We start from the raw sequence: 55,993 nt of genomic DNA on the forward strand, positions 1-55,993 counted from the left end.
TCTCCGGGAGGGCGTCAGGGCGTCACCGTGATGCTGGTGAGCCCCTTGCCGCCCGTCACCGTGTTCGAGGCGTACACGGTGATCCTGCGGCGCGTGCCGTAGTTGGCGCCGGTCGGACCGCTGCCGTCGAAGGCGCACACGCCCTCGCCCATGCCGTGGCCGCCGTCGCGCCGAGCAGGGGGATGAGAAGCGTGCGTCGGATGCGCATGGAGGCGGTGGCCTTCCCGTCAGGTTTGCAAGAAATATGTTCTCGTACATGAACTTCGGGTTCCCATCTGAACGTAAGAGGGTTGCGGGGTCACGTCAAGGTCTGGATCAGGCCGGTGTGCAGGGAGGGAAACGTGGTAGATACACGAGTAACTGCAGGGCCGTAACAGGCCGTTGCCAGGATCCCCGGGTCATTCAAGATCGTGAGGGGAGTCGAAGGCATGGCAGCACACGAGCGATCGACAGCGGCGAGTCGGCGGGCGTTCCTGCGCAACGTCGGTCTGACCGGCGGCGCGGGCGCGATGTTCGCCACCATGGGAGCCCTCGGCCTCGCGCCCACCGCGCAGGCCGCCCAACGCGAACAGCCCTTCCGCGCACCGAAGTCGGGCGATTTCACGCTCTCCGGGAGGGGGGCCGCGAAGGTCGTGATCGTAGGCGGCGGCATCGCGGGTCTCGCCTCCGCGTACGAGCTCGGCAAGGCGGGCTACGACTGTACGGTCCTGGAGGCCAGAGACCGCACCGGCGGCCGCAACTTCACCGTGCGCGGCGGTGATTCGACCACCGACCTGTACGGCAACAAGCAGACGGCCCGGTTCGGTGAGGGCCAGTACATGAACGCCGGTCCGGCCCGCCTCCCGCAGTGGATGGTCACCCTCGACTACTGCCGGGAACTCGGCGTCCCCGTCGAGGTGTTCACGAATACCAACGCGGACGCGTACCTGTACAACGAGTCGGCCGGCATGACCAAGCCGATGCGCCACCGGACCGCGAAGGCCGATGTCTACGGCTACGTCTCCGAGTTGCTGGCCAAGGCCACCGACAAGGGCGCCCTGGACAAGGAGCTGACGGCCGCCGACCAGGAGAGGCTCGTCGAGTTCCTCAAGGACTTCGGCGAGCTCGGCGACAAGCTCACCTACGAGGGAGGTCCGCGCCGCGGCTACACCACCGTCCCCGCCGCCGCCGGAACCCCGGGCGTGCTCCTCGGTGACGTCCCCAGCGCCTCCGAGGTCTTCGCCTCCGGCGTCGGCCGGTACTTCTCCTTCGAGTTCGAATTCGACCAGGCGATGCTGATGTTCCAGCCGGTGGGCGGCATGGACCAGATACCCAAGGCGCTCACCAGGGCGATCGGGGCCCACCGCATCCGTACCGGAGCGGCTGTCTCCCGGATCACCGACAAGGGGAGTGGCGTCACCGTCACGTACACCCAGGGCGGGCGCACCAGGACCCTGGACGCCGACTTCTGCATCGGCGCCCTGCCGCCCAACATCCTCGCCAGGATCCCGCACAACCTCGGCTCCGGCGTCCAGAGCGCCCTGGAGGCGATCACCCCGCAGTCCGCGGGCAAGATCGGTCTCGAATACCGGTCCCGCTGGTGGGAGCTCGACCACCGGATCTACGGCGGCATCACCGAGACCGACCTGGACGTCACCCACATCTGGCACCCCTCGTACGGCTTCCACGGCCGGCGCGGAGTCATGATCGGCTACTACAACTACGGCTCCGACGCCGACTCGTACGCGAAGCTCACCCCCAAGGAGCGCGAGAAGCGCGCGGTGGCCGCCGGCGTGAAGATCTACGGCGAGAAGTACCGCACCGAACTCGACTCGTCCTTCTCCCACCACTGGCGCCAGACACCGCACCTGGAAGGCGCCTGGCACAACACCCCCGGCGGACCCGACGACGTCCGCTACAAGCCGCTGAACCGGCCCACCGGGCGGGTCTACTTCGCGGGCGACTGGCTCAGCTACGCCGACGCCTGGCAGCACGGCGCCTTCACGTCCGCCCGCAACGCCGTCACCGCGCTCCACGCGCGCGTGCTGTCCTCGTAACACAGGTGTGCTGTGCTGGTGGCGGTCCGCCGACGGTGCCCTCATCGTCCCCGGAACTCCTTCCAGCCGCTCGTGGAGGCCGAGAGACCGGCACGAGGCAGCGGTGCGGAGCACGGGACGGGAATGTCCGTGCTCCGCACCATGTTGTGCAGTACGAACACGAGGAGGAGCGGTCACAGTGCTTGATCCGCAGGGTTTGTACGCATGGGAGCCGAAGGGCCTGGCCGTGGTCGACATGGCGCTCGCCCAGGAGTCGGCCGGTCTTGTCATGCTCTACCACTTCGACGGATACATCGACGCGGGCGAGACCGGCGACCAGATCGTCGACCGGGTGCTCGACTCGCTGCCCCACCAGGTCGTGGCCCGCTTCGACCACGACCGTCTCGTGGACTACCGGGCCCGGCGCCCGCTGCTGACGTTCAAGCGGGACCGCTGGACCGAGTACGAGGAGCCGACGCTCGAGGTCCGGCTCGTCCAGGACGCCACCGGAGCGCCCTTCCTGCTGCTCTCGGGACCCGAACCGGACACCGAGTGGGAGCGCTTCGCCGCCGCCGTCCAGCAGATCGTGGAACGGCTCGGCGTCCGTCTCTCGGTGAACTTCCACGGCATCCCCATGGGCGTCCCGCACACGCGCCCCGTGGGTCTCACCCCGCACGGCAGCCGCACCGACCTGGTGCCCGGCCACCGCAGCCCCTTCGACGAGGCGCAGGTCCCCGGAAGCGCCGAGTCCCTCGTCGAGTACCGCCTCATGGAGGCCGGTCACGACGTCCTCGGTCTCGCCGCGCACGTGCCCCACTACATCGCCCGCTCCCCGTACCCGGACGCGGCGCTGACCGTCCTGGAGTCCATCACGGCCGCGACCGGTCTGGTGCTTCCCGGTATCGCGCACGGCCTGCGGACCGAGGCGCACCGCACCCAGACGGAGATCGACCGGCAGATCCAGGAGGGCGACGAGGAACTCGTCGCGCTCGTCCAGGGTCTTGAGCACCAGTACGACGCCGCCGCGGGCGCCGAGACCCGCGGCAACATGATCGCGGAACCGGTGGAGATCCCCTCTGCGGACGAGATCGGCCAGGAGTTCGAGCGGTTCCTCGCGGAGCGTGAAGGCGAGGGCTGACCCCTCTTCCCGGGCTCCTGGACATCCGGATGCCCGGGGCGCTCCCTGGCGGACGGCCCGTCAGTGGCAGGCCCTAAGCTGCGGGACATGCTGAAGGTGGGCCTGACCGGTGGTATCGGCGCCGGCAAGAGCGAAGTGTCACGGCTGCTCGTCGAGCACGGCGCGGTGCTGATCGACGCGGACAGGATCGCGCGCGAGGTCGTCGCGCCCGGAACTCCCGGGCTGGCGGCGGTCGTCGAGGCATTCGGCGAGGACGTGCTCGCTCCGGACGGCAGCCTCGACCGGCCGAAGCTCGGCTCGATCGTCTTCTCCGACCCGCGGCAGCTCGCCGTCCTGAACGCGATCGTGCACCCCTTGGTCGGCATCCGCTCGCGCGCACTGGAGGACGCCGCCCCCGAGGACGCCGTCGTCGTCCATGACGTGCCACTGCTCGCGGAGAACGGCCTGGCCGCGCTGTACGACCTCGTGATCGTCGTCGACGCCCGCCCCGAGACCCAGCTCGACCGCCTCGTCCGCCTGCGCGGCATGACGGAGGAGGACGCCCGCGCCCGCATGGCCGCCCAGGCCCCGCGCGACAAGCGCCTGGCGATCGCGGACGTCGTCATCGACAACGACGTACCCCTGGACGAACTGGAGCGGCGCGTACGGGACGTATGGGCCGATCTCGTGCGCAGGGCCCGCCGGCCCCAGGAATAGCGGCCCTCGCCAGGGGCGTTGAACCCTTGCAGCGAGGGAAGGACTCTGCCGTGCCCGAGACCAGCGGATCGACCGGACGTACTCCGGAGACGCACGTCATCGACTTCCGCGCCGCCGAGCAACTGCTCGCCGCGCGCGACCCGCGGGGCGCGGTGAAGCTGCTCGACCCTGTCATCGCCGCGCATCCCGAGAACACCGCGGCCCGGCTGCTGCGCGCGCGTGCCTTCTTCGCCGCCGCGCAACTGCGCCCCGCCGAGCTGGAGTTCACGATCGTCCTGGAGCGCGAGCCGGACAACGCGTTCGCGCACTTCGCGCTCGCCCGGACCTACGAGCGCCAGCGACGCCCCGAGCAGGCGATGCGCCACTTCAGACTGGCGGCCGCACTCGACCCGAAGCCGCAGTACCTGAAAGCGGCACGGTTCGACGCGTAGCAGGTCCACGCCGGGGAGGCCGGCGCGGCCCGTCGGCTTGCGGCGGAGGCGTTCGCGGCTCCTTGCGCGCGACGCCGCCGATCAGGGCGCCGCCCGGCCGCTTCAGGGGTGCGACGGCTTCGACGGGGGGCGGCGCCCCGGCGGCCGGTACGGAGACCGGTCGTCCACGGGCTCGTACGGCGGGACGTCACGGCCCGGCTGGTAGTGCGGGCCCTGCCTGATGTGCCGAAGGATCATGGTCATGTCGACGGTGACGATCACCCAGAGCAGGCCGCACGCGGCCGCCCATCCCGGCCGCCCGGCCAGAATGAACGCGACCGTCCCGAAAACGGCCCAGATCAGGCCCCAGACACTCAGCCAGAAGCGCATCCGCAGAGCACTCCGCGCTGTCACCGGTTCACTGCCCGTACGCATCAGGATCACCACTCCTACTGGGAAACGTACTCTTCGTGGTGCACGTTCACCAAGGGAGAGCGGTCCGGACGGCGGCCGCCGGGGGAGGCGACGGTGCTGCTGAAGGCGCTGCGGGCGGACGCGGGGCTCGCCGAATGGCTGAGGGACCTGGAGGGTGAGTGCCCAGCCCCGCGGGAAGCGGCGCTCCCGGACGCCGACATGTTGCCGGACGTCCTGCTCGACCTGTCCGTGCCCCACGAGCACATCAACGAACTCGTCGCGCTGCGCGACCGGTTGGCCGCGGACCCGGAGGCCATGACCCTCCTCGCGCGCTGCGTCACCCGCTTCGTCCGGGACATGGGAGAGATCGGCAAGGGCTGGGAGCCGCCCGCCTTCCCCGCGACGACGGGAGCACTCGGACGCTGCTTCCACCTGTACGTCTTCGTCGCGGCGTTGCCGCACGTCCGCGCCCATCACCGTGAGCGCGGTGTCCCGGAGGACGTCTCCCGGCACACGCTCGCCGACCTCGGCCGGCATGTGTCCGTGCACCACAGAAAGGCCGGCGGCCCCGGACTGCTGTTCCCCTGGTGGACAGCCCTGCACTTCCACGGTGAGCTGTTCCAGCTCGGCCGGCTCCAGTTCCAGCGGGCGCTGCTGGGGCGGCGCACAGGCCGTGCCGTCGCGGCGGCGGGGCTGGACCTGGGCCCCGGCGACCCCTGCCTGAGCCTGCACATCACCGACTTCCGCGGCCCGCTCTCCCCGTCCGCGTGCGACCGTTCGCTCGCCCTGGCGCGGGAGTTCTTCGCCCGCCACTACCCCGACGAGCGCTACGAGGTCGCCGTCTGCAACTCATGGCTGCTCGACCCGCAGCTCAAGCGGTATCTGCCGGCCGACTCCAACATCATCCGCTTCCAGGACCGCTTCGACATCGACCGCGAGGAGACGAGCCCGGACGACTCGGTGCCCGTCGGCTTCGTCTTCGGCGATCCGGAGCTCCCGCTCGACGAACTGCCGCGGCGCAACAGCGTCGAGCGCGCGGTGGTGGACCATCTGAGCGCGGGCGGACATTGGTACGGAGGGCGCGGCTGGTTCGCGCTGTAGTCCGGCCCGCCGTGCCCCGGGGGACACGGCTCCCGCTCGGACCGGTGTCCCTCGAACACGTCACCCGAACGAGTGATGGGGAGAGGGAACGGGCTTACGGGAGCCGTCCGTTGGGCGGGTATGAGGATCGAGAAGCGTCAGGGATACGAGGGCACGGGACCCGGTGCCATCACACCGGACGGCTGCGCGGTCGAGCTCTACACCCGCCTGCCCGTCGGAACCGAACCGGACATCATCACCGCCGCGGTGCCCGCCGCCGCGCATGTCCTGGAGCTGGGCAGCGGGGTCGGGAGGATGACCCACCCGCTCCTGGAGCTCGGGTTCACGGTCACGGCGGTGGACGAGTCCGCCGAGATGCTGGAGCACGTCCGCGGGGCGCGCACGGTACGCAGCACCATCGAGGACCTGGATCTCGGCGAGACGTTCGACGTGGTGCTGCTGGCGTCGTTCCTCATACACGCCGGGGACGTCCGGGTGCGGCGGGCGCTGCTGGACACCTGCGTCCGCCATGTCGCCGACGACGGCTGCGTGCTGTTCCAGCGCGAGGGCGAGGACTGGCACACCGATGTGCCGCGCGAGCGCACCGACCCGTCCGGTCTCGCCGTACGCATCGTGTCCGCCGAGCCCGTCGGGGACGGGGTCCACTCGGTGCGCGCGGAGTACGTGTTCCCTGACGCCACCTGGACCCAGACGTTCCTGTCGCGCCCGCTGACGAAGGACGCGTTCGAGGAGGCCCTGGGGGAGGCGGGCCTGAAGGTGGACCGGTATCTGACGGACGACGGGGTGTGGGTGAGGGCGGTGAAGAGGTGAGCGGCTCGGCACGAGGGGAACGGGACCGCCGGGGAGGCCCGGCGGCCTGGTGAGCCTGCGGAGCGGGCCTGCGCCGACCGGGCGGCACGAACTCCGCTCCGCACCGATGAGTTCCCGACCGGCCCCCGGTCTATCTCCGTGAAAGCAGCAGCCACCGCTTCACACAGGAGACCACCGTGTCCGAGACCACCCTTCCCCTCGCCACCACCGCTCAGGCCGCCGCCACGCCCCGCTCCCGCCGTGCTCGTATCTCCCTGACCGTCCTTCAGGTCGTCCTCGGCCTCTTCTACGCGTTCGCGAGCGCTCTTCCCAAGCTGATCGCCCACCCCTCGGCCACGGAGTCGTTCGACAAGCTGGGCTGGGGCCACACGGGCATGTACATCATCGGCGCCCTCGAACTCGCGGGAGGCATCGCCCTGTTGATCCCGCTGCTGGATTCGGTGGCCGCGGTGGCGCTCAGCGCGCTGATGGTCGGCGCGTTCATCGTCAACGTCACCGTCGTCCACGGTCCGTACGTGGCGACCCCGCTCATCCTGATCCTGCCGCTCGCCCTGATCGCCTGGGCCCGGCGCGGCCACACGACCGAACTGCTCCGCCTGGTACGCCGGCGGGTGGGACGCCAGGTGTGACGACGCGGGAAGGACGAAGGGCTCCCCCGGGACCGGGGGAGCCCTCGACGTCGTACGACGGCACGTGGGCCTTCCGGAGGTTCAGGAGCCCGAGGTGCCGGAGGAACCCGACGAACCGGAGGAGCGGGGACCGGCCCAGGGAGGACCGCTCCAGCGGGGACCGGCCGAGCGTCGGGAAGTGCCCGCGGACCCGGTCGCTCCCGTCGTGCCGGTGGACGGGCCGGAGGAGCTGACCGGGCCGGACGAGCCCGTTTGCATCCCCCGCAGACGCTCCAGTTCGCGGCGGTCCCGCTTGGTCGGGCGCCCCGCACCCCTGTCCCGCAGGCCCGCCGGGGCCACGGCCTCGCGCGGCGGAGGCGGCGGGCTGTTGTCGACATAGCACTCGACGGCGACGGGCGCACCGACCCGCTTGCGGATCACGCGCTTCACGACGACGACCCGTTCCCGGCCCTCGTGCCGCAGGCGCACCTCGTCGCCCACGCGGACCGAGTACGCGGGCTTGACGCGCTCGCCATTGACCCGAACATGACCGCCCCGACAGGCCGTGGCACCCATCGAACGGGTCTTGACGAGACGGACGGACCAGATCCAGCTGTCGACCCGCACGCTCTCGCCACCGGCGGGCCCGGCAGCGGCGGCGGCCTTGGCGGCGGAAGCGGCCCCGGCCGTGGCCGCGGCGGCCTCCGTGTCGCCCGAGCCGCGCGCGCCGCCGGCACCCGCGTCCTTCATCTCCCCGTCAGCACCCTGAGAAGCCATGTCTCGACTCTAATGCCCGGGGTCCGCCGCACCGCATGCCTTTTCCGTCGCACGGACCACCCCGGATGCGTGGTCCCCCGAGTACGCCGAGGCCGGCGAGTGAAGCCGTTCCGGGGAACAGCGGAGGGGAGTGGGGAACGGGCGGGGGCGGACCGGTCGTACGGTGGTGGCGTGGACAGCGGCGGTCCGAACGAAGAGAGTCCGGAGGTTTCGGCCGGGGGGTCGGTCTCAGCCGGTCCGGAGGTTGCTCCCGGTCTGGAGGTTGCTCCCGGTCCCGGGGTTCCCCCTGGTCCGGAGGTTTCCCCCGGTCGGGTAGCTTCGGCCGGTCCGGCCGAAGGTGTGGCCCGCCCGGCCGATCTCGCCGGGCTGGACGCTCGGATCGCCGGGTGCCGGGCCTGCCCGCGGCTCGTCGCGTGGCGGGAAGAGGTGGCCGCCACCAAGCGGGCCGCCTTCGCCGACCAGACGTACTGGGGGCGTCCGGTGCCCGGGTTCGGCCCGGCCGACGCCTCCGTCCTCGTCGTCGGGCTCGCACCTGCGGCGCACGGCGGGAACCGGACCGGGCGGATGTTCACGGGGGACCGGTCGGGCGACGTGCTCTACGCGGCGCTGCACGACGTCGGCCTCGCGTCGCGGGGGACCTCGGTGAGCGCGGACGACGGACTGGAGCTGTACGGCGTACGCGTCACGTCTCCCGTGCACTGCGCGCCGCCCGCCAACAAGCCGACGCCCGAGGAGCGGGACACCTGTCGGCCCTGGCTCGTACGGGAGCTGGAGCTGCTGCGGCCCACGCTGCGGGCGGTGGTCGTCCTCGGGGGCTTCGGCTGGCAGGCCGCCCTGCCCGCCTTCTCCGGGGCGGGGTGGACGGTACCCCGGCCGCGTCCGGTGTTCACGCACGGGGCACGGGTGACGCTCGCACGGCGACCGGAGCCGGACCCCACGGTTGCCGTCTCCGGCTCCTCCTCCATCGAGCTCTTCGGGTGCTTCCACGTCAGCCAGCGGAACACCTTCACCGGGCGGCTCACGCCCGCGATGCTGGGAGAGGTACTGAGCGCGGCGGCGGAGGCGGCGGGGCTGACGACCCGCACACCGTCGGGTTAGCCTCGCGCGATGGGTCTGTATCCGGAGATCGAACCGTACGACCACGGCACGCTCGACGTCGGTGACGGCAACCGTCTGTACTGGGAGGTCTGCGGGAACCCCGACGGCAAGCCCGCGGTCATGCTGCACGGCGGTCCGGGCTCCGGCTGCGGTCCTCAATACCGGCGCTACTGACGCTACTTGCATCTTGACCTGCGCGTTTCCTCCATCCTCAACCCCCCTGGGCCGTCGTGGGGCCGTCATCGGTCTTCGGGCCGTCCTCGAACGCGCGGTTCACCGCCTCCCGCGTGCGTTTCTCGCTGCTCGGCATCAGGTGCGTGTACGTCCGCAGGGTGAAACCGGGGTCGTGGTGTCCCAGGTACTCCGACAACGCCTTGATGCTCTCCCCCGCGTCCAGCAGCACGGAGGCGTAGAAGTGCCTCAGCGCGTGCATGCCGTTTTCCCTGCCGCGCGGGATGCCCGCCTTGTCGAGAGCGGGCCGCCACGCCTTGAGGTTGAAGGTAAAGCGATTCACCGCGCGCCCGCCGGCGTTGGGAAGAGGAGGGACGCCGTGACCGGTGAGCCGTCGACCGACCGCCACGGCAGCGTCACGGCCAGGGGCGGATGCTGCGCGATATGAGCCTGAAGTGCGCGAGCGACACTCTCCGGCAGGGGGACCGTACGCGCCTTGCCGCCCTTGGGAAGCACGAACACCCGCTTCGCGGGGCTGAGTTTGACCTGACGGACGATGTGAACCACTCCTTCGGCGAAGTCCACATCGTCAACGGCCAGGCCAAGCACTTCTCCATGCCGCATGCCGCACCCGCCGGCCAGGTCCACCACGGCCCGGTACCGCTGTGGAAGTGCCGAGCGCACGGCCAGCACGCGCTCAGGCCCCCACGGCATGATCCGACGAGGCTCCACCTTGGGCGCCTTCACTGAGGACGAACGGCACGGGTTGTGCGGGATCAGGCGATCGGCAACGGCAGCCGCCAACATCGCGTTGAGGTTCGAAAGATGACACGCTGATAGGAGGCGGCCACCCCCCGTCTTCGAGCTTCCGCAGCCACTCACGGATGTGAATCGGCCTCAGCGAGTCGAGCGAGCGGCTACCCAGATACGGCAGGACGTGCAGGCGGATGCGCATCTCAGTGCTCACGAACGTGCCAGGGTCCATCGTGAGGGACGCCAACCACCGTTCGGCGTGCTGCCGCACGGTAAGGCGACCGGCGCGCGGGTCGATGTACTGCCCGCGCGTCATGTCCGCCTCGATGCTGGACAGCCATTTCTCAGCAAGTCGCTTCTGCCCATCGGGGAAGCTCATGGACTTCTCGGTGCCGTCGGGGCCGATGTACCGGACCCGGTAGCGCAGGCCGCTGCCGTGGCGGACGCTCTTGACGCGGACGGTCTTGCCGTCGGAGTTGGTCTCGGTCTTGAACCAGCGGTCTTGGATGTGGCCGGCCATGTGGCGGTGATCCTCTCAACACGCAGCAGGGGGAGCCGCTGGGTGGCGGCTCTACCTGCTGTCTGCGGTGAGTGTTGGGTTAGGCGGCGTCGTGGTCGGTGCTTTTGCGTTCGGCTACGTGAGCGAGCACGTCGGCAGGTGCGGGCGTTGGTCCATGCGTCGGTGCAGTGCCGGGCCGATTCCCCCTTGCTCTGCGCAGCGGTGAACAACCGTGCGACGTGGGCATCGCTGAGGCAGCCGCACCGGCCGTGCGTGGACAGCGCAGCGAGGAAGGTCCGGTAGACGGTGGTGTGTCCGCACCGGAAGCCGCGGTGATGTGCTGCTCCGCCATGGCGATCCCACGGTGCAGGTACATGGGCGTGCGGTGAGGGCACTCCCCGCCCCCGGCCAGTGCGGGCGCTGTGATGGCCGCCGGCCGGACCGTGGCGAGTTCCTTCACGGTCAGCGCGCGAACGACGTCCGGCAGGACCGTGATGGCGCCCGTACCGGGACCGAGCCACCGCGCGTAGGCCACCGTGGACTTGATGTCGACGCCGGGCCGTATGGCGTTGGTGGACTGCATGACGCCCCGGTAGAGCCAGTGCTCACCCCGTGTCGTCTGCACGGTTCAGGTGGCGGGCAGGCTCGCACGGGCCCACGCGATGGCTTCCGCGTTGTCGAGGTCGACGACGGTGAGGCCGCCGCCGCCCGGGTGATAGGCCACCGCCGCCGCCTCCCGCCAGACCCCTGCCCACGTCGGCGAGTTGATGACACCGTGGTCAGTGGTGGCGGCGGCCCAACCGTGGCACGGGTGCGGGCAGGTGCAGGAACCTGGGGTCTTCATGTTGGGCCGGCCGCCGCACGTGTCCTTTGCGCAGGCCGGGCAGTTCCCGAACGGCACCTTGCCCTTGCGCACAGGCACGCCGTCTGCTGCCAGGCGGAGGGTGGTGTGAAGGTGCTCGCTCATGCCGCCACCCTCAACGCGGCCTGTGCCAGGAAGGCGCGGCCGATCCATTCGGTGTAAGCGGGTGGGATGGCTTCGGTCAGTTCCTCGCGGACGTCGGTCCACGTGATGCCCATGGGAAGCGTCAATCGTTCGGTGGGTCAGACCGCCGAGCGATGCCGCACAGTGGCGCGCTGCAGCTTCGGGAGCGCGGTCGTGTTCGTCATGGTGCGGCACCTGGACGCCAGGGACCACGCCTGCTCCACGGTGTGTGGGTCGACGGCGTACGGGATGGAAGCAGGAGTGAGCGGTGGGTTGAGCGAACCCACAAGACGCGGACTCTTAAACCTGTTAAGGGCTGTCCCGCAATTCCTGGTGGATCAGCGTGGCGTCAGATGCGGTGCATCGCAAGGCGGAGGGTCGTCGGCACACTGGGCGTATTCGGGCGATCCGACAACGCGGCGTGGGGGTCCCCCTGCTCGAAGAGCTTGGGGGAGTGCCGTAGCTGTCGTCGTGCGCCCGCCGGGGATTACGGGACAGCCCTTAGGTGGCTGTTGGTGCTCCCAATGGCGAATGACGCAGCCTCGACTACAGCGGTGATAGGTCACCCGATCGTGGTGAAGAGTGAGGGGTGTCGGCCCCCCGGACCTGCCGGCAGCCGTCTCGGTGACACCTCCAGCCTGAGCCGTCTGTGTGACCGTTACAGCCACGGCTGGAGAAAGAGCAGGCAGCTCTGGACCAGAATTTCTGCCGTTCACGGTCGTGGGCCATTCGGATGGGGATGCATGAAGTGCTGTGTGTCATTCCGGTCAGCACGGTATTGAGCAGACGATAGCCCTGAGCAGAACGAGCACTGAGTAATCCCCCCCGACATTGATATGTACTCAACCTCCCGCGGAGACACGATGAGTGCCCAGCCTGACAGACCTACACGTGGACCCGCAGCCCATAGTGCCGAGCGCGCGCATGCCCGACTCGACACTTCAAGGGAGTTGGCAGATTTTGTTCAGACCGCAGGCTCGCTGAATTTGGACGAGCGGCGCCTGATCGTCGGCCAAGCATTGATCCTACTGGAACAGAACTATGTACATCTCCCGTTGAAAGCGGCCATGTACGGCGTGAATCCTGTTCAACGGTTGCGCGTTCTCCAGCGACGCATGGAGAAGCAAACGGAACAGGCAATGCCTCCCGAGTGGAAATTCCACGCCGAGATCTCGGAGATCTTCCTTTCCCTTAAAGATCTACATACGAACTATCTACTCCCGGAGCCGTTCACCGAAAAGGTGGCATGCCTGCCGTTCTTGATGGAGGAGTACGCAGACCAGCACGGCTCCAAGTTCATGGTCACCTATGTCTCCAAGGGCTTTAGTGCCCCCGGATTTGCTCCCGGGGCACTGGTCACTCATTGGAGCGGCATCCCCATCTCGGTTGCGGTCGAACTCAATGCCTCACGCTTCGCCGGGAACAATCTCGCGGCACAGCGTAGTCGCGGCGTGCAGTCGATGACTATCCGCCCATTGATGGTGCATCTTCCCCCATTCGAACAATGGGTGACCGTCAGCTACATCGGGACGGACGGAAATCATCGGGAGATGCGTGAAAGGTGGCGACTCTTCGATAACCCGCCCGGGCCAGTTGATACGGGTACCGCCAGCTCCGCCGCGGTCTCCCAGGCTGTTGACATTGATACACAGGAAACGAACCGAGCCAAAGTAGCATTGTTTGCTCCACGGGTTCTTGTCCAGCAGAGCGCGGCTGCTACTGGCCGGCCTATTCCGGAATTGCGCCCCGGTGAGATCGCCACAAGAAACCCGATCGTTTTCCGAGCTCAGGAAGTCAAGACGTCTTCCGGGGTCTTCGGGCATCTCCGTATTTTCACCTTTGAAACCGATAATCCAAAAAGTTACGTGGAGGAGTTCATTCGCCTCGTGCATCTTCTCCCGGAGCGGGGGCTGGTCCTTGACGTCCGTGACAATGGTGGTGGCGATATGAGGGTCGCCGAGTGTCTTCTGCAGGTCCTCACGCCGCGCAAGGTGGCTCCCGAACCCGTTCAGTTCTTGAGCTCTCCGCTCAACTTGCGGGTATGCCGAGCAGCACATTCTCTAGGCATCGACTTCAGTGCTTGGATTCCTTCGATGGATCAGGCTCTCGAACTAGGGGCCGCCTTCTCCGGCGCCTATCCTGCTACATCCCTTGCGGCTGCTAACACAATCGGTCAGAAGTACTTTGGTCCCGTCGTCCTTGTCACAAACGCGAGATGCTTCTCCGCGACCGACATCTTCGCAGCTGGCTTCCAGGACCATGAGATCGGGCCCGTGCTCGGCACCGATCAGAACACCGGTGCCGGGGGGGCCAACGTGTGGACTCACGACGTCCTATGCGATCTCATGGCCAATGATCCGACCTCCCCCTATGTGCCACTACCCAAGGGGTCGGGTATGCGGGTTGCTATCCGCCGTACTTTGAGGGTCGGCGCGCAGTCCGGCACGCCGGTCGAGGATCTCGGGGTGACGCCAGACAAGGTCCACCGGATGACTCGGCGGGATCTCCTGGAGGGCAACACCGACCTCCTCAACCGCGCCGGCCGCATGCTAGCGGCGGAGGGTGGAGCTTGAACATCTAGGTCGACAACTGGGTGTGGGCGTTCATCGACGTATTTTCGACGTCACCGCCCCGGAAGTCCTTTCAGCGTACGGCTCGTGTCGAGAGCCTCTGCGACGGACGCTGCTATTACTGCTGCGGGTCCCAAGGGCCTTCCGGCCAGGTGTCGTCGGGCGGACGCCGTGGGTACTGGGGAGGGGTGCCGCAGGCAGAGGCCATGAACCTTTCGAGGTGGCGCTGAGGACGGCTCATGTCGAAGGGGTCTTCCTGCGATTCTCCCTGCTGCTCCCTCGGAGGAGCAGGGCGACGCCGCTCGTCACGCTCGTTGCGACTGCCGTTCGGCCTTTCCGTCGTATAGGTCATTCGCTGTCGCAGAGCATCTTTCATGGCTTCGATCGGTTCCACACTCAATGCGATCGAGTGACATCCGCGGGCGGCAAGTTCCTCGACTACCTCGTCCCACAGATCGTTCTGCGAGATTGTCCGTACCGCGAAGACGAATCTCTTCAGCGAGACAACATTCATGTTGAGAATGTTGACCTCGGGCGGCGATATTTCCTCAGTCGACATGCTACCTCCTGCACTGTGGCCGACATGAAGCAATGGCGACCGGATCGACCGGACATTCTGTCGCGGGCCGCGCCATCAGATAACCATGAGCAGTTGCGCGCAGCCATGGGGACGCGGCCAGATGAGTGATACTTCGCGCCAGGGGTGTGTCGCTTCACACTCCTCGCCTTTGCTGCTTGGCCCATCTTCAGAAGCGTCGGCAATTACGAAGCGGTCCGCGGACCCCTCTGACGGCACGTACATAATTCGCCCTTCGCCGCTGAATCACCGCAGCCTCCCACGCGAGTCAGCTGAGCACGAGGCGTTCGCGCGAAGACTTTTAAGCAAGGCAATGACATCCATCTCTGACATCAACAAGAAGGGATGGCGGCGTACCGAGGCAGCCGCTCTTGGATTCGGCGCCGCCTTCCAGCACCGAGGTACGGGGTAGGCATGGCTGCCGGACCGAACTTACAAGGCGGATGTCAACGGTTCGGAACTATCCATGCTCCAAAATGAGATGGCCTCGTCCGATCAAGGCTGAGGGGCTTCGTATCGGACTCTCAACAACAGTGGCAGCCCTCCACCGCGTCTGTGGGCCGTCCGAGGCGGCCCACGACGGCCCACAGACGGCCAATGACAACGGGCTACAGTGCTGTCCCCCAGGGGATGCGGGGCAGCACTGCACCCCACCGCAAGGCCAGTTCGATACCGGCGCTACTGCGACCCCGCCACGTACCGGATCGTGCTGCTCGACCAGCGCGGCAGCGGCCGTTCCACGCCGCACGCCGCCGCGTACGGGACGGACATGGCCGTCAACACGACGGCCCATGCGATCGGGGACCTGGAGCTGCTGCGACGGCAACCTCGCCGCCGCGTACAACCGGTTGCTGGAGTCGCCCGACCCCGAGGTGCGGGCGCGGGCGGCGCGGGCCTGGACCGACTGGGAGACGGCGACCGTCCCGGCACCCCCGCGTTCGGTGGAGCGCTACGAGGATCCCCGCTTCCGGATGGGCTTCGCCCGCACGGTCACGCACTACTGGGGCAACGACCACTTCCTCGGGGACGGGAACGATGAGGGTGTCGTGATCCGCGACGCGCCCCTGTTGAAGGGGATCCCGGGGACTCTCGTGCAGGGCAGCCTCGACTTCGGGAATCTGCTGGGCACGGTGTGGCGGCTCCACCATCGCTGGCCCGGCAGCGAGCTGACCGTCGTGGACGACGTCGGGCACACCGCGGGGGCGGCCGGTGTGGTGGACGCGCTGGTGGCGGCGACGGACAAGTACGCCTCGCGTCAGTGAGCCGGTGCGGCCTCGGGTACGACGGCGGTCGCCGTGATCTCCACGAGCTGGCCGGTGTACCCGAGGCAGGCCACCCCGAGCAGGGTCGAGGAGTGCGGCCCGATGCTCAGCCCGGATGCCTCGACGATGTCCCAGACCGCGGACAGTACGGCGGGTTCACCGCTGACGACGTACACATCGGTCGACACGACATGGGCCATGTCGCTTCCCACGGCGCGCAGTTGCTCGTCGAGGTTGGCCAGCACCTGCCCGGCCTGCCGTACGGGATCGCCCGCGCCGACCAGCTTCCCGTCGGCGTCGAGCGGCACGGACCCGGCGAGGAAGGCCAGCTTTGTCCCCGCCTCGACGACGGACGCGTGCGCGTAGACGGGCGGCGCGAAGAGGCCGGGAACGGTGACGCGCTGGACCATGGAGGTCTCCCTGTCGAGGGGGTGAGGGACAACCTGCTGATGGTGCGGGTTCGGCGCGGGCGCCCGCATCCGAATTACCGCTCCTTACCCGGAAGGCCGAACCGAGGCAGGTCCGCCTGGTCGGACGGCCGGGCGGCGGCGGGGCGGCCTGGTCGACGTGGGCCGGGGCGACCCGGGCCGAGCCGGTGTCGACGTGGACCAAGGCGCCCCCTGCCGTTGGATACCGGGTCGACGCCGGTGTCACCCCGGCGGCATCCTCGTCCCATGCACACCGAGAAGCGGAGGTCTGTGCCGGTGAACGCGGACGACGAGAAGTTCCTCGCGCACGTCGCCGACCGGCTCGCCGCCCTCCCGGCCGTCCGGGCCGTGGCCCTCGGCGGTTCCCGGGCCCAGGGCACCCATGGTCCGGACAGCGACTGGGACCTGGCGGTCTACTACCGGGGCGCCTTCGACCCCGACGACCTCAGAGCCGTCGGCTGGCAGGGGGAGGTCTCCGAGATCGGCGGCTGGGGCGGCGGAGTGTTCAACGGCGGTGCCTGGCTGACCATCGACGGGCGCCGGGTCGACGTCCACTACCGGGATCTCGACGTCGTCGAGCACGAGGTGGCGGAGGCGCGGTCCGGCCGTTTCCGCGTCGAGCCCCTCCTGTTCCACCTCGCCGGAATCCCCACCTATCTGATCGTCGCCGAACTCGCCGTCAACCGTGTCCTGCGCGGCGACGACCTGCCGCGCCCGCGTGTCTACCCGCCCGAGCTGCGCGCCTCCGCCTCCGCACGCTGGTACGGCACCGCGCGGGCCACCCTCGCCTACGCGAAGGCCCACCACGCGCCCGCCGGCCGGCTCACGGAGGTGGCGGGAGCCCTGGCGACAGCCGCCATGCAGACCGGTCACGCGGTGCTGGCGGCGCGCGGGGAGTGGGTGACGAACGAGAAGAGGCTGCTGGAACGGGCGGGACTGCGCGGGGTGGACGACCTCGTGGCGGGCGCGCGGCCGGATCCCGGATCCCTTGTCTCCGTCGTCTCCGACGCCGAGGCGTTCTTCGGTGCGGCGGTGGAGTCGGAGTCGTTCTCCCCGCAGGGGTGAGGGAGTTGTCTAGGGTTGCGGACGTTTGTCGCCGCGGGGCAGAGGGCGCCTCTCTCGGGGCCGATCCCGAACGGGGCGGAGACCGCGCGGGGAACCGGCGGGGGCGAATAATCCTTCGAGTGATCCGGTCCGACGCTGCTACGGTCACCGACGTGGCGAAACTCAATCAGATCATCGCAGTGGAGAAGGGCATCAAGTCCAAGTCCCATCAGGACCTGACGGCTGCTCATCATGGCCTGCAGAAGCCGGCGTTGCTCGCCGGTATCTCGCGGACGTATCAGCCGAAGGACGAGGAGGGCGAGCAGTTGCCGCCCGAGTCGACCCGGGTCCAGGTGCAGGCCGAGGACGTGCTGCGGGACACCGCGGCCACGCTCACCCGGCTGTTCGACGTGACCGCCACCAAGGACTGGGCCAACTGCACGGCGAGGGCCGATGTGTCGGTGGACGGGCGGGTGCTCGTCGCCCAGGTGCCGGTCTCGTATCTGCTGTTCCTCGAGAAGCAGCTCACCGATCTCAACACCTTCGTACGGAAGTTGCCCGTCCTCGACGCCTCCGAGTCCTGGGTACGGGACCCGTCCACCGACGCCTGGAAGACCGAGCCGGTGCGGACGCTCCGTACGAAGAAGGTGCCTCGGAACCACGTCAAGGCCGAGGCCACCGAGAAGCACCCGGCCCAGGTCGAGGTGTACTACGAGGACATCCCCGTCGGGTACTGGACCACCGTCAAGTTCTCCGGCGCCCTGCCCGCGCGGCGCGTGAACGAACTCCTCGACCGTGTCGAGAAGTTGCAGCAGGCGGTCAAGTTCGCCCGCGAGGAGGCCAACGGCGCGGACGTCGTCGACCAGCGTGTCGGGGACGCGGTTTTCGGCTACCTGTTCGCACAGGGGTAGCCTCTGAACTCCCCGGCCACCACGCACCACGGCCGGGGTGCGCGAGGAGCGCAAGCTGAACCTGAAGCTTGTCGTGAATGCACGGTTCCAGTGGAGGTTCGAGTCCTCCCCGCGGCACCAAGCGGCACTCCGGATCCACGGAGTGTCCACGCGCCGCGGTAGCCCAACTCGGCAGAGGCAGACCGTGATCAATCTCAGACTCTTGCTCCAGACTCAGTATTCGCCGCCGATCGCCGGATCGACCGGGCCCAGGCCCCAGTACGTCGAGATGCTGGTTCAAGTCCAGCCCGCGCAGCTCGATGCGTGGTGGTCCAAAGGCAGGACGCGGCGACATAACGACTGACCTGGGTCCTCAAGCGTGCCGGCGTGCGACATGGTGGCATCACAGGGTCCGGGGGCCGGCTACGCCCTCGGACCCGCTCCCTCGCCCCACGCGCGACCACACCCTCCCGGCCCGGTGACCCTCACCTCGCCGCCGCACGGACCTGATGTCGCACGGACCTGATGCCGCACGGACCTGATGCCGCGCGGACGCGTCGCCGCACGGACCGGTTGCTGCCGCACCTCGCCGCGGACGCGTTCACGCGGTGATCGCCTCCACCGAGAACACGGTCCTCCTGCGGAGTTTCACATCGTGGAAACGCTCACGTTCTCTTCCCGCGCGCACCGCGCACTACCCTGGTAACGACACGAGCCCGGCCGACGTCGCCCGAAGGCACCCTCCGCCCTCGCCCGACAGGAGCCCCGTGCGCCGCCTCACCCTTCTCGCCGTACCACCCTGGCTCGCCCACGCGCTGCGCGCGCAGCGCGGACCCGTCCCCTGGAACGCGGTCCTGCGGGGGGCCCTCGCCGCCGGGCCGCTGCTGCTCGTGGCCGTACTGAGCGGTCGTACCTCCCTCGGAGTGGTCGCCGCACTCGGCGCCATGCTGGCGGGGATCAACGACCGGCCCGGGAGCCGACGGGTCGCCGTCGAACGGCTCGGGGTGCCCGCCCTCGCCGGGGCCGCCGGCCTGCTCTTCGGGTCGTACGCGGGACAGCACACCGGCGCCGTGACGCTCACCCTCGTCCTCACCGCGCTCGGACTGCTCGCCGGCGCCGTCAGCGCGATCGGCCCCGTCGCCTCCGGGGCCGGGACCCAGCTCCTGGTCACCTCGGCGATCGGCGCCGGGATGCCGCTGCCCGAACCGGGATGGGAGCGCGCGCTGTTCTTCCTCGGCGGGGCCGGCTGGCTGCTCGCGGTGCGGCTCGCCCTGCCCACGACCGCGGTGAACCCCGGGGACTACCGGTTCGACGGGGAGCGGGACGCCGTCGGCGGCGTGTACGACGCCATCGCCCGGCTGCTGCTCGCCGCGGGCGGACCCGACGCGACCCGGCGGCGCGTCGCGCTGACCGCCGCCCTCGACCACGCGCAGGACGCGCTCACCGGGCCGCGGATCCGGCGATACGCGAGTTCCGCGGCCGAGCGGCGACTGCACGCGCAGTACGCCGCCGCGCTGCCGCTCGCCGAGGCCGCGACCGCGCTCGCCTGGTCGGGCGAGGCCGTGCCCGCGCGGGCCGCCGAAGGCCCCCGGCGGCTCGCCGTCGCCGTCCGGACCGGCGCGCCCACCGGGCCGTTGCCGGCGCCCGTCGTCCCCGGTGCCCGGTCCGGCCCGCACGGGAGCACGTCCGTCGTGCCCGCGCTGCGCGCCCTCCACGACGCCCTGCTGGGCGCCGCCGAAGCCTTCGACCGCGGCTTCGGGAACGCCCTGCACGCCCGGCGGCGCACCGTCGGCTCCCTCGTACGCACCGCTCTCGGTTCCGCGGGGCGCGAGTACGGGATCCGGGTCGCCCTCTGCTTCGGCGCGAGCGTCGCGGTGGCCCAGGCCCTGCACCACGCGCGCTGGTACGGCAACCACCCGCACTGGTACTGGCTTCCCGCGACCGCCGTCTTCCTCGTCAAGCCCGATCTCGGGCCGCTCGCCTCGCGCGTGCTGTGCCGGGCGGCGGGAACCGTCCTCGGCGCGGTCGCCTTCGCGGGGCTCGCCGTCCTGCTGCCGCGGCCGGAGGGACTCGTCGCCCTGGTCGCGGTCAGCGGCGCCCTCATCCCCGTCGCCACCCGGCACTTCGCCGCGCAGACCGCCGTCGTCACCGTCCTCGTCCTCGCCCTCGTGATGGTCGGCGGCGAGCCGCAGGCCTCCTGGAACCGGATCGCGGAGACGCTGCTGGCCTGCGTGATCGTGCTCCTCGTCGGGCATCTGCCGACGCTCGGCCAGCGCGGTGGGACCGTACGGGCGAGGCTCACCCGGGCCACGGAGGCGGCGGACGTCTATCTCGCCCATGTGCTGAGCGACGGCACGGCCGGTGACCGCACGGGCCGCTGGGTCCTGCGCCGGGAGGCCTATCGCGCGCTCGCCGAGGCCCGTGCCGCGATCGACCTCGCCGCCGCCGAACTCCCCGCCCTGGCGCGGCACTCCGAGGGAACGGACGAGGTCGCGTCGACCCTGGAACGGCTCGTCGACACGACCACGGCGTGCGCCGTGCAGCTCGACGACACCGGCCGGCTCACGCCCCGGCACACCGACCGGATCAGCGAACTCCTCGGCGAACTCGCCGAGCGCCGCGAGCACGCGGGACTCCGGGCGGCGCCCACGCGGCCGGTCGCGGTGTGAGGCCACGGAACCTGTCGCTGCTTCCTGCGGGACCGCGACCGCGTCTTCCACACGTACTCCACGTACGAACGCGGGCTCGACGGGCTCGGCTCCACGACCTCCCTCCTGGATCTCACCGCGCTGGGGCGCCAGGAGGAGTGGGAGGAGCCCAAGGGGCGCGCATCCGTACGGGGAGCGCCCGCGGGCAGCGAACTCGTCCGGTACCACGACGAGTACGAGGACTGACCCGACGCGTACGGGCCTGTCGCTTCCGTCACGCGGGACCGTCACGTCCCTCACAGCGGGCCCGGGACGGAGTGTCGACTTCGTCTCAGTACCGTCACTACCCGAGCCGTTCACCCCATGGCAGGCGTTTTACTCTCCAGAGCAGCGCGACATGGAGGTACAGGGTGAACGGGCGAATGGTGCTGGAGCGCTTTCCGGCCGGCGGACCGCGCGGGTCGTGGCCCGCGGAGGAGTTCGCACAGGCGCGCCGTCAGGAGGGCCAGGCCGCGGAGGTCGTCATGGATCTCGCCTCCGACGCGTTCCTGGTCGTCGTGGGCGGTGGCGACGGCGTCGAGTGAGGTCCGTGCCGGACCGGTCGCGCCGGGGCGCGGGTGCCCGGGGCACCGGCGGACACCTTTCGACCGTAAGCCGCGCATCCACCATGGGCGGCTTGTCCACCGGGAGTCGCTCGTTGATCATGGCCGCTCGTCCACCATGGGCCGTTCGTCCACCATGAGCTGCTCGTCCGACGTGAGCCGGTCGCGCGCAACGGCGGAAGCCGTGCGGGTCCCTGCGGAACCGCCGGGAGGCCGCCCGGCACCCGGTGAGCCCCCAGCGGGCCCCGGACCGGCTCACGCGCTGATCGGGCGCGACCAAACGGGTGTCGTCCCCGTGACCCGGCACAGGGCCAGATACAGCGGTATCGGCGGGGTATACGGAAGCGTGCCATCCGGTTTGTGGATGAGCCCGGGAATCCGGGGCGAGTCCGGTACGACAGCCCCCGCGACATAGTGGGCGGGCGACGGCCACTCCAGAGCGACGTCGGAGTCGGAAGGCACGATCCACCACCAGTGCGCCGGGTCCGCGTAGACGCAGCCCACGCGCGGCAGCCTCGGCAGCAGCAGCGGTCCGAACCGGGCGGGCACCGACACCGCGTCACAGCCCAGCGGCACCTTCATGCCCTCGGGAACAGGGAGGCGCCTCAGCGGCCCGGGCGCGGGCCGTCCGCGCTTCATCCGGACCAGCGTGTCCAGGCTCAGGACCTGCGCGGCGGACCCCGCCGCCGACGTACGGCTCACAGGCTCCCCCGATCCAGGTCTCGATTCCCGTCCCGATCCAGACTCCGAGCGGAGGGAATCCGGGGGACCCCCACGGTTCCCGCCCCCCAGAACCCCTCCGCTCCCGTGCCCCGACCGTCGTTCGGGGGCTTCTTCGCGCTCCAGCCCAGATCCGCCCGCGGACCGGTGTCCGCGTCGGCGGTGTCATCGGCCCGGCCTGCCGAGCGCGCGAGCTCCGCCCACACCAGCAGGCCGGGCCCGGTGTCCTGGGCCCCCCAGGCCCTGGACACTGCCGCGACGAGAAGCAATCCCCTCCCGTGCTCCTCGTCGGGCCGTTGCGGGGAGGGATGCGGCTCACCCGGAGCGCATCCCTCGTCATACACGGCTATGCGTACCAGTTCGTCCGCGTCCTGCAGCTCGCAGACGACGCGTTGCCCGTCGGCGTGCACGATCGCGTTGGTGACCAGCTCCGAGACCACGAGGGTCGCCGTGTCGCAGGTGTCCTCGCACACCGCCCAGCCGGACAGGCGGGACCGGGTCAGGCGTCTCGCCTGAGCCACGGAGCCCGGGTGTGCGGCCAGCTCGAAGCGGAAGCGGCGGGCTGCCGTGCCCGGGTGGTGCCCCGTGGCGGCACGGAGACCGAACCGGTCTTCGGCGGCGTCTGTTCCTAACGGCGCGGACGGAATCACGGTTGCCACTATCTCCCCGCCGTGAACACTTGGCAAGTGTCACTCTGAAAAATGCAGAGTGCCGTGTGACGCCGTGGGGGCGCGTGGCACACTGCTCGCAACAGCAAGCCGAGCGGCGCCAGTTGGGATCGTCGAGGAAGACGAGGAAGAACCCGGACGGCGCCGCCCGGGCTGTCCGGACTCAGTGGAGGTGGGACGTGAGCGAACCCCGCTCCGCGCCGACGGTCGGTCAGGTCGTCCTCGGCCGACGACTGCTGGACCTGCGGGAACGCGCGGGTCTCAAGCGTGAGGAGGCCGCGCGGATCCTGCGCGTCGCCCCCGCCACGGTCCGCCGCATGGAGATGGCGGAGGTCTCCCTCAAGATTCCGTACCTCCAGCTCCTGCTGAAGTCGTACGGCGTCAGCGACGAGGAGGCCGAGGCCTTTGTCCAACTGGCCGAGGACGCCAACAAACCCGGCTGGTGGCAGCGGTTCCACGACATCCTGCCCGACTGGTTCTCCATGCACGTCAGCCTGGAGGGCGCGGCCGCCCTCCTGCGCTCGTACGAACCCCACTTCGTCCCCGGCCTGCTGCAGACCGAGGACTACGCCCGCGGCGTCCTGAAGGCGGGCGCCATCGGGCAGACCAGGCCCGAGGACATCGAGCGCCACGTGGCGCTGCGCATGCAACGCCAGAATCTGCTGACACGTGACGACGCACCCCGGATCTGGGCCGTCATGGACGAGACGGCGCTGCGCCGCACCATCGGCGGCCCCGAGGTGATGCGCGCGCAGATCGACAAGCTGCTCCAGGCCACGAAGCTGCCCAACGTGACGTTGCAGGTGATCCCGTTCTCCTCGGGCCCGCACCCCGGCACGTACGGGCCCTTCGTGCTGTTCCGATTTGCCATGCCGGAACTCCCGGACATGGTCTACAGCGAGTACCTGACCGGCGCCGTCTACCTGGACGCGCGTTCCGAGGTGGCGACCCACCTGGAGGTCATGGACCGCATGGCGGCTCAAGCCGCTACGGCACATCGCACGAAGGAGATCCTCCAGGATCTCCGCAAGGAGCTGTGAATGGAACGCATCAAGCCGGAACGCATCAACTCGCGAATAGGCAACGTGCGCATCTACAACGGAATGCCCGCCCGTGAACTGGGCAGCGAGGGCTGGCACAAGCCGTGGAGCGGCGGAAACGGCGGCAACTGCCTGGAGGCGATGAAACTCGCCGACGGCCGTATCGCCGTGCGCCAGTCGGCGGACCCGGACGGACCCGCCCTCATCTATACGCCCGGCGAGATGACGGCGTTCATCCAGGGCGCGAAAGCGGGAGAGGCGGACTTCCTTCTCTCCTGAACGACTTGAGTTCTCTTTTCCCCGACTTTCCTGAGCTTGGTTCTGAGTTGATCACTTACTACGGCGCGGACTTACGGAGACCGTCATGACCGGGTAGACCCCCATCGAGATCGACACGAGCAAGCCGCATCCCGCGCGGATGTACGACTGGTATCTCGGCGGCAAGGACAACTACCCCGTCGACGAGGAAATGGGCCGGCAGATGCTCGCCCTCGACCCGAGGGTGCCGGTGATGGCCCGGGTCAACCGCGCCTTCATCCACCGTGCCACACGCTGGCTGGCCCAGAACGGTGTGCGGCAGTTCCTCGACATCGGCACCGGCATCCCGACCGAGCCGAACCTCCACCGGATCGCCCAGGCCGTCGCACCCGACGCGCGGGTCGTGTACTGCGACAACGACCCGGTCGTGCTGGCCCACGCGGCAGCCCTGCTGCGCAGTTCGGACACGGGAGTGACCGAGTATCTGCAGGCCGACGTGCGGGACCCGGACGCCATTCTCGACGGGGCCAGGAAGATCCTGGACTTCGACCGGCCCGTGGCGCTCTCCCTCGTGGCGCTGCTCCACTTCGTCTCCGACGCGGACGGCGCGCACGCCCTGGTCGGCCGCCTGCTGTCCGAACTGCCCTCCGGCAGCTACCTGATGGTCACCCACGCCACCGCCGACTTCACCCCCGAGGAGTCGGCGGCGGCGATCGAGAAGCTCAAGGCGGCGGGCGTCACCCTGGCACTGCGCTCCCGCGAGGAGTTCAGCCGCTTCTTCGACGGCCTCGACCTGGTCGAGCCGGGCGTCTCGGTGGTCCACGAGTGGCACCCGGAACTGGGCGAGCCGGTGCCGGGCCAGGACGACGGGGTCATCCCCGGGTACGGGGCGGTGGCACGCAAACCGTAGGTCTTCGAGGCAGTCGCGCACCCCGCCGTCGCGTCTCCCGGGTACCGGGACGCGGCGGCGGGGTGCGGGCGTTCGGGGTGCGGGTCCTCCACGGCGCGATGCGACGGGACGGCCGAGGGAACGCTCCTGGCGTCGGCCGGCCGTCGGCGCGGCGCCGGGTCGGGCGCGCTCAGCCGGGCGGCAGTACGTCGCACAGTGCGTCCAGCGCCGCCCCGTAGGCATGTTCCGCGGGCGTCGCATACCCGACCACCAGCCCGTCCGGCGCGGACATCGCCGCCCCCGGGTGCCGGAACTCGGCGAGCCCGTCGAGTGCGACCCCCTGCCAGACGGCCGCCTTGACGGCCGACCGCTCGGTCCCCGGCGGCAGTCGCAGTACCGCGTGCAGCCCGGCCGCGATCCCGGTGACCTCGACGTGCGGCGCCCGCGCGGCGAGCGTGGCCACCAGCCGGTCGCGCCGCCCCCGGTACCGCTGCCGCATCCGCCGCACATGACGGTCGTACGAACCGGAGCCGATGAAGTCCGCGAGCGTCAGCTGGTCCAACGCGCTCGCCCACGCCTCCCGTTCGCCCTTGGTCTCCAGCACGGGGTCGACGAACCGCTCCGGAAGGACCATCCAGCCGAGGCGCAGTGCCGGTGACAGGCTCTTGCTGACCGAGCCGATGTGGATGACCCGCTCCGGGTCCAGCCCCTGCAACGCGCCCACGGGTTTGCGGTCGTAGCGGAACTCCCCGTCGTAGTCGTCCTCCAGGATCACCCCGCCTCGCGCGCGTGCCCAGTCGACCACCGCCGCACGCCGCTCGGCGTGCAGCGGGCCGCCGGTCGGGAACTGGTGCGCGGGCGTGAGCAGTACGGCCCGCTCCCGCCCCAACTCGCCCACCAGCGCGCCGTCTTCGTCCAGCGGCAGGGGCACGGTCCGTACGGAGGCGTCGGCCAGGAGCTGCCGGTGGAAGCCGAGACCGTACGACTCGACCGCCAGCGGCCCCCGAAGGACCTGCGGGAAGAGCAGGCGCAGGGCATGCGCGAAGCCCGAACAGATCACGATCCGTCCGGGCTCCGTGCGCACCCCGCGCGCCCGTGCCAGGTACTCCGCGAGCGCCTCCCGCAGCTCCGCCCGCCCGGCCGGATCACCCGGCCCGAAAGCCTCGTTGGGCGCCTGCTGGAGGGCCCGGCGAGCCGACGCCAGCCAGGCGGCGCGCGGGAACGACGACGCGTCCGGAGTGCCCTGCCGCAGGTCGTGCCGGGGACCACGCGCGCGGGGCGCCTTCTTGGGCACGCGCGCGGGAGCGCCCGAGGCGGCGCCCGCCCGTTGCCTCCCGTGCGGGGGAGTCACCCCCGCGGCGACCCGGGTGCCCGAGCCCTGCCGGGCGGTCAGCCAGCCCTCGGCGACGAGCTCGGCGTACGCGTCGGCGACCGTGTTGCGCGCGACGCCGAGGTCCGCGGCGAGCGAGCGGTACGGCGGCAGCCGGGTGCCCGGCACGAGCCTCCCGCCGCGAACGGCCTCGCGCAGCGCACGGGTCAGCGCGGCCCGCCGCCCGCCGGGACCCGACAGCTCCAGGTGCAGATCGGCGCCGATCCGCTCCGCAGAATTGACCCATGATTCCGCCATGGAAATGCACCCTACAGCCGGTCTATCCGGCCCGTAGATTCATGGTCATGACGACGAACACGAACACCGCGACGGACACGAGCACCGCGACGGACACGGCCATCACGACGGACACGAGCACCGCGACGGCCGCGACGGCCGCGGCGGGTGCTGCTGGCACGGTCGGTGCTGCCGGCACGGTCGGCGCTGGTGGGGCCGGTGGGGCGGCCGTGCCCCGAGCCGCCCGGCTCGACCTCGCGAAGTCCGCCCCGAAGGTCTTCCGCGCCCTCATCGGCTTCGACGCGGCGGCCCGCGAGGGGCTCGACCCGGCCCTCGTCGAGCTGATCCAGATCCGTGCCTCGCACCTCAACCACTGCGCGTACTGCCTCCACATGCACACCAACGACGCCCGTAAGGCCGGCGAGAGCGAGAACCGGCTGCACATGGTCGCGGTCTGGCGCGAGGCCCGTCATTTCTTCACGCCGAAGGAGCGGGCCGCCCTCGCCCTGACCGAGGCGGTGACCCTGGTCGCCGACGCGGGTGTGCCCGACGACGTCTACGCCGACGCGGCAGCCCACTTCGACGACCGGGAGCTGGGCCACGTCCTCGCGCTGATCTTCGCGATCAACACCTGGAACAGGGTCGCCCTGTCGACGGCGAAGGTGGCCGGCACGGACGAACGCCGCTGAGGCGCCGTCCGGCCGGGGTCCGGCCCGCGCCTCGCGGGCGGTTCTCGGCGCTGATCTCGGCGCTAGGCGGTCATGGGGCGGTCGTACGGTCCGATCGGGGCCGGCAGCCGCAGGCGCGCCGATCCGCTCACGGCCCGGTCCACGGCCGCGGCGACCGCCCGGCCCTCGGCGATCGCCCACACGATGAGCGACTGGCCGCGTGCCGCGTCCCCGGCGGCGTACACCCCGGGGACGTTCGTGGCGAAGTCCGCGTCCCGGGTGATCGTGCCGCGCGGCTCGAGTGCCAGTCCCAGCTGGTCGATCAGGCCGTCGTGCCGGTCCGGGCCCGAGAAGCCGAGGGCGAGCAGCACGAGGTCGGCGGGCAGGGTCCGCCCCGAACCGGGGACCGGGCGGCGTCGCTCGTCGACCTCGACGAGATGCAGCGAGCTCACCCGCCCGTCAGCGCCTCCGTCGAAATGGAGCGTGGACGCGGCGAACAGCCGCGCGTCCGCGTCCGCGGCGGGTGCCGTGCCCAGCGTCCCGGCCTCCTCGTGCGCCGCGGAGAGCCGGTAGATCTTCGGATACGTCGGCCACGGCTCGACGTCCTCGTCGCGCTCGGCCTCCGGCTGCGGATAGATGTCGAGCTGGGTCACGGACGCGGCACCCTCGCGCACGGCCGTCCCCAGGCAGTCGGCTCCGGTGTCACCGCCGCCGACGATCACCACGTGCCTGCCCGCCGCGGACAACGGGGAGACCTCCAGATCTCCCTCGCACACCCGGTCGGCCAGCGGAAGATACTCCATCGCCTGATGAATGCCGGACAACTCTCGCCCGGGCACGTCCAGTTCGCGCCAGGCCGTGGCCCCCAGCGCGAGAATCACGGCGTCGTAGCGGGCCTTGAGCTCGGTCGCCCCGATGTCGGCGCCGATCGCCGTCGACGTACGGAACTTGGTCCCCTCCGCGCGCATCTGGGCCAGCCGCCGGTTCAGGTGCCGCTTCTCCATCTTGAACGCGGGGATCCCGTACCGCATCAGGCCGCCGATCCGGTCGGCCCGTTCGTACACGGCCACCGTGTGCCCGGCCCGAGTCAACTGCTGTGCCGCGGCCAGCCCGGTGGGCCCCGATCCGACGATCGCGACCGTCCGCCCCGACAGCCGGTCCGGCGGACGCGGCGGTGTGAACCCGTCCTCCCAGGCACGGTCGGCGATGGCGACCTCGACGTTCTTGATGGTGACCGCGGGCTGGTTGATGGCCAGCACACAGCCCGCCTCGCACGGCGCGGGGCACAACCGCCCGGTGAACTCGGGGAAGTTGTTCGTGGCGTGCAACCGGTCGCTCGCCGCCCGCCAGTCGTCGCGCGAGACGAGGTCGTTCCAGTCGGGGATCAGGTTGCCCAGGGGGCAGGCGTCATGACAGAAGGGGACGCCGCAGTCCATGCAGCGGTCGGCCTGTTTCTCGATGATCGGCAGCAGGGCTCCGGGAACGTACACCTCGTTCCAGTCCCGCACCCGCTCCTGGACGGGCCGGCGCGGATTCTCCTGGCGCGGTGTGGTCATGAAACCCTTGGGATCGGCCATGGCCGTCTCCCTCATGTACGCGTACCGGTGCGGGGCCGCACGGCCGTCGGCAGCCGTGATCGGCCGCGGAATCCGGACAGCACTCCCTTCCCGCCACGATACGTCGCCTCCGCACGCGGCGCCGCCCCGGACGACGGCGTACGCGGAGGCTCCGACCAGGGCTCTGGCCAGGGCCGGACGAGAGCGGGCGGACGGCTCAGGTGAGGGCGAGCGTGTACGACACCGCCGCGGCGGCCGACGCGACCGTGCGCACGTGATTCCACATCGTCCACTCGCGCACATAGGTGGGCCAGTAGACGGCGGCCTCCGGTGTCCCGGACTCCAGCTTCAGCAGCGCGTCATTGCGCGGGACGTTCGCCGCGATCGTCACCCCGAACGAGCCGAACAGATACAGCGCGCTGCCGAGCAGCAACTCCACCGTCCCCTCGGCCGGCAACAGCACGAACGTCACCACCGCCAGCACCGCGCACAGCACCGCCGACCCCATGAACACCAGCATGAACGGGGGACGGACCGCGGCGACGTTGATCGCGTTCATCGCGGCGACCCCCTGCGCCGGCGGCAGCTTCGCGAGCGCCCTCATCACGAAGGTCGAGAAGCCGCAGAACACCCCCGCCACCAGCCCGCAGCCGAGCGCCCCCAACAGCGTCAGCACGAAATACGGTCCGTCGATCATGTCCACTCCCGCGTCGTAACCGCCAAGCCCAAGATCCTGCACAGCCCCAACCGTCACCACAAGTGAAATCCGCTACGACGGCAGTCGCCATGGCCGAGCGACGCGGACACATGCGCGACCGTCCACCACCCGTCGTGGTGACGGCACATCTCCGCCTCCACGGCCCGGGTGCCCGGTCCGGTGCACGTACTCCCGCCCAGCCCGATTCACGCACCCCCGCCCACCGCGGTTCAGCGCTCCCACCCTGCGCTGCCCTGTCCGGTCCGGTCCGGTCCGTTCCGTTCCGGGCGGTCCCGGCCCTCCCTATTTGGTCCGAGCCGCCCCGGCCCATCCGTCTCGACGGCCGAGCGGAACCAGGCCTCTGTCGGCTCACACCCGAGCGGCCCCGGTCCTCTGTCGGCTCACGCCCGAGCGGCCCCGGTCCTCTGTCCGCTCACGCCCGCGCGGTGATGTCCTCGCGCCATTCCCAGAGCCTCGTGTCCACCGTGGCCGCGATCAGGCGGCGCGCTTCGTGCCGCGGAACGCCGCCCATCAGCAACTGGTCGTACGGGGTCTCCGTGTGCCGCACGGACGCGCGGACCGCCGCGGTCACCGCCGCCTCGGACAGCGCGCGGCCCGCCGAGCTCCGCCCGACCCGCCCACTGCCGCGCACCGAGGCATGCGCGGCGATCGCTCGCGCCCGGTCGGCCGGACAGTGCGGATACAGCCGGCGTATCTCCCGCGCGAACGCGTCCGTGAAGCGGACGTCCTCCGCCTCCCGCCGCCGCGCGTCCCGCGCCCGGCGTCGCCGACGTGCCTCCGCGTCCGCCAGGCACCGCTCCTCGGCCCGGGCGAGGGCCGCCTCCTCGACCAGGACGCCCTGCCGCTCGTACCGGCCCCGCCGCCGGTTGAACCGCACGACCACGGCCGACAGCGTGCTGCCCTCCCGCGATCTGCGCGTCAGCGCGGAGTCGCCGCGCGCCAGGAACACCAGGTGCCCGAGATCCACGCAGTCCAGACACCGAGGTGCCCCCTCCTCCAGCACCAGCAGAGGGAGCGGCCCGCTCCGGCACTCGGCACAGTGCCGCTTCTTGAGCGGCTGGACGACGAGAAGCCCGTTCCGGTACGGGGGAGCAGCCATCGGTGCCATACACGGTTCCTTCCCCGCACCGGCCCGACATCTACGTCGTCCGACGGCGCCTTCGCACGACCAGCGTCCCGGCCACGCGATGCCGGCCGCGCCCGCTCGCCGCGGGCCTCGCCCACCGGGCCCCTTACCGATCGCGGCATCATGGGCCCTGTGCGACTCGAAGCGATCACCTGGGAACGGCTCGGCGACCTCCTCGCCGACCGCCTGCTCGACCTGAAACCGGACGACGGCAGCCCCTGGCCACGCATCGCCTTCGACGGAGCCCCGGCCGCCCGCCCCGGCGAACTCGCGCACCGCGTCTCCGAGGCGCTGCGCGTACGCGGCCGTTCCTCGCTGGTCGTCGGTGCGGACGGCTTCCTGCGTCCCGCGTCGCTCCGGTTCGAATACGGCCACCAGGACGTCGACGCCTATTACGACGGCTGGTTCGACACCGGCGCTCTCTGGCGCGAGGTCTTCGGTCCCCTCGAACCCGGCGGCGACGGCAGGCTCCTGCCCGACCTCTGGGACCCCGCCACCGACCGGGCCACCCGCAGCCCCTACGTCCAACTCCCGCCCGGCGGAATCCTGTTGCTCCATGGCCCCCTCCTCCTGCGCCACTGGTTCCCGTTCGACCTCAGCGTCCACGTACTCCTCTCCCCGGGCGCCCTGCGCCGCCGCACCCCCGAGGGGGAGCACTGGACCCTCCCCGCTTTCGCCCGCTACGAGAGCGAGGGGGACCCGGCCGGCGCGGCCGACGTCCTGGTGCGCGCCGACGACCCCCGGCACCCCGCGTGGAACGGCTGATCACGAAGGCCGGCCCCGTCCCCTCGGTGGTCGCCCAGGTGCGTAGCCCCTGGGGCGCGGCGAGAATGTAGGGCGCCGGGACTAGCGGTGTGCTCCGCGCCGCGCCGGCCGTCCGGCACCGGGAGGTACTACATGACCACCGCCGGAGACATCATGCATCGTGGTGCCCAGTGGATCCCCGCCCACGAAACCCTGGACCGCGCCGCCCAGCTGATGCGCGAGCTCAACGTGGGCGCCCTGCCCATCAGCGACGAGAACGAACGCCTCTGCGGCATCCTCACGGACCGCGACATCGTCGTCGGCTGCGTGGCCATGGGCCACGACCCCGCACGGGTCACCGCGGGCGAGATGGCCCAGGGCACCCCGCGTTGGATCGAAGCCGACGCCGACATCGGCGAAGTGCTCCAGGAGATGAAGGGGCACCAGATCCGCCGGCTTCCGGTGATCGAGAACAAACGACTGGTCGGCATGATCAGCGAGGCCGACCTCGCCCAGCACGTCAGCGACGAACAACTCGCCGCCTGGGTCGAGAGTGTCTACGCGAGGGGTGCGAGCAGCGCGACGGGCTGACCCCGTCGACCCTCCCGACCCGACTTACCCGACTGACCGACCCGGCCCGACTGACCTGACCCGGCCCGACTGACCTGACCCGGCCCAACCGACCTGACCCGACCGACCCTGCCCGGGCCCGACTGACCCGGCCCGGCCCGACTCGGCTCGACCGGGCGATCAGTCCGAAGGCAAGCGAAGTGAGTCACCCGCTCGTGTCTCCGGTCCCTGCGGGGTACGCGACGCGCACTCTCGTCCGGCCGGCCGTGCCGGGCGAGAGACGTGTCAGAGCCAGCCGTTGCGCCGGAACCCCCGGTAGAGGACGAGACAGGCGATGGATATGACGCCGATGACGATGGCGTAGCCGAACCTCCAGTGCAGTTCGGGCATGTTGTCGAAGTTCATGCCGTACACGCCGCAGACCATGGTCGGAACGGCGATGACCGCCGCCCACGCCGTGATCTTCCGCATGTCCTCGTTCTGCGCCACCGTCACCTGCGCGAGATGAGCCTGCAGGATCGAGTTGAGCAGTTCGTCGAAGGCGGCTATCTGCTCGGTGACCCGCAGCAGATGGTCGGAGACGTCCCGGAAGTACGCCTGTATCTCCGGGTCGACCACTCGGATCGGCCGGGTCGCCAGCTCCTGGACCGGCCGGGCGAGCGGGACCACCGCCCGCTTCAGTTCGAGGAGTTCGCGCTTGAGCTGGTAGATGCGGCCCGCGTCCGTGCGTGCGCCGTCCTCCGCGAACACATCGGCTTCGACCTGGTCGATGTCGGCCTGCACCGAGTCCGTGACGTTGACGTACTCGTCGACCACGTGGTCCGCGATCGCGTGCAGGACCGCGGCCGGCCCCTTGGACAGCTGCTGCGGATCGGACTCCAGCTCCTCGCGCAGCGGGCCCAGCGACCCGTGTCGTCCGTGCCGCACGGTGATGACGAAGTCCGGCCCGACGAACAGCATGATCTCGCCGGTGTTCACCACTTCGCTGGTCGCCGTCAACTCCGTGTGCTCCACGTAGCAGACGGTTTTGAACACCGCGAACAGGGTGTCGCCGTACCGCTCCAGCTTCGGGCGCTGATGCGCCTCGACGGCGTCCTCGACGGCGAGGGGATGGAGGTCGAAGAGCTCGGCGATGCCCGCGAACTCCAGGTCGGTCGGCTCGTGCAGGCCGAGCCAGACGAATCCCTCGTCGTGCTTGCGGATCCGCTCCACGGTGTCGACCAGATCGCGGCCCTCGGGGATCCTGGCACCGTTCTGGTACGCCACGCAGTTCACCACCGCGGAGCCCAACGGCGACCGGGCGGGGTGGCTCAGGTCGACACGGGTGCGCCGCCGCGTCAGCCGCGCCACCTTGCGGAGGCCGTCGACCGCACCGAGAGCCGTCACCTTCCGCAAATTCCCTGCCATGGACATCTGGATCTCCTCGCGTGGATCTCCTCGGGCCGCACTCTGCGCCTGGCGGGCCAGTCTGCCAGGCCTGATCGGACACCGGAAAAGGCTGTGGGAACGGAGCATTCCGTTCCGTGATGCGGGACACTCGGACGGCTCGGCCGCATGTGGTGGCACGTGGTGGGGCGTGGTGCCGTGCCGCGGCGGTACTCGTCGGGTGACGCGGGTGCCGACAACGGGAGCGTCGGCGATTCCGGACAAGCGGGTCAACTGGGATGATCTCCCCATGACGCGAGCCGACGGGTATCTCCTCGACAACCAGCAGACCGAGGCGGGACAGCGTTTCGACGCCTTCGCCACCCTCTTCGACCCCACGACGTTCAGGCACCTGGAGCGCCTCGGCGCCGGGTCCGGCTGGCGCTGCTGGGAGGTCGGGGCGGGCGGCACGTCCGTCGTGTCCTGGCTCGCCAAGAAGGTCGGTCCGACGGGGAAGGTCGTCGCGACCGACATCGACACCTCGTGGGCGGCGTCCGTCGCCCGCTCGCCCGTCGAGGTCCGCGTCCACGACGTGGGTGCCGAGGAACCGCCGGGGGAGGGCTTCGACCTCGTGCACGCCCGGCTCGTCCTGGTTCATGTGCCGGACCGGGAGCGGGCTTTGCGGTCGATGATCAAGTCCTTGCGGCCCGGCGGCCGGATCCTGGTCGAGGACGCCGATCCCGCCTTGCAGCCTCTGCTCTGCCCCGACGAGTACGGCCCCGAGCAGCAGCTGGCGAACCGGCTGCGCCAGGGTTTCCGTAAGCTGCTCGCCGAGCGCGGTGCCGACCTCGCCTACGGCCGCAAACTCCCGCGGCTCCTCCGGGAGGCGGGACTGCGGGGCGTGGAGGCCGACGCCTACTTCCCTGTCACCTCACTCGCCTGCGCCACCCTGGAATCCGCGACGATCCGTCAGATCCGCGACCAGCTCGTCACGGCGGGCCTGGCCACCCAGGAGGAGATCGACCGGCATCTGGCGAACGTCGCGGCCGGGTCCATGGATCTGGCGACCGCACCGATGATCTCGGCCTGGGGGCGCAAGAACTGAACGCGACGCGGGAGTCGGGCATGGGGTTCCCGGGCGCGACCTCATACGGGTCGGGCGTTCAGCGAACCCGCGTGTCTCCTCCTCCTCGCCGTCGACTTCCCGACGGCGGTCTTCCGCCGACCCGCTCCACCGCCTTCGCCCCCGCCGCGCACCCCGCCCTCGCCGCCTCCTCGGAGCCGGCGCCCGCGAGCAGTGCGGCGAGGAACGCGCCGGTGAACGCGTCACCGGCGCCCGTCGTGTCACGCGGCGTCGCGGGCAGCGCCGGGACATGGGCCCGGACGGTTCCGGAACGGGCCACCAGGGCCCCGGCACCTCCCTGTTTGACGACGACCAAGGGGAAATGGCGGCTCAGCTTGGCCGCCGCGTCGGCCGGATCGGGCAGCCCCGTCAGCAGGCCCGCCTCGTCACGGCTGGGCAGCAGGACGTCCACGCCCTCGGCGAGTTCGAGGAAGCGGTCCACGCCCAGCTCGGTGAGGAAACCCGCCGACGCGGGGTCGAGGCTCACCGGCACCCCTCGCGCTCGCGCCGACTCCAGTGCCACCGACACCAGCGCCCGGCTCGGCCCGGAGAAGAACAGGTAGCCCGACAGATGCAGCCGCGCGACCCCGTCGAGCAGCGCGGGCGACCAGTCGTCCGGTGCGAGCCGAAGAGACGCCCCGCTGTCCGTGAGGAACGTGCGCTCCGCCGACGCGCCGGTGTCCACCAGGCAGATCACCGTCCCGGTCGGTGTTTCCGGATCGGTGACCAGGAGGGGCCGTACGCCGCTCGCCGCGAGTTCGCGCTCGTGCCACGCCGCGGCGTCGCCGCCCACCCGGCCGAGCAGCCGCACGTCGGCACAGCCCTCGTAGGCGGCCCAGCACGCGACATTGGCGCCCGCGCCGCCCGGCACGGTCCGGATGGCGGCGGCCGTGTCGGTGCCGGCCGCCAGTGGCCCGCGATGCCGGGCCACGACGTCCGTGACCACGTCCCCGACGACGAGCAGCGCGCCCGCGGCCTTCCCCGCGTCCCCTCCGGCCCCCGAGCGGTCCACCCCGCTCACGTCCCGCCCCGGGTCGCCCCGATCCGTGCCGCTCACGCCCCCGCCCAGGCCGCCGCGATCCGCCCCGCGAGGCGTACGTTGCCGCGTACCGCCGCCAGATTGGCGCCGAGCGAGGCACCGTCCGTGTGCCGGACCAGATAGCCGAGCAGGAAAGGCGTCACCGCCTGTCCCGTCACGCCCTCCGCCTCGCACGCGTGCAACGCGTCGGCGAGCACGCGCGCGTGGAGCTCGGGATCGAGCTGTTCCGCCTCGGGGACGGGGTTCGCGACGATGAGCGACGACTCGGGGGCGTCCAGCGCGTCCTGGGCGCGCATCACCTCGGCGACCTGTTCGGGGGAGTCCAGGGTCCAGTCCACGGGGTGCCCCGAGTCGGACAGATAGAAGCCGGGGAACCGGTCCGTGCCGTACCCGGCCACCGCCACGCCCAGCGTCTCCAGACGCTGCAGCGTCGCCGGCACGTCCAGGATCGACTTGACGCCCGCGCACACCACCGTGATCCGGGTGCGCGCCAACAGGCCCAGATCGGCGGACTCGTCCTGGGTCACCGTCCACTCGCGGTGCACACCGCCGAGCCCTCCCGTCGCGAACACCCGTATCCCCGCGCGGGCCGCCAGCAGGGCTGTCGCGGACACGGTCGTCGCCCCGCTCGCCCCCGCGGCCACCGCGAGCGGCAGGTCGCGGTGCCCCAGCTTGCGGATCCCGTCCTCGTTCGCGACCCGTTCCAGCTGTTCCTTGTCCAGACCGACCTGCGGCCGGCCGTCGAGCACGGCGATCGTCGCGGGTACCGCGCCCTCCTCCCGGACCACATCCTCCAGTTCGAGCGCGACCTGCAGATTGCGCGGGCGGGGCAGCCCGTGCGCGATGATCGTCGACTCCAGGGCCACCACCGGCCGGCGCGCGTCGAGCGCCTCCCGCACCTCATCGGACACCACGATCACGCGCCTGCCTCCTGTCGTCGGTCGACGTTCCCCGTCCCTGGATCTCTGGCGAGCGGCGCGCCCGGCCAAACCCTTGCGACCTCCGGCGTACGACACCAGCCTGGGTGCATGACGGACAACTCGCCACGTCTCGACCATGTCGTCCTCTGGGTACGCGATCCGGTCGCCTCGGCCGACTTCTACGAGGAGGCGGTCGGCCTGGAGTCCCTGAGAGTCACCGAATTCGCCGCCGGAACGGTCCCCTTCCCCTCCGTGCGCCTCAACGAGGAGACCGTCCTCGACCTCGCCCCGCTGGCTCTGGCACCGGGCATGAACATGGTTCCCGGGGGTGCCGGCAGCGCCGGCCACCCGGTCAACCATGTGTGCGTGGCCCTCCCTAGAGACACGTTCGACGCGCTGCGGGCCCGCCTGGAGGAACGGTCGGTCCCCGTCTCGGACTTCTCGTACGACTCCTTCGGAGCCCGCGGGATGGCCAGGCGCAGCTTCTACTTCCCTGACCCGGACGGGAATGTCCTCGAGGCCCGGCACTACGAGTAGCCCCCTCCGTGCCGGGATCCGGTCTTCCGGCGGGAGATGTCCGGCGCGGGAGAACGGGGTGCTCCACGCGCGCGCGGGAGCACCCCTTCGGCGAGCCGGGTCAGGCAGGCCGTACGTCGGCCGGTGCCCCGTGCGGATCGAGCACGTGCTCGCGGCCGGTCCCCTCGTCGAACTCGGCGTAACCGCGCGGTGCGTCGTCCAGGGACCCCGCCACCCTCCGCCGCAGGACCTACTCGAACCGCGGAACGACCCCCCGCCCCAGAGGGGGACCCTCGTCGCTCCGGGCGGCGGCCAAGCCCCTAGGGTGTCCGCTCATGACCATGAACTCCCAGGCCACGCCGTCCTTCGCCGTGCACATTCCCGACGCCGAACTCGAACCCGAGCCGCTGGATCCGGCCCAGATCGTCTCCGGCGACCCCGCCGTGACGGGCAAGGTGCTCTGGGAGTCCGCCGACGGCAAGCAGCTGCGCGGCATCTGGCAGATCACGCCCGGCGTGGTGACCGACACCGAGGCGAACGAGCTCTTCGTCGTCGTCAGCGGCCGCGCCACCATCGAGGTGGAGGGCGGCGACGTCATCGAAGTGGGGCCCGGCGACGCGGCGTTCCTGCGTGAGGGCGACCGGACGACGTGGACCGTCCACGAGACGCTTCGCAAGGCGTACCACATCAGCCTCTGAGGGCTCCGGGGAAGGCTCCCGCCGCCACCTCAGAACAGTGGCTCCGGGAGCACCCCTTCCAGCGCCAGCAGCTTCCGCTTGGTCTCCAGGCCGCCCCCGAAACCGCCGATGCCGCCGTCCCTCTCGACCACGCGATGGCACGGCACCACGACCGGCAGCGGATTCGAGCCCATGGCCACGCCCACGGCCTGCGCCGCCCCGGGCTGGCCGACCCGCGCGGCCAGGTCGCCGTAGCCCACGACGGAACCGAACGGAACACCCGAGTTCAGCTCGCGCAGCACCTGGCGGTTGAACCCCGAGATCAGCGACCAGTCGAGCGACAGGTCGAAGTCGTGCCGCTCGCCCGCGAAGTACGCCTCGACCTGGCGTATCGCCTCGGCCAGCAGGGGTGACCCGGGCGCCTCGACGGGCTCGCTGCCCAGCCGGGACGCGAGCCGCTCGAGCGCCTTGCCGCGCACCGCGTCCGACGCGTGGAAGACGACGTTGACCAGGCCGGCCGGTGTCGCCGCGAGGAACAGCGGACCGATGTCCGTGCCGAGGACGGTCCATACGACCTGCTGCTCGTACTGCCCGTGGCTGTTCATGCGGTCCACCGTACGGCCCGCCACCGACAACGCCCGTGGCGCGGACACCGGCACCCGTCCGCGCCACAGGCGAGGGCGCTATTCCAGGGCCTCGCGGACCACGTCGGGCGCGTTCGTGATGACGCCGTCCGCGCCGAAGCCCGCCATGCGCCGCGCGGTGGCCGCGTCGTCCACGGTCCAGGCGAAGACCTTCATCGGGCCGTGCGGTCCGTGCAGGGCGTGGACCGCGGAGACGTAGTCGGAGGACAGCGACGTGTGGTCCGGGTTGATCTGGTCGGCGAATTTCGCGTACCGGGGCAGCCGCGCGAGCGGAGGTGTCCCCAGGAAGGCCGTCGTGATGCCGGGCCGCAGATCGTGCACCGTCCGGACGCTGCCGGCGTCGAAGCTCTGGACGATCAGCCTGTCCCTGAGGTGCACCGGGTCGAGCCAGCCCTCGTTGCTCAGGAGCTTGAGGGTCTGTCGCTCGATGCCGGGATAGAGCTCGGGGTTCTTGATCTCCAGGACGAGCTTCTGATGGTTGCGGGAGAGGCGTTCCATGTACTCCCGCAGTGTCGGCACCCTCTCGCCCGCGAACCCCGGATCGAACCAGCTCCCGGCATCCAGGCGGGCGATCTCGGCCGCGGTGAAGTCCTTGACCTTCCAGGGACTTCGGCCGGGATAGAGCTCCTCGACGTCGGTCGTGCGCGCCAGCGAGGCGTCGTGGAGGACGACCAGCTGACCGTCGCGGGTGCGCTGGACGTCGTTCTCGACCCACTCGAAACCCAGCTCGGCCGCGTGGTCGACGGCGGCCAGGGTGTTCTCGGGCGCGTAGGCCGAGGCGCCGCGGTGGGAGACGACCAGCGGAGCCGTGCTCCGGCTGTCGGCCTTGGCGTGCGGGCCGGGCAGTATGAAAGCGGTTCCCCCAAGAAGCGCGGCGGTCGTGGCGGCGGCAACGCGCGCGTGCATGCCTTCTCCTCGCGTAGGGCGATCACGGTCGGTACAAGATTGACAGCAGGGAGTCGCCGAAGAGTGGAAGCGAGATGGCCGCGGATTGAATGGAGTTGTCCAAGTCCGCTCACTGGCGCCGCACAAGTGAGGAGAGGTCGTGATTCTTTGCCGGATTATCGTTCGACCATTCCGGTGGGGGTCATACTCTCTGCCTCAACCCGGTCCGCTCCGGTGATCCGGAAGGCGGGGGCAGTTCGGGTATTTCCAGGAGTAACGGGGCGGGAAGGGCAGCCGCGCATGCAGGGCACGGTCGACGGCTTCACCTACGGACTCGTCACACCGCTGGTGGCGTACTTCATGGCATGCGTGGGCGGAGCGCTCGGACTTCGCTGCACCACCAGATCCATGCTCGTCGCCGGTTCCTGGCGGGCCGGCTGGCTCGCGCTCGGTTCGGTCGCGATCGCCTCCGGCATCTGGACGATGCACTTCATCGCGATGATGGGCTTCACGGTCGAGGAGACCCCGGTCCACTACGACGAGCCGACCACGTTCGCGAGTCTGGGCGTCGCCGTCCTGATGGTCGGCGCCGGGATCTTCATCGTCGGCTACCGGGGTGCCACCGGGACGGCGCTCTTCACCGGAGGGACCGTCACGGGCCTGGGTGTCGCCTCGATGCACTATCTGGGCATGGCCGGGATGCGGCTCAACGGGAAGCTTGAATACAACACCCTCACCGTCTCCGCCTCGGTCGTCATCGGCGTCGTGGCCGCGACCGCCGCGCTCTGGGCGGCGGGACAAGTGCGTGGGTTCCTCTGGAGCGTGGGCGCGAGCCTCGTCATGGGGCTCGCCGTCAGCGGTATGCACTACACGGGCATGGCCGCCCTCAGCGTCCATCTGCACGGTTCGACCGGCGGCGCCCCGGCCGGGGACTCGGCGGCCGCACTGCTCGCGCCCATGATGATCGGCCCCTTCGTCTTCCTCTGCCTGGCGGGCGTCGTCGTGATGTTCGACCCGCTGATGGTCATGGGCAAGCCCGACTGGAGCCCCGCGGAGATCAAGCGGCCGGGCGTTCCGGCCCATCCCGTCGCCACGCACGTCGTCGGCCGTCGCCCGGCCGGGCGCCCCGTGCAGGAGCGTGGGCACCGCCGCTCCCGAACCCCGCAGAGCCGCTGATCCCGCCCGGTTGTCAGTGCGGGGTCGTACGGTGGATTCCATGCGGCCCGTATCCAAGATCGAACGTTCGGTGGCGCCCTTCGAGGTCGTCAGCCCCTTCCAGCCGGGCGGCGACCAGCCCACGGCCATCGCCGACCTGGAGAAGCGCATCCGCGCAGGTGAGAAGGATGTCGTGCTGCTGGGCGCGACCGGCACCGGAAAGTCCGCCACTACCGCGTGGATGATCGAGAAGCTCCAGCGCCCCACGCTCGTCATGGCACCGAACAAGACACTGGCCGCCCAGCTGGCCAACGAGTTCCGCGAGCTGCTGCCGAACAACGCCGTCGAGTACTTCGTCTCGTACTACGACTACTACCAGCCCGAGGCCTACGTCCCGCAGTCGGACACCTACATCGAGAAGGACTCCTCGATCAACGAGGAGGTGGAGCGCCTGCGTCACTCCGCGACCAACTCGCTGCTCACCCGCCGCGACGTCATCGTGGTCGCCTCGGTGTCCTGCATCTACGGCCTCGGTACTCCGCAGGAGTACGTGGACCGGATGGTCAGCCTGAAGGTCGGCGACGAGATCGACCGCGACGACCTGCTGCGCCGCTTCGTCGACATCCAGTACACGCGCAACGACGTGGCCTTCGCGCGCGGCACCTTCCGGGTCCGCGGCGACACCATCGAGATCTTCCCGGTCTACGAGGAGCTCGCCGTCCGCATCGAGATGTTCGGCGACGAGATCGAGGCTCTGTCCACACTGCACCCGCTCACCGGTGAGGTCATCACCGACGACAACCAGATCTACGTCTTCCCGGCGTCCCACTACGTGGCGGGTCCCGAACGCATGGAACGCGCCGTCAATGACATCGAGAAGGAACTGGGGGAGCGCCTCGCCGAGCTGGAGAAGCAGAGCAAGCTCCTGGAGGCCCAGCGCCTGCGCATGCGCACGACGTACGACATCGAGATGCTCCGCCAGATCGGCTCCTGCTCCGGTGTCGAGAACTACTCGATGCACTTCGACGGCCGTGAACCCGGCTCCCCGCCGAACACGCTGATCGACTACTTCCCGGACGACTTCCTGCTCGTCATCGACGAGTCGCACGTCACCGTCCCGCAGATCGGCGCGATGTACGAAGGCGACGCCTCCCGTAAGCGGACCCTCGTCGACCACGGCTTCCGGCTGCCCTCCGCTCTGGACAACCGCCCCCTGAAGTGGGAGGAGTTCCAGAAGCGCATCGGCCAGACCGTCTATCTCTCGGCGACCCCGGGGAAGTATGAGCTCTCCCGCTCGGACGGCTTTGTCGAGCAGATCATCCGCCCCACCGGCCTCATCGACCCCCAGGTCGTCGTCAAGTCCACCGAGGGCCAGATCGACGACCTGGTGCACGAGATCCGGGAGCGCACCGAGAAGGACGAACGCGTCCTGGTCACCACGCTCACCAAGAAGATGGCCGAGGACCTGACCGACTACTTCCTGGAACTGGGCATCCAGGTCCGCTACCTGCACAGCGACGTCGACACCCTGCGCCGCGTCGAGTTGCTGCGCGAGCTGCGGGCCGGCGAGTTCGACGTCCTGGTCGGCATCAACCTGCTGCGCGAGGGTCTCGACCTTCCCGAGGTCTCCCTGGTGGCGATCCTCGACGCCGACAAGGAGGGCTTCCTGCGCTCGGGGACGTCCCTGATCCAGACCATCGGCCGCGCGGCGCGCAATGTCTCCGGCCAGGTCCACATGTACGCCGACAAGATCACCCCGGCGATGGAGAAGGCCATCGAGGAGACCAACCGCCGCCGGGAGAAGCAGATCGCCTACAACAAGGAGAGGGGCATCGACCCGCAGCCCCTCCGTAAGAAGATCAACGACATCGTGGCGCAGATCGCCCGCGAGGACGTCGACACCGAACAGCTCCTCGGCTCCGGCTACCGCAAGACGAAGGACGGCAAGGGCGCCAAGGCCCCCGTCCCCGCGCTCGGCGGCAAGGCGGCCCGGGCCGCCAAGTCCGCCAAGGGCAAGGAGACCGTGCCGACCGACCGCCCCGCTGCCGAACTCGCCGGGCAGATCGAGGAGATGACGGAACGGATGCGCGCCGCTGCGGCCGATCTCCAGTTCGAGATCGCGGCCCGGCTGCGCGACGAGGTCTCCGAGATGAAGAAGGAGCTGCGGCAGATGAAGGAAGCGGGGATCGCCTGACCGTCCCGCAGACGGCGCCGGACCTCGGCCGACGCGCGCTGTGTTGCAAGACCGACACAAAGTGCGCCCCAGGGTTCGGCGCTGTCAGTGCCGCTGCGTAGGGTTCTGCTCATCCGCGGACTCCGCGGCAACAGGGGACAGTTCGAGAGGGGAACAGCGCGTGACGGTCAACATGACCAAGGGTCAGGCCATCAGTCTGCAGAAGAACGACGGGGGCACGCTGACCGCGGTCCGTATGGGACTCGGATGGCAGGCCGCCCCCCGGCGCGGCCTGTTCGGCTCGCGCACCCGAGAGATCGACCTCGACGCCTCCGCCGTGCTGTTCGCGGACAAGCAGCCCGTCGACGTGGTGTTCTTCCGCCACCTCGTCAGCGACGACGGCTCGGTGCGACACACCGGGGACAACCTGGTCGGCGGCGTGGGCCAGGGCGGTGACGACGAGGCCATCCTCGTCGACCTCCAGCGCATCCCGGTCCACATCGACCAGATCATCTTCACCGTGAACTCCTTCACGGGCCAGACCTTCCAGGAAGTGCAGAACGCGTTCTGCCGCCTGGTCGACGAGACCAACGGCCAGGAACTCGCCCGCTACACGCTGGCGGGCGGCGGCCAGTACACGGCCCAGATCATGGCGAAGGTGCACCGCGCCGGGACCGGCTGGCAGATGACGGCCCTCGGAACGCCGGCCAACGGCCGCACGTTCCAGGACCTGATGCCCGCGATCCTGCCGCACCTGTAGGCAGTCGGCCGCACCCGCACGAAGCGACATAGGGGGACAAGACGATGACGGCCGAGCTGGTCAGGGGGCAGAACCACCCGCTCTCCGAGGTCCGTCTCGAGGTCCGTGTCTCGGCCGGGAAGCCGATCGTGGCAGGGGCCACGCTCAGCGACGAGCAGGGCAAGGTCCGAGGCGTCGAATGGGTGGCCCATCCGGGCGCGCCCACGCTGCCCGGACTCGAGGTCTCCAAGCAGGCGGCGGCCGATCACCGCCTGGCCTTCGACCTTGACGCCCTGCCGCCGACCGTGCACCGGGTCAGCGTGCTGCTCGCGCTGCCCACCGGGGTCGGCGGCCCGGTCCGGTTCGGCGCCGTCGCCGCCCCCTTCGTCGCGGTCACCGGCCTCGACGGGTCCGAGGTCGCCAGCTACACCGTCACCGGCCTGGACGCCGAGTCCGCCGTCGTGGCCCTGGAGCTCTACCGCAGGCAGGGCGCCTGGAAGGTCCGCGCGGTCGGCCAGGGCTACGCGGGCGGCCTCGCCGAACTCCTCACCGACCAGGGACTCGCCGAGGCCCGGCAGCTCGCCGGAACCATCAACGAGGCGGTGGCCCAGGGCCTGGCCCGGTCCGTGGCGGCGCCCCCGCCGCGCTCGGCGGAGGGGGACCGCTCACGGCAGACGGCCACCTCGGCGCCGGGACCGGATCAGCCGTACGCCGGATCTGGACCGCAGGGCGCCCCCGGGGCTGTGACACCGCAGCAGTCCCCGTACGACACGCCCGGTCCGCAGGGAGCCACGGCGCCGCAGACCGGCGGTCCGGTGGGCCCCGCGCAGCCCGACCCCTCCACGGTCAGCCAGCCGACGTCACCCACCGTCGGCGGTCCCGTCAACTACAGCCACCCCGGCCGGCAGACCGCCGCCCCGCCGCCGCCCCCACCGACCGCGCCGCCGGCCCAGCCCGGGCAGCCCGCCCAGCCGGTCGCGGGAGACGCGACCGGCTGGTCCATGGAGGAGCGGCTGTACAACCAGGTGTGGGGGATGTTCGAGGACCTGGCCAGGACCGTCGCCGCGTACCGCAGCGCCGTCGACTTCGCCGACTCGCGTATGGAGAAGGAGCTCGACCACGTCCTCTCCGACCCGCGCAGCCGGATCGGCGGGCAGGGCGACGCCGCGCGCGACGCCGCGCGCGCCAAGCACGCACTCCTCGTGGACCAGGCCCGGGCCGCCCTCGACCGGGACCTCGCCCAGCTGACCGCCGAGGCCGAGGTCGTGGAGCCCGCGCTGCCGTTGGCCTACGCGAGCTGGGACAACCCCGTCTGGCACGGCTACCGCGTGCCCATGGAGATCCCCATGGCACTGCGCCTCGGCCAGCTGCGTCTGCCCGAGAGCGAGAACCTGAGCATCCCGATGCTGATGCGCTTGCCGCTGGAGCGCGGCCTGTGGATCGACAGCGGTCGCGCCTCGCTGGAGGGCACGCTCGCCGACTCCGACCAGCTGCGCCGCCTCGCCATGGACACCGCCGTGGCGCACGCCGCCCGGCTGCTCGCCGCCTATCCCGCGGGCGAGTTCACCGTGCACGTCATCGACGCGGCCGGTGCCGGAGCCTCGTCCCTGTCACCTCTGGTGCAGTCCGGGGTGCTCCACAGCCCGCCGGCCGTGGGTGCCGCGGGTGTGGCGGACATACTGGCCCGGCTCACCGAGCGCGTCGACCTGGTGCAGATGGCGTTGCGCGGGGGCGCGGCCGACTCGCTGCCGCCGGGCCTCGACACCGCCGAGCAGCTGTTGATCGTCAACGACTTCCCGCACGGCTTCGACGACCGCGCCGTAACCCAGCTCCGCTACCTGGCGGACGAGGGGCCGGCCGTCGGCGTCCATCTGATGATGGTGGCCGACCGCGAGGAGGCGGCCGCGTACGGACCGCTGCTCGACCCTCTCTGGCGGTCGCTGCTGCGGATCACGCCGGTGCCCGACGACCATCTCGCCGACCCGTGGGTCGGACACGCGTGGACGTACGAACCCTCGCTCGTCCCCGAGAACAGTCAGGTGCTCCAGCAGGTCCTCGCCCAAGTGGCGGCGGCCCGCCGGTCCTGGAACCGCTGACTCCGACCTCCTCACACGCCCTTGGCGCAGGGGGCTCAGGACGCTTTACCAAGCACCGGTAAAGCGTCCTGACCAGGCAACTTGGTCTTTCTTTTACTAATCTCTTTACCTTCCCTTGGTGGTTCGGGTACTCTTTTTCCATACGGAGGGGAGTACTCCCTACCTGCTGCGACGTGCCCGTCAATACGGATCAGACCAGATCCCGGGGCGTCGACCCGCGGGCTCCGGGCGCGCCCAGCGCCCCGGCAGCCGCGGGTGGAAGAGACCTCCGGTAGCGCGACGACGCTGAATCTGCCGTTACGAACTGCCGGAGGCGCAGTGGATGTTTCCCTGACCCTGTGGGTCCTGACCATCGTGGGACTGGCCGCACTGATCGCGGTCGACTTCTTCATCGGTCGCAAGCCGCACGACGTATCGATCAAGGAAGCCGGAATCTGGACCGTCGTCTGGATCGCCCTGGCCGGGCTGTTCGGACTCGGACTGCTCCTCTTCTCCGGCGGCCAGCCGGCCGGAGAGTTCTTCGCCGGCTTCATCACCGAGAAGTCGCTGAGCGTCGACAACCTCTTCGTCTTCGTCCTGATCATGGCGAAGTTCGCCGTGCCCTCGAAGTACCAGCAGCGCGTACTCCTCGTGGGCGTCCTCATAGCCCTCGTCCTGCGCGCGATATTCATCGCCGCGGGCGCCGCGATCATCGCGAACTTCGCGTGGGTCTTCTACATCTTCGGCGCGTTCCTCATCTACACCGCCTGGAAGCTGATCCAGGAGGCACGGGCGGACGAGGAGGACGAGGAGTTCGAGGAGAACAAGCTGCTCAAGGCGGCTGAGCGGCGCTTCGGCGTGGCCGACCGCTATCACGGCACCAAGCTGTGGATCCGGGAGAACGGCAAGCGCGTCATGACGCCGATGCTGGTCGTCATGCTGGCGATCGGCACCACCGACGTACTCTTCGCGCTCGACTCGATCCCCGCGATCTTCGGCCTGACCCAGGACCCGTACATCGTCTTCACCGCCAACGCGTTCGCGCTGATGGGTCTGCGACAGCTGTACTTCCTCATCGGAGGCCTGCTCAAGAAGCTGGTCCACCTCAGCTACGGCCTCTCGGTCATCCTGGGCTTCATCGGCATCAAGCTCGTGCTGCACGCGCTCCACGAGTCCGGCGTCCATGTTCCCGAGATCTCCATCCCGGTCTCCCTCGGCGTGATCTGTGCGGTCCTCGTGGTCACCACGATCACGAGCCTGACCGCCACCAGGAGGCAGGCGGCGCGCGAGCGGACCGAGAGCGCTCCGAAGGAAAGCATCGACGTCTGACCACGTCGAACGGAGGAAAGACCACCCCCGGGAGCGGTGCGTGACGAATTGCCGACCACCGCTCCCGGTCGATCGAGTTCGCGTCGTACGAGCAGGCCATGCGCAACAGCGGCGACCCGGAGGCGGGCAAGGCGGCGGAGCAACTGGCCGCGCTGTGCATCAGACCGGTGGCCTTCACGGACTGCGACGTACAGGAGATGACCGAGCTGAAGTAGCGGGCCGTTCCCGAGGGCGGACTCGTTCGCCGCGCTTCCGGAGCGAGTCCCGGACCGCCGGAGTGCGGGTCACGCTCTCGACTGCGACGATCGCGTCATGATCGTTCGGCTCCGGGCACTCGCGAGGCAGTGGACCGCCGTGGTGCCCGTGATCGCGGTGGTGCTGCTGGCCTTCACCTGGGGGCGCGACCTGCCCGCCGCGCTGGTCGCCCTGGTGACACTGGTGCTCGCGGGCTCCGTGCTCGCCGCGGTGCATCACGCCGAGGTGGTCGCCCATCGGGTGGGTGAACCCTTCGGTTCCCTCGTCCTCGCCATCGCGGTGACGATCATCGAAGTCGCGCTCATCGTCACACTGATGGCGGACGGCGGCGACAAGAGCTCGACGCTGGCCCGCGACACGGTGTTCGCGGCCGTGATGATCACCTGCAACGGCATCGTCGGGGTGTGTCTGCTCGTCGCCTCACTGCGCCACGGGCTCGCCGTCTTCAACGCGGAGGGCACCGGAGCCGCCCTGGCGACCGTCGCCACACTGGCCACACTCAGCCTCGTCTTCCCGACCTTCACCACGAGCAAGCCGGGCCCGGAGTTCTCCACCGCGCAGCTCACCTTCGCCGCGCTCGCGTCCCTGGTCCTGTACGCCCTGTTCGTGACGACCCAGACCGTCCGGCACCGCGACTACTTCCTGCCGATCACCCGGCAGGGCCAGGTCATCGACGCGGACGACCACGCCGACGCCCCGACCGCTCGCATGGCCCGAATCAGCCTGGGACTGCTCGGCCTGGCCCTGGTCGGCGTGGTCGGCCTGGCCAAGGGGGTGTCGCCCACCATCGAGTCCGGGGTCGAGGCGGCCGGTATGCCGCACTCCGTGGTCGGTGTGATCATCGCCCTGCTCGTGCTGCTCCCCGAGACCATCGCGGCCCTGCGGTCCGCCCGCCGTGACCGGGTGCAGACCAGTCTGAACCTCGCCCTCGGCTCCGCGATGGCCAGCATCGGACTGACCATCCCCGCCGTCGCCCTGGCCTCTATCTGGCTGTCGGGACCACTCGTCCTCGGCCTCGGACCGACCGAGATGGTTCTGCTCGCCCTGACCGTGGTGGTGAGCGCTCTGACCGTCGTTCCCGGGCGGGCCACCCCGCTCCAGGGAGGCGTCCATCTGGTCGTGTTCGCCGCCTATCTGGAGCTGGCCATCAACCCCTGACCACGTCACTCGGCGGCTCGTACGACCGCCAGGCGAGGCACCGACCGGGTCTCCGGGAGCAGCGCGAAGCACCCCAGGCTCAGCAGCGCGATCCCCGTCAGATAGGCGGCCACGCCCCACGGCACGCCCTCCCCGCTCGCCACCGCCGTCGCCACGATCGGGGTGAGCGCGCCCCCGAGGACCCCGCCCAGGTTGTATCCGACGGCCGCGCCCGTGCAGCGCACCCGCGGCTCGTACAGCTCCGGCAGATACGCGGCGATCACCGCGAACATGGTGATGAACGCGATGAGCGCCACCAGGAATCCGAGGAACATCAGCAGGGGTTCACCGGTCGACAGCAGTCCGATCATCGGGAACATCCACAGTGCGGCCCCCGCACAGCCCGCCATGCACAGCGGCCGCCGACCGTAGCGGTCACCCAGCAGGGCCACCAGGGGCGTCAGGCATCCCTTCACCACCACGGCGCCCATGATGCAGGTCAGCATGACGGTGCGGCTCACGTCGAGCCGTTCGACGCCGTAGGCGAGCGCCCAGGTCGTCACCGCGTAGAACACGGCGTATCCGATGGCGAGTCCGCCGGCCGTCAGCAGGACGAGCCGCCAGTGGTCGCGCACCACCTCGGCGAGCGGCACGCGCGCGTGGTCCCCCATCTCCAGAAACCGCGGGCTCTCCGCGAGCGAACTGCGCAGCCACAGCCCCGCCGCCGCGAGCACTCCCGCCGCCCAGAACGGCACCCGCCACCCCCATGCCGCGAACTGCGCGTCGGACAGCGTCGCCGACAGGGCCAGCATCACGCCGTTGGCCAGTACGAATCCGAGGGACGGGCCGATCTGGGGGAAGCTCGACCACAGTCCGCGCCGCTCGGCGGGCGCGTGTTCGACCGTCAGCAGCACGGCCCCTCCCCACTCGCCGCCGAGTCCGAGCCCTTGCAGAAAGCGCAGCACGAGAAGAAGAACGGGGGCGGCGACACCGATGCGGTCGTACGTCGGGACACAGCCGACGGCGACGGTCGCCGCGCCGGTCAGCAGTAGCGAGGCCACCAGAACGGGCCGCCGCCCGCGCCGGTCCCCGATATGCCCGAACAGCACCGAGCCCAGTGGACGGGCGACGAATCCGACGCCGAACGTCGCGAAGGCCGCCAGCGTCCCCGCCAGCGGCGAGAAGGTCGGGAAGAACAGCGGCCCGAGAACCAGCGCGGCCGCGGTCCCGTAGACGAAGAAGTCGTAGAACTCGATGGCGGTCCCGGCGAGCGAGGCGGCCGCGAGCCGCAGCATGGAGGGTGCCCTTACGGTGCGTACGTCGTGCATACCGGGTCAACTACCCACAGTGACCAGCGGTTACGGGGGCGCGCGGGAGCGCGGCGTGCGTCGGCAGGTGACGGTGATGCGCCGGGCCGGGCGGCGGGGCGCGGTTCGTACGGCCCGGAGGTGAACAGGGCGGCCCGCAGCGACTCCGCGGTCAGCGGGGCCATGGCTCCCGGGCGGCCGAACTCGCACACCACCGTTCCGCCGTGATACCCGACGAATCCGGCGTTCCACAGGTGGACGAGGAAGGCCGGGCAGCCCGCTGGACGGCGAGACCACGGCCACCCGGCCGCCTGGCAGGGGCTTGGGAGGGCAGGCGGGTGTCGTCATGGCGAGAGGGGACGAGCCGTCACCCTTTCGGTGCGTCGTGATAAACCGGGACCGAGCAGCGGTCCTTGACGGGCCGGCAGACCTGAAGGACCGGAGGAAACGTGCCCCGCACCCTCGCCAACGCCCCGATCATGATTCTCAACGGGCCCAACCTGAACCTCCTCGGGCAGCGGCAGCCGGAGATCTACGGCTCCGACACGCTCGCGGACGTGGAGGCGCTGTGCGCCAAGGCGGCGGCCGCGCACGGGGGCACGGTGGACTTCCGGCAGTCCAACCACGAGGGCGAGCTGGTGGACTGGATCCACGAGGCCCGCCAGAATCACGCGGGGATCGTCATCAACCCGGCCGCCTACTCGCACACTTCCGTCGCCATCCTGGATGCGCTCAACACCTGCGACGGACTTCCCGTGGTGGAGGTCCATATCTCCAACATCCACCAGCGCGAGGAGTTCCGGCACCACTCGTATGTCTCGCTGCGGGCCGACGGGGTCATCGCGGGCTGTGGCGTGCAGGGGTACGCGTTCGCGGTGGAGCGGGTCGCGGCGCTCGCGGGCACGGGGCGGGCGGACACCTGACCGTCGTGCGGAGGCGTCCGCCGAGGCCGCGAACGCCTGAGGTCACAGACGCCCCGCCTCCACGATCCGCTTGAGGAAGCGTCGCGTGCGCTCCTGCTGAGGGTCCCCGAAGACCTGCTCGGCCGTGCCGCGTTCCAGGATCACGCCGCCGTCCAGGAAGCAGACCTGGTCCGCGACCTCGCGGGCGAAGCCCATCTCGTGCGTGGCCAGGACCATGGTCATGCCGTCCTCCTTCACATCGCGGACGACATTGAGGACCTCGCCCACGAGTTCGGGGTCCAGGGCGGCGGTGATCTCGTCCAGGAGAAGCAGCTTGGGGCGCACGGCCAAGGCGCGGACGATCGCGGCCCGTTGCTGCTGGCCACCGCTCAACCGGTCCGGGTACTCGTCCGCCTTGGCACCGAGCCCGAGCCGTTCCAGCAGTTCACGCGCGTGTGTCTCGGCCTCGGCGCGGCCCACGCCGTGCACCCGGCGCGGGGCGAGGGTGATGTTCTCCAGGACGGTCATGTGCGGGAAGAGGTTGTAGGCCTGGAAGACGACGCCGATCCGCCGGCGCACCGCGTCCTGGTCGGCCCGCGGGTCGGTGATCTCCTCGCCGTCCAGCCAGATCGCGCCGTCGTCGATCTCCTCCAGGAGGTTGGCGCAGCGCAGCAGGGTGGACTTGCCGGAGCCGGAGGCGCCGATCAGCGTGGTGACCGTGTGCGGGGCGACCTCCAGATCGACGTCCCGCAGCACGAGCGAATCACCGAAGGTCTTGCGGACGGACTCCATCCGCAGCATCGGACCGTCGGGGACGGGGGTCTTGCTCATACGGTGCCTCCCTGGCTGCGGCGCCGGTCCATACGGGCGGTGACCCAGTCGGTGAAGCGCGTCATGGGGATGGTCAGCGCCACGAAGAGCAGCGCCGCGACGATGTACGCCGTGTAGTTGAGGCTGCGGCCCACGATGATGTCCGCGGAGCGCATCGCCTCCACCGCGCCGCCGATCGAGACGAGGCTGGTGTCCTTCTGCAGGGACACCATGTCGTTCAGGAGCGGCGGGACCTGACGGCGTACGGCCTGCGGCAGCACCACATGGCGCAGGGTCTGCCGCGTCGTGAGGCCCAGCGAACGAGCCGCCGCCCGTTGCGAGGGGTGCACGGACTCGATGCCGGCGCGGACGACCTCGGCGACGTACGCCGAGTACGTCAGCACCAGGCCCGTCCCGCCGAGCAGGACGGGGTCGTTGGTGACGCCCTGCAACTGGAGCGCCGGTACGCCGAACACGACGATCGACAGACAGATGATCAGCGGCAGACCGCGGAAGAAGTCGGTGTACGCCGTGGCGAGGGCGCGCACCGGCCAGTACATCGGCCCCCGCAGCGTGCGCGCCACGGCTATCAGGGTGCCGAGCACCAGCACCACGACACCGGAGACCACGAACAGCCGGAGGTTCAGCCACAGGCCTTCGAGGACCTTCGGGAAGGCCTCACGCGCGAACGACGCGTCGAAGAAGGTCTCCTTCGTGCGCGGCCAGCCCGGCGCGTCGACGACGACGAGGTACAGCACCACGGCCGTGGCGAGCGTGGAGAGCGCGGCGACCGCCGCGGAACGGCGGGCCCGCCCGCGCCGGTGGCGCTCGCGCTCGATCCTGCGCCGCGACGGGACGTACGCGTCGCGCCCACCGGGCCTGTCATCCTCGGGCATCTCTCCTTCGGCGGCGTCCTCTCCCGACTCCTCCTGCATCGCCGTCACTTGAGCACCGGGGCGTCGACGGCCTCGGACAGCCACTGCTTCTCGATCTTCGCGAGGGTGCCGTCCGCGCGCAGGGCGTCCACGGCCTTCGTCACGCAGGAGGTCAGTGCGCTGCCCTTGTCCAGGACGAGCCCGAACTGCTCGGGCGTACCACCCCGGTTCTCGAACTGCCCGACGATCCTCGCGTCGGTCACCTCGGCCGCCGTGATGTAGAAAGCGGTCGGCAGATCGGTGACGATGGCGTCCACCTGACCGTTCTTCAGCGCCGACTTGGCCTGGTCGTTCTTCGCGTACGCAGCCGGCTTCTGGTCCGGCTTCACCACGTCGTCGATGTAGTTCAGGCTGGTGGTGCCGACCTGGGCGCCCAGCTTCAGGCCCTTGAGGTCCGCGAGGCTCGTCGCCTTCGCGGCCTTGGAGCTCTTCAGCGCGATCACGGCCTGGCGCACGTCGTAATAGCCGGAGGAGAAGTCCACGGCCTTCTTGCGCTCGGCGCTGATCGACACCTGGTTGATGTCGAAGTCGAAGGTCTTCGCACCGGGCGCGAAGGCCTTGTTGAAGGGCACGCTCTGCCAGACGACATCACCGTCGGCGTAGCCGAGCTGCCGCGCCACGGCGTACGCGACCGCCGACTCGAAGCCCTTCTTGTTGGCGGGCTCGTCGTCCTTGAACCACGGCTCGTACGCGGGTTCGTCGGTGGCGACCGTGAGCTTGCCGGCGGTCCGCGTGCTCAACGAGCCCTTGGCGCAGGTCTCGGCGGTGCTCCCGGAAGCCTTGCCGGACGCCTTCTCCTCCGGCTGCGGTGCGCAGCCCACGGCGAGGGCGAGGAGGGCGACGGTTCCGGCGGACGCGGCACGGCGCAGGGCGCGTTGGGGTCGATGCATGGCGGGAGAGTGGCAGCGAACCCCGCCGTTTGTCCAGGTCACAGCGGTAATTGTCCGCATGGTGGGAACGTGTGTTGCAGTCCCGTGAACACTTCCGCCACGGCCGCCCCACGCAGGCGATCCCGCCGTCGGTTGAGGGGGCGGAAGGCCGGCCCGGGGCCGTCGGCCGAGGGCGGGGATCGACGGGCCGGCGGCCCTGCCGCGCAGGAGCCGTCATCCCGCGCGGGGCCGCCTCCAGTGGACTGCACCAGTGCGGGATCGGGGGAGCGCGCGCGTGAGACCGGCGCGTGCGCTCGGTTCACACGGGGCGCGCACGTGAGGCGTCGCGCCCCGCGTGCCGCCCCGCGTTCGTTCACCAGCCCCGTGCTCGCCACTCCGGCAGATGGGGTCGCTCGGCGCCCAGCGTCGTGTCGTTGCCGTGGCCGGGGTAGACCCACGTCTCGTCCGGCAGGACGTCGAAGATCCGGGTCTCCACGTCGTGGAGGAGACGGGCGAAGGCCTCCGGGTCCTTGCGCGTATTGCCCACTCCGCCGGGGAAGAGGCAGTCGCCCGTGAACACGTGAGGATGTCCGTGCGGGTCGTCGTAGACGAGGGCGATCGAGCCCGGCGTGTGCCCGACCAGATGGCGCGCGGTGAGTTCCACGTTCCCCACCCTGACCGTGTCGCCGTCGTCGAGGGGGACGTCGGTCGGCACCGGGATGCCGTCGGCGTCGTCGCGGCCCGCGTAGGTGCGCGCGCCCGTGGCGGCCACGACCTCGGCGAGCGCCTGCCAGTGGTCGCCGTGCTGATGGGTGGTCACGAGGGACGCGATGCCGTCGTCACCGATCAGGGTGAGCAGCGTCGAGGCGTCGTTCGCCGCGTCGATCAGCAGCTGCTCGTCGGTGGCCCGGCAGCGCAGCAGATAGGCGTTGTTGTCCATCGGACCGACCGCGACCTTGGAGATCATCAGGTCCTGCAGCTCGTGCACGTCGGCAGGGCCGCCGACCTTCACCGCTCCGCTGTACGTCATGACGGCAGCCTATAGCGGAGGAAGGGCCGGAAGCGGACCGCCGTGGACCGTCAGTCCGGTGCCGTCGCGGCGGCCGCAGAGCCAGCCGAGCAGATCGGCCGCCGGGCCCCGCACCGCGATCGGTCCGCCCTCGGCGCCCCCGCCAGTGGTCCACACCCGGCCGTCACCGGCGTCCAGCGCCGTGGAGGGCACGTTCTTGTGTCCGCCGAAGCGCTCCGCGAGGAAGTCGATCTCCCGGGTCACGAATTCCTCCGGCAGATCTTCGAGCTCGTATCCGATGCCCAGATCCACATGGTGGAGATCGACCTCGACCCACCGCCGGAACGGCACCCGGGCCGCTGAGTCCGTGACCCCGTTGCGCAGCTCCACCGTGCGGGACCAGTCCGCGGGAGCGGCTCCGGTCTCCCCGAAGCGGGCCGCGCTCTCGCGCAGGTCCGCCAGCTGTGCGTCCAGGGGGCGCGGGGCGTCCCGCTCGATGTCGGCGTCCCGGGTGGTCGCCGAGGCGTACATGGGGCGCCCCTCCAGGACGTTCACCAGGGCGTCCGCGTTGCGGGCGAGGTGGGCGAGCACGTGCCCACGGCTCCAGCCGGGAAGCCGTGACGGCTCGGCCACGGAAGCGTTGTCCGACTTGGCGGCTGCGGTGAGCAGCCGTTCCGTCGCGTCACGTACAGATGCCAGGTCGCGCACATGATCAATCATGATGCCGACCCTAGCTCTGCCACACGTTCGGGTGAAGGTGGTCGGTCACCCCCGCAAATCGAATACACGTGCTATACGCTCGACGGTGGCGTCGGGCATGCTGGACGGTCCGGGATTGTTGTGAACCAGGGAAAGCAACCGGCGCTGTCAGTGGCTCCCCCTAGTCTGAGGAAGACGGGGGCCTGCGGCCCCTGTCACCACTCTCAAGAAAGGTGCGGACCGGCGTGGCCGACCGTCTCATCGTCCGTGGAGCGCGCGAGCACAACCTGAAGAATGTCTCGCTCGACCTCCCGCGCGACTCGCTCATCGTCTTCACGGGCCTGTCGGGGTCGGGCAAGTCCTCCCTCGCCTTCGACACGATCTTCGCCGAGGGCCAGCGGCGCTACGTGGAGTCCCTGTCCTCGTACGCCCGGCAGTTCCTCGGCCAGATGGACAAGCCGGACGTGGACTTCATCGAAGGTCTCTCCCCGGCCGTCTCCATCGACCAGAAGTCGACCTCGCGCAACCCGCGCTCGACGGTCGGCACCATCACCGAGGTCTACGACTACCTCCGGCTGCTCTTCGCGCGGATCGGCAAGCCGCACTGTCCCGAGTGCCGCCGTCCCATCTCCCGTCAGTCGCCGCAGGCCATCGTCGACAAGGTTCTGGAGCTTCCGGAGGGGAGCCGCTTCCAGGTCCTGTCGCCGCTGGTGCGCGAGCGCAAGGGAGAGTTCGTCGACCTCTTCGCCGACCTCCAGACCAAGGGGTACAGCCGTGCCCGGGTCGACGGCGAGACGATCCAGCTCACCGAGCCGCCGACGCTGAAGAAGCAGGAGAAGCACACCATCGAGGTGGTCATCGACCGCCTCACGGTGAAGGACTCCGCCAAGCGCCGGCTCACCGACTCCGTGGAGACCGCGCTCGGCCTCTCCGGCGGCATGGTCGTGCTCGACTTCGTCGACCTCCCCGAGGACGACCCCGAGCGCGAGCGCATGTACTCGGAGCACCTGTACTGCCCGTACGACGACCTGTCCTTCGAGGAGCTGGAGCCCCGCTCCTTCTCCTTCAACTCGCCCTTCGGCGCCTGCCCCGAGTGCACCGGTATCGGTACGCGCATGGAGGTCGACCCCGAGCTGATCGTCCCGGACGAGGAGAAGTCCCTCGACGAGGGCGCCATCCATGCCTGGTCGCACGGACACACCAAGGACTACTTCGGCCGTCTGATCGGCGCCCTCGCGGACGCGCTGGGCTTCCGGACGGACATCCCCTTCGCCGGTCTGCCGCAGCGCGCCAAGAAGGCCCTGCTCTACGGCCACAAGACGCAGATCGAGGTCCGCTACCGCAACCGGTACGGACGGGAGCGCGTGTACA

General features: G+C 70.2%; 51 protein-coding genes and 7 pseudogenes (1 of these 58 cut by a window edge). 33 read left to right on the forward strand and 25 right to left on the reverse strand.

What is annotated here, in order from left to right; all coding sequences use genetic code 11:
• Positions 1–14: 14 nt before the first annotated feature.
• A pseudogene (locus ACFWBT_RS11465) lies at positions 15–122 on the reverse strand (sheath polysaccharide-degrading enzyme); the annotation flags it as partial.
• Between the two features lie 387 nt (positions 123–509).
• Between ACFWBT_RS11465 and ACFWBT_RS11470 the strand changes: the two are divergent.
• The 4 genes from ACFWBT_RS11470 (at position 510) to ACFWBT_RS11485 (ending at position 4,280) form a co-directional block, all read left to right on the forward strand.
• A complete protein-coding gene (locus tag ACFWBT_RS11470) occupies positions 510–2,036 on the forward strand; it encodes a flavin monoamine oxidase family protein (protein WP_385698375.1) in 1,527 nt (508 codons plus the stop codon).
• Between the two features lie 178 nt (positions 2,037–2,214).
• On the forward strand, positions 2,215–3,153 hold the full coding sequence (locus ACFWBT_RS11475; protein ID WP_385698315.1) for a PAC2 family protein: 939 nt from the start codon (positions 2,215–2,217) through the stop codon (positions 3,151–3,153).
• Between the two features lie 87 nt (positions 3,154–3,240).
• Positions 3,241–3,849, forward strand: a complete 609-nt coding sequence (gene coaE, locus ACFWBT_RS11480) for a dephospho-CoA kinase (RefSeq protein ID WP_385698316.1) — start codon at positions 3,241–3,243, stop codon at positions 3,847–3,849.
• A 50-nt stretch (positions 3,850–3,899) separates the two neighbouring features.
• Positions 3,900–4,280 carry a tetratricopeptide repeat protein gene (locus ACFWBT_RS11485; protein WP_266757566.1) on the forward strand — a complete coding sequence of 127 codons (381 nt, stop codon included), beginning with the start codon at positions 3,900–3,902 and terminating at the stop codon, positions 4,278–4,280.
• Positions 4,281–4,382: 102 nt separating this feature from the next.
• On the opposite strand, the gene ACFWBT_RS11490 is transcribed toward ACFWBT_RS11485, so the two are convergent.
• Positions 4,383–4,694, reverse strand: coding sequence for a DUF6343 family protein (locus tag ACFWBT_RS11490; RefSeq protein ID WP_385698318.1), 312 nt, complete (start codon positions 4,692–4,694; stop codon positions 4,383–4,385).
• A 93-nt stretch (positions 4,695–4,787) separates the two neighbouring features.
• Here ACFWBT_RS11490 and ACFWBT_RS11495 point away from each other — a divergent pair, with 93 nt between their 5' ends.
• From ACFWBT_RS11495 to ACFWBT_RS11505, 3 genes are all read left to right on the forward strand, one after another.
• Positions 4,788–5,774: an acyltransferase domain-containing protein gene (locus ACFWBT_RS11495; protein WP_385698319.1), complete on the forward strand. Its 987-nt coding sequence runs from the start codon at positions 4,788–4,790 to the stop codon at positions 5,772–5,774.
• A 120-nt stretch (positions 5,775–5,894) separates the two neighbouring features.
• Positions 5,895–6,584 carry a class I SAM-dependent methyltransferase gene (locus tag ACFWBT_RS11500; protein WP_385698321.1) on the forward strand — a complete coding sequence of 230 codons (690 nt, stop codon included), beginning with the start codon at positions 5,895–5,897 and terminating at the stop codon, positions 6,582–6,584.
• Between the two features lie 176 nt (positions 6,585–6,760).
• Positions 6,761–7,213, forward strand: coding sequence for a DoxX family protein (locus tag ACFWBT_RS11505; protein ID WP_356470388.1), 453 nt, complete (start codon positions 6,761–6,763; stop codon positions 7,211–7,213).
• Positions 7,214–7,294: 81 nt separating this feature from the next.
• Here the strand turns inward: ACFWBT_RS11505 and ACFWBT_RS11510 are convergent, their stop codons facing one another.
• On the reverse strand, positions 7,295–7,969 hold the full coding sequence (locus ACFWBT_RS11510) for an RNA-binding S4 domain-containing protein (RefSeq protein ID WP_385698323.1): 675 nt from the start codon (positions 7,967–7,969) through the stop codon (positions 7,295–7,297).
• Between the two features lie 339 nt (positions 7,970–8,308).
• Here ACFWBT_RS11510 and ACFWBT_RS11515 point away from each other — a divergent pair, with 339 nt between their 5' ends.
• Both ACFWBT_RS11515 and ACFWBT_RS11520 read left to right on the forward strand, forming a co-directional pair.
• The gene (locus ACFWBT_RS11515) at positions 8,309–9,067 is read left to right on the forward strand and encodes a uracil-DNA glycosylase (RefSeq protein WP_385698325.1); all 759 of its coding nucleotides are present in this window, start codon (positions 8,309–8,311) and stop codon (positions 9,065–9,067) included.
• Positions 9,068–9,076: 9 nt separating this feature from the next.
• Positions 9,077–9,238 (forward strand): annotated as a pseudogene (locus ACFWBT_RS11520) (prolyl aminopeptidase); the annotation flags it as partial.
• A gap of 40 nt (positions 9,239–9,278) precedes the next feature.
• Here the strand turns inward: ACFWBT_RS11520 and ACFWBT_RS11525 are convergent.
• The 3 pseudogenes from ACFWBT_RS11525 to ACFWBT_RS11535 all read right to left on the reverse strand — a co-directional run.
• Positions 9,279–10,511: pseudogene (locus ACFWBT_RS11525) on the reverse strand (tyrosine-type recombinase/integrase).
• Between the two features lie 137 nt (positions 10,512–10,648).
• Positions 10,649–11,457: pseudogene (locus tag ACFWBT_RS11530) on the reverse strand (bifunctional DNA primase/polymerase); the annotation flags it as partial.
• A pseudogene (locus tag ACFWBT_RS11535) lies at positions 11,454–11,582 on the reverse strand (DNA methylase); the annotation flags it as partial. The pseudogenes ACFWBT_RS11530 and ACFWBT_RS11535, both read right to left, overlap by 4 nt.
• 843 nt (positions 11,583–12,425) lie before the next feature.
• Between ACFWBT_RS11535 and ACFWBT_RS11540 the strand changes: the two are divergent.
• Positions 12,426–14,048 carry a S41 family peptidase gene (locus ACFWBT_RS11540; protein ID WP_385698326.1) on the forward strand — a complete coding sequence of 541 codons (1,623 nt, stop codon included), beginning with the start codon at positions 12,426–12,428 and terminating at the stop codon, positions 14,046–14,048.
• Between the two features lie 115 nt (positions 14,049–14,163).
• Here the strand turns inward: ACFWBT_RS11540 and ACFWBT_RS11545 are convergent, their stop codons facing one another.
• Positions 14,164–14,604 carry a hypothetical protein gene (locus ACFWBT_RS11545; RefSeq protein WP_385698327.1) on the reverse strand — a complete coding sequence of 147 codons (441 nt, stop codon included), beginning with the start codon at positions 14,602–14,604 and terminating at the stop codon, positions 14,164–14,166.
• Positions 14,605–15,295: 691 nt separating this feature from the next.
• Between ACFWBT_RS11545 and ACFWBT_RS11550 the strand changes: the two are divergent.
• A pseudogene (locus ACFWBT_RS11550) lies at positions 15,296–15,884 on the forward strand (hypothetical protein); the annotation flags it as partial.
• Here the strand turns inward: ACFWBT_RS11550 and ACFWBT_RS11555 are convergent.
• Positions 15,878–16,294 carry a RidA family protein gene (locus ACFWBT_RS11555; protein ID WP_385698329.1) on the reverse strand — a complete coding sequence of 139 codons (417 nt, stop codon included), beginning with the start codon at positions 16,292–16,294 and terminating at the stop codon, positions 15,878–15,880. The pseudogene ACFWBT_RS11550 and the gene ACFWBT_RS11555 overlap by 7 nt on opposite strands.
• A gap of 264 nt (positions 16,295–16,558) precedes the next feature.
• Here ACFWBT_RS11555 and ACFWBT_RS11560 point away from each other — a divergent pair, with 264 nt between their 5' ends.
• From ACFWBT_RS11560 to ACFWBT_RS11580, 5 genes and pseudogenes are all read left to right on the forward strand, one after another.
• On the forward strand, positions 16,559–17,377 hold the full coding sequence (locus ACFWBT_RS11560; RefSeq protein WP_385698330.1) for a nucleotidyltransferase domain-containing protein: 819 nt from the start codon (positions 16,559–16,561) through the stop codon (positions 17,375–17,377).
• A 152-nt stretch (positions 17,378–17,529) separates the two neighbouring features.
• A complete protein-coding gene (locus tag ACFWBT_RS11565) occupies positions 17,530–18,267 on the forward strand; it encodes a hypothetical protein (protein WP_385698332.1) in 738 nt (245 codons plus the stop codon).
• 746 nt (positions 18,268–19,013) lie between these two features.
• Positions 19,014–20,915 carry an FUSC family protein gene (locus ACFWBT_RS11570; protein WP_385698333.1) on the forward strand — a complete coding sequence of 634 codons (1,902 nt, stop codon included), beginning with the start codon at positions 19,014–19,016 and terminating at the stop codon, positions 20,913–20,915.
• Between the two features lie 18 nt (positions 20,916–20,933).
• Positions 20,934–21,140, forward strand: a pseudogene (locus tag ACFWBT_RS11575) (DUF899 family protein); the annotation flags it as partial.
• Between the two features lie 164 nt (positions 21,141–21,304).
• Positions 21,305–21,478 (forward strand): hypothetical protein, encoded by a 174-nt coding sequence (locus ACFWBT_RS11580; RefSeq protein WP_385698334.1) that lies wholly within the window; start codon positions 21,305–21,307, stop codon positions 21,476–21,478.
• 273 nt (positions 21,479–21,751) lie between these two features.
• Here ACFWBT_RS11580 and ACFWBT_RS11585 read toward each other — a convergent pair whose 3' ends face one another.
• Both ACFWBT_RS11585 and ACFWBT_RS11590 read right to left on the reverse strand, forming a co-directional pair.
• A complete protein-coding gene (locus ACFWBT_RS11585) occupies positions 21,752–22,135 on the reverse strand; it encodes a hypothetical protein (protein WP_266765631.1) in 384 nt (127 codons plus the stop codon).
• Between the two features lie 59 nt (positions 22,136–22,194).
• Positions 22,195–22,875: an ATP-binding protein gene (locus ACFWBT_RS11590; protein WP_385698336.1), complete on the reverse strand. Its 681-nt coding sequence runs from the start codon at positions 22,873–22,875 to the stop codon at positions 22,195–22,197.
• Between the two features lie 188 nt (positions 22,876–23,063).
• Here ACFWBT_RS11590 and ACFWBT_RS11595 point away from each other — a divergent pair, with 188 nt between their 5' ends.
• The 3 genes from ACFWBT_RS11595 (at position 23,064) to ACFWBT_RS11605 (ending at position 25,092) form a co-directional block, all read left to right on the forward strand.
• Entirely contained in the window at positions 23,064–23,924 is an 861-nt protein-coding gene (locus tag ACFWBT_RS11595; RefSeq protein ID WP_385698338.1) for a helix-turn-helix transcriptional regulator, read from the forward strand.
• On the forward strand, positions 23,925–24,203 hold the full coding sequence (locus ACFWBT_RS11600; RefSeq protein ID WP_266757540.1) for a DUF397 domain-containing protein: 279 nt from the start codon (positions 23,925–23,927) through the stop codon (positions 24,201–24,203). It abuts the gene before it with no gap.
• 103 nt (positions 24,204–24,306) lie between these two features.
• Entirely contained in the window at positions 24,307–25,092 is a 786-nt protein-coding gene (locus ACFWBT_RS11605; RefSeq protein ID WP_385698376.1) for an SAM-dependent methyltransferase, read from the forward strand.
• Between the two features lie 169 nt (positions 25,093–25,261).
• On the opposite strand, the gene ACFWBT_RS11610 is transcribed toward ACFWBT_RS11605, so the two are convergent.
• Positions 25,262–26,698 carry a PLP-dependent aminotransferase family protein gene (locus tag ACFWBT_RS11610; RefSeq protein ID WP_385698340.1) on the reverse strand — a complete coding sequence of 479 codons (1,437 nt, stop codon included), beginning with the start codon at positions 26,696–26,698 and terminating at the stop codon, positions 25,262–25,264.
• Positions 26,699–26,739: 41 nt separating this feature from the next.
• Here ACFWBT_RS11610 and ACFWBT_RS11615 point away from each other — a divergent pair, with 41 nt between their 5' ends.
• Positions 26,740–27,366 carry a carboxymuconolactone decarboxylase family protein gene (locus ACFWBT_RS11615; RefSeq protein WP_385698341.1) on the forward strand — a complete coding sequence of 209 codons (627 nt, stop codon included), beginning with the start codon at positions 26,740–26,742 and terminating at the stop codon, positions 27,364–27,366.
• A gap of 62 nt (positions 27,367–27,428) precedes the next feature.
• Here ACFWBT_RS11615 and ACFWBT_RS11620 read toward each other — a convergent pair whose 3' ends face one another.
• From ACFWBT_RS11620 to ACFWBT_RS11630, 3 genes are all read right to left on the reverse strand, one after another.
• On the reverse strand, positions 27,429–28,922 hold the full coding sequence (locus ACFWBT_RS11620) for a glutamate synthase subunit beta (RefSeq protein ID WP_385698343.1): 1,494 nt from the start codon (positions 28,920–28,922) through the stop codon (positions 27,429–27,431).
• A gap of 196 nt (positions 28,923–29,118) precedes the next feature.
• A complete protein-coding gene (locus ACFWBT_RS11625) occupies positions 29,119–29,598 on the reverse strand; it encodes a DUF1772 domain-containing protein (protein WP_385698377.1) in 480 nt (159 codons plus the stop codon).
• 433 nt (positions 29,599–30,031) lie between these two features.
• Positions 30,032–30,727, reverse strand: coding sequence for a DUF2293 domain-containing protein (locus ACFWBT_RS11630; protein WP_385698345.1), 696 nt, complete (start codon positions 30,725–30,727; stop codon positions 30,032–30,034).
• A gap of 141 nt (positions 30,728–30,868) precedes the next feature.
• On the opposite strand from ACFWBT_RS11630, the gene ACFWBT_RS11635 reads away from it, so the two are divergent.
• The gene (locus tag ACFWBT_RS11635; protein WP_385698347.1) at positions 30,869–31,510 is read left to right on the forward strand and encodes a uridine kinase; all 642 of its coding nucleotides are present in this window, start codon (positions 30,869–30,871) and stop codon (positions 31,508–31,510) included.
• Positions 31,511–31,642: 132 nt separating this feature from the next.
• A complete protein-coding gene (locus ACFWBT_RS11640; RefSeq protein ID WP_385698349.1) occupies positions 31,643–32,080 on the forward strand; it encodes a CBS domain-containing protein in 438 nt (145 codons plus the stop codon).
• A gap of 264 nt (positions 32,081–32,344) precedes the next feature.
• On the opposite strand, the gene corA is transcribed toward ACFWBT_RS11640, so the two are convergent.
• Positions 32,345–33,472, reverse strand: coding sequence for a magnesium/cobalt transporter CorA (corA, locus tag ACFWBT_RS11645; protein WP_385698350.1), 1,128 nt, complete (start codon positions 33,470–33,472; stop codon positions 32,345–32,347).
• A 262-nt stretch (positions 33,473–33,734) separates the two neighbouring features.
• On the opposite strand from corA, the gene ACFWBT_RS11650 reads away from it, so the two are divergent.
• Positions 33,735–34,529: a methyltransferase domain-containing protein gene (locus ACFWBT_RS11650; protein ID WP_385698351.1), complete on the forward strand. Its 795-nt coding sequence runs from the start codon at positions 33,735–33,737 to the stop codon at positions 34,527–34,529.
• Positions 34,530–34,587: 58 nt separating this feature from the next.
• Here the strand turns inward: ACFWBT_RS11650 and ACFWBT_RS11655 are convergent, their stop codons facing one another.
• A complete protein-coding gene (locus ACFWBT_RS11655) occupies positions 34,588–35,559 on the reverse strand; it encodes a carbohydrate kinase family protein (protein WP_385698378.1) in 972 nt (323 codons plus the stop codon).
• A 41-nt stretch (positions 35,560–35,600) separates the two neighbouring features.
• A complete protein-coding gene (locus ACFWBT_RS11660; protein ID WP_385698353.1) occupies positions 35,601–36,506 on the reverse strand; it encodes a pseudouridine-5'-phosphate glycosidase in 906 nt (301 codons plus the stop codon).
• Between the two features lie 108 nt (positions 36,507–36,614).
• On the opposite strand from ACFWBT_RS11660, the gene ACFWBT_RS11665 reads away from it, so the two are divergent.
• Positions 36,615–37,043 (forward strand): VOC family protein, encoded by a 429-nt coding sequence (locus tag ACFWBT_RS11665; RefSeq protein ID WP_385698354.1) that lies wholly within the window; start codon positions 36,615–36,617, stop codon positions 37,041–37,043.
• Positions 37,044–37,357: 314 nt separating this feature from the next.
• Positions 37,358–37,720 (forward strand): cupin domain-containing protein, encoded by a 363-nt coding sequence (locus ACFWBT_RS11670; protein ID WP_266757515.1) that lies wholly within the window; start codon positions 37,358–37,360, stop codon positions 37,718–37,720.
• Between the two features lie 29 nt (positions 37,721–37,749).
• Here ACFWBT_RS11670 and ACFWBT_RS11675 read toward each other — a convergent pair whose 3' ends face one another.
• On the reverse strand, positions 37,750–38,304 hold the full coding sequence (locus tag ACFWBT_RS11675) for a methylated-DNA--[protein]-cysteine S-methyltransferase (RefSeq protein WP_385698356.1): 555 nt from the start codon (positions 38,302–38,304) through the stop codon (positions 37,750–37,752).
• 78 nt (positions 38,305–38,382) lie between these two features.
• Positions 38,383–39,249, reverse strand: a complete 867-nt coding sequence (locus tag ACFWBT_RS11680; RefSeq protein WP_385698357.1) for a glycerophosphodiester phosphodiesterase — start codon at positions 39,247–39,249, stop codon at positions 38,383–38,385.
• A 279-nt stretch (positions 39,250–39,528) separates the two neighbouring features.
• On the opposite strand from ACFWBT_RS11680, the gene ACFWBT_RS11685 reads away from it, so the two are divergent.
• The 6 genes from ACFWBT_RS11685 to ACFWBT_RS11710 all read left to right on the forward strand — a co-directional run bounded on the left by ACFWBT_RS11685 (position 39,529) and on the right by ACFWBT_RS11710 (position 48,112).
• Positions 39,529–40,404: an MHYT domain-containing protein gene (locus tag ACFWBT_RS11685; protein ID WP_385698359.1), complete on the forward strand. Its 876-nt coding sequence runs from the start codon at positions 39,529–39,531 to the stop codon at positions 40,402–40,404.
• Between the two features lie 40 nt (positions 40,405–40,444).
• Positions 40,445–42,577: an excinuclease ABC subunit UvrB gene (gene uvrB / locus ACFWBT_RS11690; RefSeq protein ID WP_385698361.1), complete on the forward strand. Its 2,133-nt coding sequence runs from the start codon at positions 40,445–40,447 to the stop codon at positions 42,575–42,577.
• 160 nt (positions 42,578–42,737) lie between these two features.
• Entirely contained in the window at positions 42,738–43,316 is a 579-nt protein-coding gene (locus ACFWBT_RS11695; RefSeq protein WP_351548001.1) for a TerD family protein, read from the forward strand.
• A 44-nt stretch (positions 43,317–43,360) separates the two neighbouring features.
• A complete protein-coding gene (locus ACFWBT_RS11700; RefSeq protein ID WP_385698362.1) occupies positions 43,361–45,391 on the forward strand; it encodes a TerD family protein in 2,031 nt (676 codons plus the stop codon).
• A 318-nt stretch (positions 45,392–45,709) separates the two neighbouring features.
• The gene (locus ACFWBT_RS11705) at positions 45,710–46,699 is read left to right on the forward strand and encodes a TerC/Alx family metal homeostasis membrane protein (protein WP_385698363.1); all 990 of its coding nucleotides are present in this window, start codon (positions 45,710–45,712) and stop codon (positions 46,697–46,699) included.
• Between the two features lie 312 nt (positions 46,700–47,011).
• A complete protein-coding gene (locus ACFWBT_RS11710; RefSeq protein WP_385698365.1) occupies positions 47,012–48,112 on the forward strand; it encodes a calcium:proton antiporter in 1,101 nt (366 codons plus the stop codon).
• A 5-nt stretch (positions 48,113–48,117) separates the two neighbouring features.
• Here the strand turns inward: ACFWBT_RS11710 and ACFWBT_RS11715 are convergent, their stop codons facing one another.
• Positions 48,118–49,419, reverse strand: a complete 1,302-nt coding sequence (locus tag ACFWBT_RS11715; protein WP_385698367.1) for an MFS transporter — start codon at positions 49,417–49,419, stop codon at positions 48,118–48,120.
• Positions 49,420–49,847: 428 nt separating this feature from the next.
• Between ACFWBT_RS11715 and aroQ the strand changes: the two genes are divergently transcribed.
• Positions 49,848–50,321, forward strand: a complete 474-nt coding sequence (aroQ, locus tag ACFWBT_RS11720; RefSeq protein WP_266757495.1) for a type II 3-dehydroquinate dehydratase — start codon at positions 49,848–49,850, stop codon at positions 50,319–50,321.
• A gap of 42 nt (positions 50,322–50,363) precedes the next feature.
• Here the strand turns inward: aroQ and ACFWBT_RS11725 are convergent, their stop codons facing one another.
• From ACFWBT_RS11725 to ACFWBT_RS11745, 5 genes are all read right to left on the reverse strand, one after another.
• The gene (locus ACFWBT_RS11725) at positions 50,364–51,131 is read right to left on the reverse strand and encodes an amino acid ABC transporter ATP-binding protein (RefSeq protein WP_385698368.1); all 768 of its coding nucleotides are present in this window, start codon (positions 51,129–51,131) and stop codon (positions 50,364–50,366) included.
• Positions 51,128–52,045 (reverse strand): amino acid ABC transporter permease, encoded by a 918-nt coding sequence (locus tag ACFWBT_RS11730; protein WP_385698380.1) that lies wholly within the window; start codon positions 52,043–52,045, stop codon positions 51,128–51,130. Before ACFWBT_RS11730 ends, ACFWBT_RS11725 begins: the two co-directional genes overlap by 4 nt.
• Positions 52,046–52,050: 5 nt before the next feature.
• A complete protein-coding gene (locus tag ACFWBT_RS11735) occupies positions 52,051–52,935 on the reverse strand; it encodes an ABC transporter substrate-binding protein (RefSeq protein WP_385698370.1) in 885 nt (294 codons plus the stop codon).
• 352 nt (positions 52,936–53,287) lie between these two features.
• Entirely contained in the window at positions 53,288–53,944 is a 657-nt protein-coding gene (locus tag ACFWBT_RS11740; RefSeq protein ID WP_356470446.1) for an MBL fold metallo-hydrolase, read from the reverse strand.
• Positions 53,945–53,953: 9 nt separating this feature from the next.
• A complete protein-coding gene (locus ACFWBT_RS11745) occupies positions 53,954–54,643 on the reverse strand; it encodes a maleylpyruvate isomerase family mycothiol-dependent enzyme (protein WP_385698372.1) in 690 nt (229 codons plus the stop codon).
• A gap of 224 nt (positions 54,644–54,867) precedes the next feature.
• On the opposite strand from ACFWBT_RS11745, the gene uvrA reads away from it, so the two are divergent.
• Positions 54,868–55,993: the start of an excinuclease ABC subunit UvrA gene (gene uvrA / locus ACFWBT_RS11750; RefSeq protein ID WP_385698373.1), read on the forward strand. The gene runs 1,928 nt beyond the window's last position; the window shows 1,126 of its 3,054 coding nt (coding positions 1–1,126); the start codon lies at positions 54,868–54,870; its stop codon lies beyond the right edge, outside the window.

Source organism: Streptomyces sp. NPDC060027, assembly GCF_042737005.1.
Taxonomy (GTDB): domain Bacteria; phylum Actinomycetota; class Actinomycetes; order Streptomycetales; family Streptomycetaceae; genus Streptomyces.

What these genes read in the sequence shown, in the direction of transcription:
- coaE (WP_385698316.1), top strand. Translation starts at nt 3,241, where the DNA reads ATGCTGAAGGTGGGCCTGACCGGTGGTATCGGCGCCGGCAAGAGCGAA.
- ACFWBT_RS11470 (WP_385698375.1), top strand. Translation starts at nt 510, where the DNA reads ATGTTCGCCACCATGGGAGCCCTCGGCCTCGCGCCCACCGCGCAGGCC.
- ACFWBT_RS11585 (WP_266765631.1), bottom strand. Translation starts at nt 22,135, where the DNA reads ATGAAGCGCGGACGGCCCGCGCCCGGGCCGCTGAGGCGCCTCCCTGTT.
- ACFWBT_RS11650 (WP_385698351.1), top strand. Translation starts at nt 33,735, where the DNA reads ATGACGCGAGCCGACGGGTATCTCCTCGACAACCAGCAGACCGAGGCG.
- ACFWBT_RS11675 (WP_385698356.1), bottom strand. Translation starts at nt 38,304, where the DNA reads ATGAACAGCCACGGGCAGTACGAGCAGCAGGTCGTATGGACCGTCCTC.
- ACFWBT_RS11680 (WP_385698357.1), bottom strand. Translation starts at nt 39,249, where the DNA reads ATGCACGCGCGCGTTGCCGCCGCCACGACCGCCGCGCTTCTTGGGGGA.
- uvrB (WP_385698361.1), top strand. Translation starts at nt 40,445, where the DNA reads ATGCGGCCCGTATCCAAGATCGAACGTTCGGTGGCGCCCTTCGAGGTC.
- ACFWBT_RS11710 (WP_385698365.1), top strand. Translation starts at nt 47,012, where the DNA reads ATGATCGTTCGGCTCCGGGCACTCGCGAGGCAGTGGACCGCCGTGGTG.
- ACFWBT_RS11725 (WP_385698368.1), bottom strand. Translation starts at nt 51,131, where the DNA reads ATGAGCAAGACCCCCGTCCCCGACGGTCCGATGCTGCGGATGGAGTCC.
- ACFWBT_RS11745 (WP_385698372.1), bottom strand. Translation starts at nt 54,643, where the DNA reads ATGATTGATCATGTGCGCGACCTGGCATCTGTACGTGACGCGACGGAA.
- ACFWBT_RS11625 (WP_385698377.1), bottom strand. Translation starts at nt 29,598, where the DNA reads ATGATCGACGGACCGTATTTCGTGCTGACGCTGTTGGGGGCGCTCGGC.
- ACFWBT_RS11730 (WP_385698380.1), bottom strand. Translation starts at nt 52,045, where the DNA reads ATGCAGGAGGAGTCGGGAGAGGACGCCGCCGAAGGAGAGATGCCCGAG.
- ACFWBT_RS11670 (WP_266757515.1), top strand. Translation starts at nt 37,358, where the DNA reads ATGACCATGAACTCCCAGGCCACGCCGTCCTTCGCCGTGCACATTCCC.
- ACFWBT_RS11630 (WP_385698345.1), bottom strand. Translation starts at nt 30,727, where the DNA reads ATGGCACCGATGGCTGCTCCCCCGTACCGGAACGGGCTTCTCGTCGTC.
- ACFWBT_RS11700 (WP_385698362.1), top strand. Translation starts at nt 43,361, where the DNA reads ATGACGGCCGAGCTGGTCAGGGGGCAGAACCACCCGCTCTCCGAGGTC.
- ACFWBT_RS11500 (WP_385698321.1), top strand. Translation starts at nt 5,895, where the DNA reads ATGAGGATCGAGAAGCGTCAGGGATACGAGGGCACGGGACCCGGTGCC.
- ACFWBT_RS11610 (WP_385698340.1), bottom strand. Translation starts at nt 26,698, where the DNA reads ATGGCGGAATCATGGGTCAATTCTGCGGAGCGGATCGGCGCCGATCTG.
- ACFWBT_RS11555 (WP_385698329.1), bottom strand. Translation starts at nt 16,294, where the DNA reads ATGGTCCAGCGCGTCACCGTTCCCGGCCTCTTCGCGCCGCCCGTCTAC.
- ACFWBT_RS11510 (WP_385698323.1), bottom strand. Translation starts at nt 7,969, where the DNA reads ATGGCTTCTCAGGGTGCTGACGGGGAGATGAAGGACGCGGGTGCCGGC.
- ACFWBT_RS11490 (WP_385698318.1), bottom strand. Translation starts at nt 4,694, where the DNA reads ATGCGTACGGGCAGTGAACCGGTGACAGCGCGGAGTGCTCTGCGGATG.
- ACFWBT_RS11635 (WP_385698347.1), top strand. Translation starts at nt 30,869, where the DNA reads ATGGGCCCTGTGCGACTCGAAGCGATCACCTGGGAACGGCTCGGCGAC.
- ACFWBT_RS11560 (WP_385698330.1), top strand. Translation starts at nt 16,559, where the DNA reads ATGCACACCGAGAAGCGGAGGTCTGTGCCGGTGAACGCGGACGACGAG.
- ACFWBT_RS11640 (WP_385698349.1), top strand. Translation starts at nt 31,643, where the DNA reads ATGACCACCGCCGGAGACATCATGCATCGTGGTGCCCAGTGGATCCCC.
- ACFWBT_RS11735 (WP_385698370.1), bottom strand. Translation starts at nt 52,935, where the DNA reads ATGCATCGACCCCAACGCGCCCTGCGCCGTGCCGCGTCCGCCGGAACC.
- ACFWBT_RS11665 (WP_385698354.1), top strand. Translation starts at nt 36,615, where the DNA reads ATGACGGACAACTCGCCACGTCTCGACCATGTCGTCCTCTGGGTACGC.
- ACFWBT_RS11715 (WP_385698367.1), bottom strand. Translation starts at nt 49,419, where the DNA reads ATGCACGACGTACGCACCGTAAGGGCACCCTCCATGCTGCGGCTCGCG.
- corA (WP_385698350.1), bottom strand. Translation starts at nt 33,472, where the DNA reads ATGTCCATGGCAGGGAATTTGCGGAAGGTGACGGCTCTCGGTGCGGTC.
- ACFWBT_RS11545 (WP_385698327.1), bottom strand. Translation starts at nt 14,604, where the DNA reads ATGTCGACTGAGGAAATATCGCCGCCCGAGGTCAACATTCTCAACATG.
- ACFWBT_RS11685 (WP_385698359.1), top strand. Translation starts at nt 39,529, where the DNA reads ATGCAGGGCACGGTCGACGGCTTCACCTACGGACTCGTCACACCGCTG.
- ACFWBT_RS11600 (WP_266757540.1), top strand. Translation starts at nt 23,925, where the DNA reads ATGGAACGCATCAAGCCGGAACGCATCAACTCGCGAATAGGCAACGTG.
- ACFWBT_RS11740 (WP_356470446.1), bottom strand. Translation starts at nt 53,944, where the DNA reads ATGACGTACAGCGGAGCGGTGAAGGTCGGCGGCCCTGCCGACGTGCAC.
- ACFWBT_RS11620 (WP_385698343.1), bottom strand. Translation starts at nt 28,922, where the DNA reads ATGGCCGATCCCAAGGGTTTCATGACCACACCGCGCCAGGAGAATCCG.
- ACFWBT_RS11615 (WP_385698341.1), top strand. Translation starts at nt 26,740, where the DNA reads ATGGTCATGACGACGAACACGAACACCGCGACGGACACGAGCACCGCG.